Origin of the sequence: Acinetobacter sp. YH12070, assembly GCF_013419625.1 — a bacterium.
GTDB lineage: Bacteria > Pseudomonadota > Gammaproteobacteria > Pseudomonadales > Moraxellaceae > Acinetobacter > Acinetobacter amyesii.
Map to the genome: position 1 here is coordinate 57,672 of NZ_VOZT01000003.1, position 56,141 is coordinate 113,812.

Here is a 56,141-nt window from a genome sequence, read left to right on the forward strand (position 1 = left end):
TATTGTCTAAATCAAAAAAACGAAGATTTTTAGATATTTCTAGGGTTTTTACATCAAAATGATAAGCGATATCACAAATATAAATGAGAATGATTATTAAAATTAATTGTAATATTGTTTGTTGTTGTTACAATGTGCAACACATTATTCTAGATTTCTCCATAACTTAGCCACTTTGGGAACAACCAAATGACCAAGCATCTCCTCCGTTCAACACTTACACTTTCAGTTCTAAGCGCAATGGTAAGCCTCAGCCATGCGAATGAAGCAGCAGAAGCAGTCGATGAATCTGCAGTTAAAATGGAAACTATTGTTGTTACCGCAGCAGAACAGGTTAAACAATCATTAGGTGCCTCAAAAATTACGGCAGAAGATTTAGAAAAAATGCCTGTTGTGAATGATATTTCAGAATATGTGCGCCGTATGCCGGGTGTAAATTTGACTGGTAATAGTGCCACAGGCCAGCGAGGGAATAACCGTCAGATTGATATCCGTGGAATGGGGCCTGAAAACACGTTGATCTTAATTGATGGCAAGCCTGTAAATTCCAGAAACTCAGTACGTTATGGCTGGCGTGGTGAGCGTGATACACGTGGTGATTCGAACTGGGTACCTGCAGATGCTATTGAGTCGATTGAAGTGCTGCGTGGTCCAGCAGCAGCGCGTTATGGTTCAGGTGCGATGGGTGGTGCGGTCAATATTAAAACCAAGAAAGTGACCAACGAAGTGCATGGTTCTGCCGAGGTTTTTACTAATCAGCCCGAAGACGCTAAAGAGGGCGCAAGTCACCGTGAGAGCTTTAACTTAAGCGGGCCAATTCTTAAAGATGTCCTTTCATATCGTTTATACGGTAGTTATAACAAAACCGATTCAGATGCTGCGGATATTAATGCATTAATGGACAATGGCGCGCGTATGGCGGGTCGAGAAGGCGTTGAAAATAAAGATATCGCAGGGCGCTTGGCTTGGCAGTTGAACGATCAACAAGTCTTGATGTTTGACGCAAGTGTTGGTCGCCAAGGTAACCGTTTTGCAGGAGACAGTCAAAACAGTGTATTTGATCCAGCCGATCCCAACAAAGCACCAATTTTATCCGCTTTAATCGGTGAAGAAACCAATACCATTTATCGTGATAGTTTTGCATTAACTCATGAAGGTACTTGGGGTTGGGGTGACAGTAAACTCATAGCGCAATATGACAAAACCAAAAATAAGCGCTTACCTGAAGGTACAGGCGGTAGTACAGAGGGTCAGATTAATAATCTTGAAAATAAACAAACGTCACATCTAGAAACCGTTCGTCTTAATGCAGAAACCAATCTGCCGTTCCAATGGTATGTTCCACAGGTATTAACTTTAGGCGCTGAATGGGTTGAAGATGACTTTACCGATACGGTTAATACACAAGCTGGCGCAGGCGGTTTTGGTGATGTGCTGACTTCAGGTGACCGTTCACACATGGATTCACGGATTGCGTCGGCCTATATTGAAAACAATATGAATTTGGGCGAGAGCACCGATGTCGTTTTGGCACTACGCTATGATAATCATAGTAAATCGGGTGATAGCTGGAGTCCAAGTCTCAATATTACGCAAAAGCTTGGCGACTATTGGACATTAAAAGGTGGTGTGGCTAAGGCGTATAAAGCACCTAATATGTACCAAAATGCGGAAGGTTATCTGTTAAGCACTCGCGGTAATGGCTGTCCGATTGGGCTGAGCCAATGTCTATTACAAGGTAATGGCGATCTCAAACCTGAAACTTCAGTGAATAAAGAATTAGGTGTACAGTTTGAAAAAGACATCGTGAATGCAAGCTTTGCATGGTTTCGTAATGATTATAAAAATAAGATCGTTGCTGGGGATACACGTCTAGAAGAACTGGAAGTAAATGAAACAACATATAATGTACTGCGTTGGATGAATACGCCAGAAGCCTTGGTGGAAGGTGTTGAAGGAAGTATTTCTTTGGACTGGGGTGATATCACGTGGACCAATAACGTTACCTATATGATCAACTCTGAAGATAAACGTACTGGCAATCCACTTTCAGTGATTCCAAATTACACCATAAACTCTATTTTGAACTACAACATCACGGATCGATTAGACAGTAACTTTGTCTATACCCAATATGGTCGTCAAAAACCACGTCAATATGCAGAAACCAGTCTTGAAAGCAAAAATGGCTTGGCGATGGATAGTGTGAAAAGTTATGGCATTGCAGGCATTAACTTTGGTTATAAATTTAATGCGGCTTTAAGTGCTCGTATCGGTGTGAATAACCTATTTGATGAGAAAAAACTGCGTGATAAAACGGTCAACCAAACATATAACGAGCCGGGTCGAGCTTATTATGCAAGTTTGAAATACCAGTTCTAAGTATTTCCAAAAGAAAAGCCGCTTAACGCGGCTTTTTTTATGTTGGGATATTTAAAATTTTCAGTGCTTCACTTGAGTAGTAGAATTGTTCTAAATAGAGACGTGAACGCTCACGCAAATAACCCGACTCAATCATTTGTTGAACGATAGGATTGAGTAAGTTTTGAAGTTCATGCTGAATCAGTGCTTCATCAATATTTAAATCACGTAGCAATAAATCAAAAGGGCGTTCTGCATTGCGCACGTACCAAGCGTATACGCCATCATGCACTTGCTGTTTCATATACTCAGACTGTCGCATAAAGTCCCAAATTTCATGACCCATGGCAACTGTTTGCGGCAAGTCCTGAACTTCAACATAGTTCTTTAATACTGAAACTGGCAGCGCTTTAATTTTATGCCACAAATTGGCTTGAAAGTGGTACAGCTTATGATCATCAAAGTGCTGATTTAACACGGTTTCACTCATTTGACTGAGCTTTAAAATATTCTTTTGCAAGTATTTGCTGACAGCATTATCTAAATTGGTATCTGTGACATTTTCCAGTACCGATTTCCCCATTTTCATAAATCGTGAAACACCGGGTACCGATTTTGCAATCACTGAGTTGTCTAAATAATCTTGTATCGCATGTTGAATCAACTGACTGATCATGGCTGAAAATGCAGGATTGTTGACCATGGTATGAATTAAACGCTGACGATGTCCTTGTTTACTTGCCACATACTGCGCAATTTTATCGATGGTCAATACTGGGATGATTTCGGCAATCGTGGTGCTGTCATTTGCAGGATGAATCAGTGCAAATTTGATATGTTCAGCAATTTGCTCAATCAGAAATTGACTTGCAGGGGTATTTAAAATTTGTTTTTGCAACAAGGTATTGATTTGATCAAAACTCCAAATCTGCTGCAAAGATTGTTTACGAAACCATTGATAAAAATGGGTGAATTCAGTGGCTACGGTATCATTGTGTGAAAAGCTCTGATCTAAAAAGTTCAGTTGAGCGTCAATCAACTGCTCAATCATCGGGTTTTTCTGCATACTTTCCCTGAAGTCCCAGTGATGGGTATCTAAAAATGGCGAATGCTCAGTTTAACTGAATCAGTTTATCTACCAAAGGGTTTTTAAACTTTTGACTTTTCGCAAGAAAAGGCAAGTAATGGTCTGCAACTTGTTGTTCAGCTTCTAAGATTGGCATATGACCGACGTTATTTAAAATCACTGGGGTTTCTGCACGTTTCAGTAAAGACTTGAGTTCGCCAGCCACTTCCACATTAAAGATTTTATCTTGTTTGCCCCAAAGGATCAGGGTTGGGGCTTCCACCGTTCGTGTTAAACGAGCAAAAGTTTCAGGGGTGTAGATTCGATTGAGCGTGACGACTTGATCGATCATTTTACTGGTGAAGGGCGCACGCGCAATTAAGATATTCTCCTGCGCTTCTTTAAGCTGTGTCGGAACATTGGGCGGATTTTGCATGAGTTTATGCATGACATCATCTAAATCACCCGGTTTTGAAACGATTAAATTTTTAAGTTTATACGGGTCGCGGGTGTAACTGGTATTGGCCTGTTTATAAATGCCCGCGCTGTTGAGTAAAAATAAACTTTGGGTATCAAAAGGATATTGAGAGGCATATACCGTGGCAATGGAACCACCCAATGAGTGACCTGCAACATTCAGTTTATCTTCAATATCTATTTTAAGGACAAACTGGCGTAGTTGTTCCGTGACATTCGGCACAGAGACATCAAAATCGACAGGGACATGGGTATCGCCATTGGCCGGAAGGTCAGGGATGATCACGTGATAGTTCGGTGTTAAATAATGCGCAACACGATTCCAATTATCACGTGTGCCGCCTAAACCATGAATCAGCAAGATGGTAGGTTTAGAGCGTTGACCGCCTTCGCTATAACTCCAATTCACATTCCCGACTTGAACACTGTGTGTGACTAAACCAGCCGCTTTACGTTCTTGGCTCAAATAATTTTGCACGATAGAGGGTACGGCAAAGTTTTTGCTGATGGGAGACGGATTTGCAGCCAAAGTGTGGTTGGCAGTAAACGTCATACAGCAAATTGTTGCTAGCTTGAAAAAGCCAAAAACGCGTGAATGATGTCCTTTCATTGACGTTTACCCCAGTTAAATCGAATCGATATATTTTTTAGATCATTTATATGACTATTATCAGAATGGGCTGAAATAGCAAAAGCGTATATTTATGAAATATATTGTAAATTAAAAATGACCTTTGTCATCCATTGCTTTTTTGACGTGGTTAAACTTGCGTTTTAATAATGTGAACCATTACAGAAAAAATATTTTTTTTTGATGAATGTAGACTAGCATTTTCTATCAAGTAGCATCGTCTTATAAAAAATTCATAGCAATTGTTTTTGCAAGTGACAATCGATTCGACTGGGATTAAAATATTGCAACTTCGGATAAGGGTAATTAGAACATGCTAGCAGCAGCAGAAGCTTTAGATCGTTTAAAGAAAGGGAATCAACGTTTTGTAAACGGTGAAACGAATCACCCGAAGCTTTTGACGCATCAACAACGTGCTGAAATGGCCGAAAGCCAAGAACCTTTTGCGATTATTTTAGGGTGTTCAGACTCACGTGTTCCTGCTGAAATGGTATTTGACCAAGGCTTAGGCGATTTATTCGTGATTCGTGTTGCAGGTAATATTGTGGCACCGTCTCAAGTCGGTAGCGTGGAATTTGCAGCAGAAAGCTTTGGATGTCCTGTGGTCATTGTATTGGGTCATACACACTGTGGCGCGATTCATTCTACGATTGAAGCTTTAACTAATCCTGCGACACCACCATCAGCAAACTTGATGTCGATTGTGAACCGCGTTCGTCCATCTGTAGAAATACTCATGCAAACTGAATTGAAAGATGACCTTGAAAAACTTTCAATGCATGCAGTACGTTCAAACGTTTTTGCATCAGTGAATCAACTTCGTCATGGTTCAGCAGTCCTCGAAAACTTAATTGCGCAAGGCAAATTAAAAGTGGTGGGCGCTGAGTATTCACTCGAAACAGGTGAAGTAAGCTTCTACGATTTCTAAGCAAATTACAGTAAAGACAAGATATTAAAAAAGGCGCTCAAATGAAGCGCCTTTTTTATGAACCGATTTTCACCAACTAAATTTATAAACTTGCTTTGATCAATGGATAAGCATTGTTCAGCAAAATTGTTTGCGCTTTGGCATTCGGGTGGATCTGATCTTGTTGCATTAAGTTTTTATGTCCCGCAACCCCTTGCATAAAGAAAGGCAATAATTTGACTTTGTACTGTTGGCTCAACACTTGATAGTTATTTTCAAAAGCTTGGCTATATGCCTTGCCATAATTCGGTGGAATTTTCATTCCAAATAAAATGACTTTCGATTTGGCCTGTTGGCTTTTTTGAATCAGCTGCGCTAAATTTTTTTGAATTTGTGCAGGGGGCTGTCCGCGTAAACCATCATTACCACCTAACTCAATCACCACAAGGTCTGGACGATGAGTTTGCAACAGTTTAGGCAGTCGTGCCAAAGCACCACTGGTGGTTTCACCGCTGACACTTGCATTGACCACTTTATGTTGTTTCGGATACTGTTGGTCTAGACGTTTTTGTAATAAGTGGACCCAACCTTGCTGCACTGAAACACCATAACCTGCACTTAAGCTATCGCCCAAAATCATGATGGTTTTGGCAGAGAGCAGCATCGGGCAGAACATCAGTGCAATAGCCAGCAAGTAACTCAATAGACGATTATTTTGAATGCGATTTTGCATATAGGGAAGATATGACCCAACTCACGACAGATGTTGACATCATGCCACAGGCGATTATTTCTGCACAGCAATTGACACAAAAGATACAACTTCCACAAAAACAGTTATCGATCTTCGAACAACTCGATCTTGAAATCTTTGCAGGGGAACAAGTTGCGATTACTGGTCGTTCTGGTTCAGGTAAATCCACCTTGTTGGGTATTTTGGCGACCTTAGATCAGGCCAGTTCGGGACAATTACGGGTCTGTGGTCAAGACATTCATCTATTAAATGAAGAACAGCGTGCTCAAGTCCGTTTGGCTCATATTGGATTTGTCTTTCAGTCTTTCCAGTTGTTGCCACATTTAACGGCACTGGAAAATGTCATGCTGCCGCTACGGCTAAAAGCAAATTTTCAGGTCAAAGCCGCCGAAGAAAAAGCATTAAAACTGTTAGCAAAGGTTGGACTAGAACGCCAAGCGCATCAAGCTCCCAAAGTTTTATCCGGTGGTGAGCAGCAACGGGTTGCGATTGCTCGTGCTTTGGTGAGTGAACCCGATCTGATCTTTGCAGATGAACCTACAGGTAATTTAGACAGTGCAACGGCACAGGAAATTGAACAATTGTTATTTCAGTTAAATCGTGAAATGGGAACCACATTGGTATTGGTGACACATGATGCCGATTTGGCCCGTCAATGTCAGCGCCATTTTGAATTGGTCAATGGTCAATTGATTGAGCATCGAACAGGAGATGCTGCATGAATCTTTTGGCACTGTTTCGACCACTCTTACAGCTGAGTTTTAAAACCACGGGTGTGTATTTATTATTGATCACACTAACCTTGGCGATCAGTGCCACCACGGCTTTAAAGTTTAGTAATGTACAAATTCAAAATGCTGTAGCGCTACAAGCTGCTGAAATGTTGGCAGCAGATTTGGTGCTGACAGCCAATGAACCAATTCCACAAGAGTGGCAACAACAAGCCAAAACACAGCAATTAAAACAATCGAATGTCACGCTATTTAGCAGTATGGCACACACCGATCAGCAATTTGTCATGGTCAATGTCAAAGCCGTTGATGCTGCATTTCCATTAAGAGGTGAACTCGAAACAGAACCGAAACTAAACCGCTCCATACAAGCAGGTGAGGTTTGGTTAAGTCCGCGTGCTATGGATTTGTTGGGCGTAAAAGTGGGAGATCAGATCAATATTGCTGATGCTGCTTTTCAAGTCAGTGCCAAAATCATTCATGACACCAATCAGGAGCTCGGCTTCAGTGGTTTTTCACCGACGGTTATAATTGCGCAGTCTGAGGTGGCGAGAACCAATGCCATCCAAGTCGGGAGTCGGATTGAATATCGTCTGTTAATGGCTGGAGATGCACAAAATACCCAGCGCTTTGAAAAACTGTATAAGCAGAAATTTGGTGATCAAAGCGAAGACCTTTCCGCTAACTCAGATCATGCGCAGGTTCAGGATGCAGCTCAAAGCAGTTTAAAAATGAGAAATGCCAGTGAAGGCAATACTCGCTTAATGAAGCCAATTGCCAATCTTGAAACGTTTTTACAACTGGCGAATATTTTAACTATTCTACTTTGTGGCATCGCCATCGCATTAACCAGCCAGCGTTATGTCCAACAAAATCAGGATGCCATTGCGCTGATGCGCTGTATTGGATCGACCAAACAGCAAATATTAAGTGCTTATTTGGCTTTACTGTTGGTTGTACTCGGGCTTTCAATCCTGTTTGGAAGTGTGATTGGTCTGGGATTGGGTTATGGTTTATTGCAACTGATGCTACAGCTGATTCCAAATTTACAGTTAGAGTTTTCAGCCCTGTCTATGCTGCTTGGCCCGCTTCCCATTGCAATATTCACCAGTGCGATTGTGTTATTAGGATTTGTTCTACCAAGTCTTTGGCAATTATTAGGGACACCGCCAGCACGGGTGATACGACAACAAGAGCGTTCTGTACGTTCCATGCTTTGGATGCTTAGTTTCGGGACACTTAGTTTGGTGGTGTTTTGTGTGGTTTTAACTGAAAATTTACAACTCACCCTGTGGCTGATTTGCGCCATCATCTTCCTGTGTGTTGGCCTATATATGATGGTCTGGCTCAGTTTGAAAGCCTTGAAAAGTTGGGGGACGAAAATCTCAGCGTATATACGTACACCGTATCAAACGGCATTTCAAATTACCGCATTAGCATTGGGGCTAAGTCTGATCACGGTTTTAGCGGTATTGCGTACGGATTTGCTGGAACGTTGGCAACAACAATTGCCACAAGGGACACCTAACCAATTTGTCTATGGTTTACCGCCATTTGAGTTACAGGATTTTAATCAACAACTCAAGCTGCATGGTTGGCAAGGGACGCCGATGTACCCAAATATTCGTGGGCGTTTAGTTGCCAAAAATGATCTCCCTTTTTCGGATGCCTTAATTAAAAGCAATAATTCATTACGCCGTGAATTGAATCTCACACAGGCTGCAACTTTTCCAAAAGATAATCAAATCATCGCGGGCAATCAGCAGTTTCAACAGGTCAATGAAGTATCGGTAGAAGTGAAAACCGCACAAGAGCTCGGTATTCAAATTGGAGATCGACTGAGTTTTAGCCTTCCTGAAGGGATTTTACAAGCCAAGGTGATCAACCTTCGCAGTGTGGAGTGGGAAAGCTTTAGTCCAAACTTCTTCTTTATTTTTTCTCCCCAAACCATGGATGAAAATGCAGGCAGCTATTTGGGGAGTTTCTATGTTCCACCACAAGATAAAAATCAGTTAATTGGTCTAATTCAGCAGTTTTCGAATACCGTGTTTATTGATGTCAGTCTGATTTTGGATGAGATCAAACGCATCGTCAGCGTATTGGTTCAGATTATTACTATCTTGGCGCTATTGGTCAGTATTTCAGGCATTTTGGTCTTGATCGCATGTTTGAACTTATTTATGGATGAACGCAAAAAAGAAGTGGCATTACTGCGTTCCTTTGGCAGTTCCAAGCAAAAGCTAAAGTCGATGCTCAGTTTGGAAGTTGGTTTGATGGGGCTAATTTCAGGTGTCGTGGCATGTATTTTTGCCGAAGTAATCAGTGCGATTGTCAGTTATAAAATGGAACTGGTCATCCAACTACATGCCGAGATTTGGTTGATCCTCCCATTGGTAATGACCTTAGTCTGTACATTGATTGGACGTTATCGCTTAAGTTATCTTTGCGACATCCCACCCTTAGAAAGTTTGCGTGAACTGAATAGTTAAGGGGGGAGATGTTTAACAGCCGAGCAAGTTAAGAGTGGAGCAGGAACCCAGTGCGCAGTTCAGGTTTAGACATGATTTGATGTGTTTTCAACATATCAGTGTTGATAGCCACAGGGTTCATTCCACTGTTTAACGTGCTGCGAGAGATTGCTTCATCAGCAGGATAAAGTGTTCCCAAAGCGGTAAAATTGGTTGGATTAATTGTTGGCAATGCAGATAAAACAGGTAGCATCCGACTGCTGCGGCGATTAGACCGATCATTTGAATGATTAGGGATTGATGTAATTTTTGTCCTACATACCAAATGAAAGCCAAAGCAGCGCCCATCAACATGCCGCCAATATGCGCGGCATTGTTAATCCCACTAATCATAAAGCCCATCGCGAGGTTAATCCCCATCACCATCAATAAGGTTTTTTTATCCAGATAAAATTGCTGTTTAGGTAACATGGGGAGCAGCGAAATAATCGTCAGCGCTGCACCGAGACCCATCACTGCACCCGATGCGCCTGCACCAATACTCGGAAAAAGTTGCTGATTGGCTGCACCTTCGGCCAATAATGCATAGCTATCTTGAATGGTTAAATAACCACTCAATAAACTTCCCATCAGTCCGGCTAAAACATACAGGCCGAGGAAGTAGAAACGACCTAACATTTGCTCGGCAACACTGCCAAAAATATACAAAGCCCACATATTCAACATCAGGTGAATCAGGCCAAAATGAAAAAACATACTGCTGAATAAGCGGATGGGTTCCTCTAAAAAGGTTAAAGGTGCATAATCAGCACCCCAACGCAAAGCATCCAGTGTGTCGGGTTGGCTAACGTTCATTCCATGCAACACTTGCCAGCCAAAGAGTCCAACATTGATGGTAATTAAGAGTGCCGTGATCCACCACAGTTGGATTTGCAGCTTACGGGTTGATACAGCAGGAGGGCTGAGTTCAGACATGCTATTCTTGTACTGTGTCAAAATATTTAAAAATAAGCTTAACATGAAAAAACAGAATTTCTGGAGTAACACACTGACATGAAAGCCTTTATTGTTCGTACATTGTTAATTCTTGTCAGTTTTGTGCTTTTGGTGCAGCTTTGGATCTTTGGTAGTCTGGTTTGGTGGCGTACACATCCTGTGGAATCGACGATGATGATGCGTTTAGATTATTGGTCTGAGCCATCCAAACCGATTAAACACGAATGGCGTGATTACGACCAAATCAGTGATTATGTCAAACATGCTGTTGTTGCCGCGGAAGATGGCAAGTTTTTACAACATAAAGGTTTTGATTGGGAAGGCATGCAAAATGCTTTAGAACGCAATAAAGATAAGGGCAAAGTGGTTGCAGGTGGATCGACCATTTCTCAGCAATTGGCAAAAAACTTATTTTTATATAATAAGCGGTCATTTATTCGAAAAGGGCAGGAAGCCGTTGCAACATGGATGATGGAACGCATGTGGACGAAGCAACGCATTTTAGAGGTATATCTCAACTCGGTTGAGTTTGGGGATAACATTTACGGCGTAGAAGCTGCAACACAGCACTACTTTGGTAAAAGTTCAAGGAGTTTGAGTCGAGAGCAAGCAGCGTTTATTGCGGCTATTTTACCCAATCCAAAATATTATGATGAAAATCGACAGGATCGTAAGCTGAATTATCGAAAACGCATGATCCAAAAATATATGCGTTATAGCCATATCCCAGATTAAGAATGATCTAAACACTCGTCAAATGGCATGGCAGCGATTTGAATTACAACAAAAAGCTCATATTAATGGGCTTTTTTTATGAAATTGTCACAAATTTGAAGCATACTAAACTGAGTACAGCACACATTTTTTAATATGGGTTTGAAATGAATACCGCAGCTGAAGTCGCGCAAGTACCAACTGAATATACTTATAATGATCGTTATATCAATCGAGAGTTATCGATTCTCGACTTTCATCTGCGTGTGCTCGAACAAGCGGTTGATCCGATACACCCCTTACTTGAACGCATGAATTTCTTGCTGATCTTTTCGCGTAACTTAGATGAATTTTTTGAGATTCGTGTTGCGGGAATGATGGAACAGCTAGACTTGGGCAATGAAAGCCGTAGTCCAGATGGTTTGACACCGAAACAAGTATTAGATGAAATTTCTGCGACAGCGCATGCGGCAATTGAGCGCCAGTATCGTATTTTAAATCAAGAAATTTTACCCAAACTGCGTGAAGAAGACATTTGCTTCCTACGCCGTGGTGAATTAACCCCAGCGCAGTCGGCATGGGTAAAAAAATATTTCCAAGAACAAGTTGCTCCGGTTTTAACGCCAATTAGCTTAGATCCCGCACATCCATTCCCTCGCTTGGTCAACAAATCGTTGAACTTTATTGTGACTTTAGAAGGGAAGGATGCGTTTGGTCGTCAGATTGACTTAGCCGTTGTACCTGCACCGCGTTCGCTGCCACGTGTCGTTCGGCTTCCTGATGAATTAACCGGTGGTAAAGAGCATCATGTGATGCTATCGGCAATTATTCATGAACATGTCTCTGACTTGTTCCCCGGTATGACGGCGACGGGTTGCTACCAATTCCGCGTGACGCGTAATGCCGATTTGGCTTTGAATGAAGATGTTGAAGATTTGGCTAAAGCTCTGAAAGGTGAGTTGAATTCACGTCGTTTTGGTCGCGCCGTTCGTTTGGAAGTGACAGAAAATTGTCCGCAGCATATTTATGAATATTTGCTTGATGAGTTCGATTTAGAAGAAGAGCAACTCTATAAAGTAGATGGACCAGTTAACCTTGCACGTTTACTGTCAAACTTTAAACGTCCACATCTACGTTATGACGCGCATATTCCTGTTATACCGAAAGTACTCAAAAAATCTGAAAACATTTTTAGTGCGATGCAAAAGCAAGATATTTTGCTACACCATCCTTTTGAATCATTCGCACCTGTAATTAACCTACTGCGTGAAGCTGCACGTGATCCACAAGTTTTGGCCATTAAACAAACGCTTTATCGAAGTGGTGCAGACTCTGAAATTGTGCAAGTTTTAGCGGAAGCAGCACGTAATGGCAAAGAGGTTACCGCAGTAATTGAGCTTCGTGCACGATTTGATGAAGAATCAAATATTGCTGTAGCCAATGTATTACAAGAAGCGGGCGCAGTGGTGGTGTATGGCATCGTGGGTTATAAGACCCATGCCAAAATGATTTTGGTGGTACGCCGTGAAAATAATAAATTGGTGCGTTATGTGCATTTAGGTACGGGTAACTATCATGCGGGCAATGCGCGCATCTACACCGATTATGGCCTGTTAACCACCGATAAAGAACTCTGCGAGGATGTACATCGCATTTTCCAAGAGCTGACCGGTATGGGCAAAATGGCGAAGTTGAAAAAATTGCTGCATGCGCCATTTACCTTACATGCTCAACTGATCAATTATATTGATAATGAAATTGCTAATGCTAAAGCAGGTAAGCCTGCGCAAATCATTGTCAAGGTCAATGCATTAACTGAAGTTCAGTTGATCAATAAACTGTATGAAGCGTCACAAGCGGGTGTACAGATTGATTTAATTATTCGTTCTATTTGTTGTTTGCGTCCGGGATTACCGGGGCTGTCTGAAAATATTCGCGTACGTTCTATTGTTGGCCGTTTCTTAGAACATACCCGAGTTTATTATTTCAGTAATAATGGCGATGCACGGATTTACTGTTCAAGTGCAGACTGGATGGATCGTAATTTATTTAACCGTGTTGAAGCCTGTTTCCCAATTGAAGATCCAGCCTTGAAAAAGCGTATTTATCAATTAGGTTTAGTGAATTATCTAAAAGATAATCAGCAAGCTTGGTTGCTCCAAAGTGATGGGCGTTGGATTCGTACCCATGTCCAAGAGGGCGAGGAAGCACATAATTCACAGCATGTGCTTTTAGACGCATTTAAATAAATGTGTTGAACAAAAATAAAGGGAGCAATGCTCCCTTTATTTTTTTTAAATTTTCTAGATTGTTTTTGAATCGTTTATCTCAGCTAAATTTAGCTGTAGCTACAAATTTTTCTATAGATATTTTTGACAAAACCATCAATTTGATACGTTGAAAGTTTTAATTCATTGACCATCTGCTCTTGAGTCGCACTATGGCTGACCATATCCAAAATTTGATATTCTGCTGGATTTAGACTGAGCTGTTTCGGCGCTGCATTTTGCGGACTAAAAGTTTCACTCAATAAAAATTTAGCAAAACTAGGATGAAGGGCAGCGCCACCTCTTAAAATGGTTTTCAGCTGGTTATAAGTGTCTTCAATTGGCTGTTGATTCAACATATAGGCAGTTGCACCTAACTGAATCGCATGTAAAGTTAAATCTGCAGACTGTTCATTGACTAAAATGATGAGATTACTTGAAGGATAGATTTTCTTAATTTTATGTATGAATGAGATATCAGACTGTTGCGTGACCACTAAAAAGATTAAATTGGGCAATTGATTGAAAATTTGTTGTTCTGCATCTGCTAAATTTTCTGAAAATGTAATGAGGTCTTCAGGATAACCGAGGTCTCCTAAGATGTTAAACAGCACTGTTTTTGAAGTCATTGATTGATGATCAATGATCAAAACGGGTACTGGTAATAAAAATTCACTCATCATACATTTCGCTCATTTATTATTTTTAATCAAATTACATTTCCATAATGTGCATGGAAGTGAATTAGAAAAATATACCTAGAAGTAGTGATTTATACATCAAAGTATAATTAAGTTATTGTGATATAATATAATTTAATTAATGTATGGTTTTTTGTGTTTTTCATTATGTTGAATGCAAAGATTTATAGTTTTTTCGTTTTTATTTTTAGAATATTGATTAAATAATCATCAGATTTCGATTCGAATTGAAAATAATAAATGAAATGTGAAAGCAGTATTTTGACAACTAATAAATTGAACTGTTTCTGATGTGAGTTAATATTCACCTATTGCTTAGTTATTTTAAACATAAATATTAGTGACTATTTAAAATAATGTGATTTATTTCTCATGTATGGTTATTTTATAGCACAAAACATAATTATGAAAAAAGCCCTTTGAAAATGAATCAGACGTACTTTATCTAAAATACCTGAAACTAGTGATTTTAACGAAAGTTATATTTTACTAAGATGTATTAATCTTCTTACTTATCTGGCTAGTGTGAAGATATTATCGAGGCGATGAATTGAGATATACATCAAGTCATATATTACCTTATCAGGCTACCTATTTGGGTTAGCCTTTTCTTTTTTCTAGATACTATATTTTTATTTTCAATTTTAAATTCATCTCAATATTATTATTTCTGGATTATTAATTTCTGCAAAATAAAAAAGAGAGCACAGGGCTCTCTTTAATTTTCACACTGATTAGTTAGTGCAGATTGTTAGTGATTTTCTGCAAGATTTGAAGCAATACATCAAATTCACTTTGAAGCGGCGTACTTTTACGCGTCACCAATGCTAATGTGCGTGTAGGGCTTGCTTCAATTTCTTTCACAGCCAAATCTTCATTGGCTTTGATCATATTGGTATGAACTGCAATTTCAGGCAATAAGGTAAAGCCTAAATCTGCGGAAACCATTTCAACCAAAGTTGGCAATGAGCTTGCTTTTAAACGATGGTCGTTTTTACGTTCACCAATCGGGCAAGCACTCAAAGCATGATCACGTAAGCAATGGCCTTCTTCAAGCAACATTAAACGAGATAAATCTAGGTCGTCTAAAGATTTCGCTTGAGCTGCATTTTGGTCAGCTTTGTTGTACACCAAGAACAATTTTTCTTTGTTTACTTCTGCAACTTTCAAGCTACGTGTATCGAAAGGAAGAGCAAGTAATACGATATCTAGATTACCGTGCTCGAGTTTCTCAACAATTTTTTCACTTTGTGCTTCATGTAAATGCAATTGAATTTTTGGTAGTTGCTTATGCACTTCTTCTAATAATGGTGCAAGTAAAAATGGCGCAATAGTAGGAATGACCCCTAGATGTAAATCACCCGTTAGAGGTTCGCTCATTTCACGACTTAAACGCATTAGGTCTTGCGCATCTGCCAATAGAACTCGAGCTCTTCCGACAACTTGTTCACCAAGAGGAGTTAAACGCACGTTTTGACGGTCGCGTTCTACCAATACGCCACCTAGTAAACGCTCAAGTTCCATGATCCCGCCAGACAAAGTAGACTGGGTGACAAAAGAACGACGCGCAGCTTCAGTAAAGTGTAGCGTTTCTGACAGTGTTACTAGATATGACAGCTGTCTTAAGGATGGTAATGCAGCCATAGTGTCCTAATTTATGATTTAAAGTGATCAGCAAACAAACCGCTAAGATATGGAATAAAATGCGGTGGGATATCATGCCCCATTCCATCAATTAATTCAAATTTAGCACCTGAAATAGCCTTTGCAACGGCCTTACCATGGCTTGGCGGCAGCAAACGGTCACGAGCTCCATGAACCACAATGGTTTTATGCTGAATTTGTTTATCTAACTGCAGCAGGGAACCTGTACATAATATTGCTAAAAACTGTTGAAGTACACCCGCTGGGTAATAACTCCGCTTATAGAGTTTACGTGCAGTTTGTATCACTTCAAGCTGATTAATATAGCCTGGAGAGCCTATAATATTAAAAACTTTCAGGCTATGGTTAATAATGCCATCTTCATCGTTATATTCAGGTTTTTCAATTAGACTAAATAATTGCTTTGGAAATGGCGGTGGAAGTAAGGGTTGGATGTTACTGGTAAAAAGTAAGCTTAAGTTGTGCACTTTGTCTGGATAGCGTGCTGCCACGATTTGAGCGATCATGCCGCCCATTGAAGCGCCTAAAATATGGACTTTATCGAGTCCCATACGATCAATTAATAGTGCAACATCGTCTGCCATATCGTATAGATCATAGGGCGCACCCTGATTCTCTAGACCTAAGGCAAAACGTCCCATCAATTTAAAGGTGTTAAGACGTGGGCCTGGGTTACGAATTTTACTCGACAGACCAATATCACGATTATCAAAGCGAATAACTCGGTAACCTTGGTCTATTAGGGACTTACAAAAGAAATCGGGCCAATACAACATTTGTGCGCCGAGTCCCATAATCAATAAGATTGCAGGATCTTCAGGATGACCACCCACCTCGACATGAAGTTCAATGCCATTGCCTAACTCTACGCGAGTTTCATGCATAAAAGAGGCATAAGGTGAAATATTAAACTGAAGGGCACTATTCATTTTTATTTTCCTTTAAAAAGGACGTCTATTATTATCAGGACGTCCTTGTATTTAAACCTTAAACTGAAGCGGGAATCAAGTCCGGAACCTGCTTAGTCAAAGTTAAGCGTTGCTTCCCAGCAGTTGCACCGAGCAGTACAAATCCACGTAATACGCCATCTTGATCGATCGCACGGGCAATCATGCCATCTTCAAGCTCTTCTGTTTCCCATTGGGTTTCTACATCAATTGGCGCAGGAAGGACAGTTAAAGGTGCAGCAGGTGTTTTAACAGCTACAGGCATGGCTGGATAATGCACAGCGGTATGTTCACCATTGAGGGTTTTTGCCAAAGCACGTGCTTGTTGCATGATCGGCATGACGTATGGCAGAAGGGTACCATTAACTTCAGCACAGTCACCGACAGCATAGATATCTGCCAAGTTGGTTTCTAAGCCTTTATTGGTTAATACACCGCGGCTGGTGTGAATGCCGGCTTGTTTTGCTAAGTTAATCTCAGGTTGTAAGCCAATCGCAGACAACACAACATCTGCCACTAAGCTTTGACCATTGGCAAGGCTTACTTGATAGTCACCATTTTCAATGCGTGACACTTTTTCGACTGTTGTGCCTAAAACGAATTGAATGCCCGTTTCCTCTAAATTACTTTGGAATTTAGCGGCCACATGAGACGGCAGTAGGCGACCCAAAGGTTGCGGAGCTAAATCGACCACCGATACTTTCGCCCCAGTATTTTGGAGGTCGTTGGCAAATTCACAGCCAATCAAGCCTGCCCCTAAAATCACCACACGTTTATCTTCACGTGCTGCAAGCTGTTTACGGAAAGCTTTGTAGTGATCTAAATTGTTGACGACGTGAATGTCTTCACTGCCATCACCCGAAATAGCTAAGCGAATTGGATTTGCGCCGACTGCTAAAACGAGTTTTGAATATAGTTGTGTTTGAGTTCCATTTTGGCTTTCAATAGTAAGCTCATGTTTTGCTGCATCAATGGATTTAACCCAACTCTTATTGATGATTTGCATATTGAGTTGAGCCGACATTTTTTCGGCATCCCCTAGAGGGATTTGCTCAGGAGCTTTATTACCAACGAGCGCATTGGATAATGTCGGTTTAGCGTAGTTAATGGCATCATCCGCACAGATCATAATAAGTTCTAGTTCAGTATTTAACTTTCGAAATTCACGTGCAACGGCATATCCCGCCATACCAGAACCAATAATGACAATAGGGTGCATACTCAACTCCAAACACATTTCATATTTTTTAAAGACAAAAAAAAGACCATAACGATGATGGTCTTAGATTCTATTTATTAGATTTCAACCATTTCAAAATCTACTTTTGAGACGCCACAATCTGGGCAAGTCCAATCATCTGGGATATCTTCCCATTTAGTCCCTGCCACGATACCGTCTTGTGGCCAGCCTTCTGCTTCGTCATAAATCCATCCACAAACGATGCACTGATACTTTTTCATTCCATTCTCCAAAAACTGACACAAAATTAAGTCAGTAAATACTTCATAACTGTATAAGTTTATTCCTTAAGGTTAAATCGCCTTATACAGTAGACTCTTATGCTAAATTTTTACGCAGTTCTGACTATAAAGTAAAGTGGCTAAGAGTTTAATGAGTGAAATTAAAAGCAGAATGGCAGTGAGGGACAATAAATATCATAAAAACCCCAGATCTGGGAAAAATTGTCTGACAATATTTATGCCTATTGAAAAGTATATTTGAATTCATTTCCGTGAATTGGGTTCTAAATACCGCTTTTTATACCCTCATAGACTAAAGTCTTGCAGAAAAAATCTATAAAATCTTTTATTTTATGATTAGGAAAATATATATTTGATATTTTTTAAATAAATACAATATTAAAAATCAATAACTTATGTAAATTCACTGTATTTTAAATATGCATTTTGGAGAGTTTTTAGCTGTTCTTTTCTCTCAAATCGCGTTAAAATTCACACATTCCTTCCTTAATTTATTTTCTCCTATTATGAGTAATTCTACTGCTGCGGCATTGTGGTCTAACATTCGTACTGTCCAAGATTTTCCAAAACCAGGAATTTGTTTCTTTGACCTTACGCCGTTATTTATGAATAACATCGAATCGTTAACTGATGCCCTAATTGCAAGTATTCCAGCCGAGCAATTGGCAGAAGTAGATAGCTTCATTGCGGTTGAAGCCCGTGGTTTTGTTTTGGCAAGTTTACTTGCTCAGCGTACGGGTAAAGGTTTGGTCTTGGTGCGTAAAGCCGGCAAATTACCACCACCAGTGGTCGGTGTGGGTTACAGCCTTGAATACGGTTTAGATCGTCTTGAAATGTCAGCTGAAATCGAATCACAAAAAGTGATTATTGTGGATGATGTATTGGCGACGGGCGGTACGCTTCGTGCAGTGAAACAATTGGCTGAAAAATGTAAACACCAAGTTTTAGGCGCAAGCATTTTCTTAGATTTGCCTGACTTGCATAAAGATTTGGGTTTAAATATCTGGTCGGTTTTAGATGATAAAACACGTCCTGAAGCAGATGCTGCCTAAGCGTCAGCTTTAAAATGTAAAAAGCCTTGTCTATGACAGGGCTTTTTTATGTCTGATAAAAACGACGTTGCTACTTATGATTAATATGATTTATTTTTTTAAGTAGTTTAATTCGAGATGTTGGATTAAATCATTGATATTTTCAGGGCATTGTAGACGATGGTGTCCGCCATCCATCACTTGAACTTGCATATAATCTTCGAGTTGTTGTTCTGCTTCATACATATCCAAGATTTCATCACCACGTTCGATATAGGCAATTTGTGGAATATCGTGATCCAAATCCATTTCATTGATTGCAGGGTAGTCGTCGCGAAAGTCTGGATGCAGACTCGGGTTGGCAATTACACACGGAATGCGATGAAACAGCGACATTTTCAAAGCCCAATATGCCCCGAGACTATGACCGACGATGATATCAGGCTTAATGGTTTCAATACTCTCGTGGTAAAAGTCAGCAACAGTTTGAAAATTTAAGTTGCGATAGTCCACTTCAATGCAGAATTTTTGTTTTGCATCGATGGCATGGAATTTAGTGGATTCACGGGAAGAATCCAATCCATGTAAAAACAGAATTTTCGATAAGCAGGAAGTCATTGTTTTTCTACACACTGTTTTCAGACATTTTGGATGTGTTGAATATTTTATTTTTCAACAATTTTATGACTTCATTGTAGAGAGAATTGTCAAAAAGAGAATTTAGCTTTTGGTCTAATTTGTAGGCATTTAAAAGACTTTAGTCTTAAAGAAAATAGATTAAAAGGTTGAATTAAGTTATTAATATTTATTTTAATGTATTGATAGTTATAAGTATTTTTTAAAGCTTTTAGTTCTCATTTGATATCGTTAAAATGTAGGTTTTCGAGCTTGAGTATTTAATTTTTATCTACTGCATATTTGCAAGGTATGTTTTATGTCTACCTGAAGGTATAACGATTAAAACATCTTACTTCGATAAATTTCTACTTATTAAAAAAATGCGCGCATTGCTTACTGCTCAATTCAAAGGAAATCTGCTATGCTATGCAACTTCCGTTTTTTAACTATTTGAGACAGAGATGACGCAACATAACGCTCAATCGACTTCTGAACAAGCCATTTCCGAAAACGATTTAATTGCACAGCGTCATGCCAAGTTAGAGCACATCAAAGAGCACGCCAAGGAAACAGGTGTTAGCCCGTGGCCTAACACATTTAAGCGTGAACACTATGCACAAGACCTACAAGATCAATTCGCTGAAAAATCAAAAGAAGAAATTGAAGCAGGCGAAAAGGTTTATGTAAAAGTTGCTGGTCGTGTGATGTTGAACCGTGGTTCATTCATCGTAATCCAAGATATGACTGGTCGTATCCAGCTTTATGTACCACGTAAAGAGTTGGATGCTGATGTTCTTGCAACAATTAAAGCACTCGATTTGGGCGATATTATTGCCATTGAAGGTTATATTGGTCGTTCTGGTAAAGGTGACCTTTATGTTCATATTGAACATTTTGAGCTTTTAACCAAATCACTCCGTCCACTTCCAGACAAATTCCATGGTTTGACTGATACTGAAGTTAAATACCGTAAGCGTTATTTAGACCTCATCATGAACGAAGAAACACGTAAAACTTTTGAAATTCGTGCAAAAGTGGTGTCAGGTATTCGTTCATATTTGAGCAATGAGCGTTTCATGGAAGTTGAAACACCAATGATGCATGTGATTCCGGGTGGTGCATCTGCGCGTCCATTCGAAACTCACCACAACGCATTAGATATGCCTTTATTTTTACGTATTGCGCCTGAGCTTTATTTAAAACGTTTGGTCGTTGGTGGTTTTGAGCGCGTGTTCGAAATTAACCGTAACTTCCGTAACGAGGGTGTATCAACACGTCATAATCCAGAATTCACCATGATTGAATTCTACCAAGCATATGCAGACTACAAAGACCTGATGGCTTTGACAGAAAATATGCTTGAAAAATTGGCCATCGACATCTTAGGTTCGACTGATGTGCCTTATGGTGATGAAGTGTATAGTTTCAAAGGTCCATTCAAGAAAATTTCGATGTTTGATGCGATTCTTGAACACAACCCAACGTTCACTGCTGAAAATGTATCTGATCGTGAGTTCCTTGCAAACTTCGTTAAAAATGAACTGAAAGAGCAAGTAAAACCTGGTTTTGGTTTAGGCAAACTTCAAACCATCGTATTTGAAGAAACTGTTGAAACAGAACTTCGTCAACCGACATTCATCACAGAATACCCAGCGGAAACTTCACCATTGGCACGTCGTAATGATGAAAATCCACATATTACGGACCGTTTTGAATTCTTCATCGGTGGTCGTGAGTTGGCAAATGGTTTCTCAGAGTTAAATGATCCGATTGACCAAGCTGAACGTTTCCAAGCCCAAGTTGCTGAAAAAGATGCGGGTGACGATGAAGCAATGCATTACGATGCAGACTTTATTGAAGCATTGGAATACGGCTTACCTCCGACAGCGGGTGAGGGTATCGGTATTGACCGTTTGGTGATGTTGTTTGCGAATGCTGCAAGTATCCGTGAAGTGATCTTGTTCCCACATATGCGTCATAAAAACTAATTTAGTTTTTGAAATAAAAAACCCGCTTACTGCGGGTTTTTTATTGTTTCAATAGAGGATATTTAATTCTTCTTAGCCAATTTTCAGACAAAAAAATACGCAATGATTGGGGTGTTCATTGCGTATAACAACGAATCTGTTTTCACAGGTTCGGTAAAGGAGAAATGTTATGAATTTAGGTATTCCTAAAACATAAATAGATAATAGAGTGAACGGTCAGTCATTTCATTGGTGTTCACGTTAAGTGATGTTACCTAACGTTAAAACTAAGGAGATTTTGTGAATACCTTCACAAAAAGTGCCTATAAAAAAGCCTTTCACATTGGAAAGGCTTAATTTTATAGAATTTTTTAAATTTAGAAGTGGAAAACACCCAGTCCAGATTTAATTTCATCTAACGTTTGTTGGGTAATATCACGGCATTTATCGGTACCGGTTTTTAAAATATCCATGATGTAGTCAGGATCTTTTTGCAATTCTAAACGGCGTTCACGGATCGGGCCGATCAGCTCTTTTAGCACGCCTTCAAGACGCTTTTTCACAGTACCATCGCCTAGGCCACCACGACGATAGTGTTCTTTCAGCTCTGCAACAGCTTCTTTATCAGGATCGAATGCATCGAGGTAAGTAAATACGACGTTACCTTCCACTTGACCTGGATCTTCAATACGTAAATGATTTGGATCGGTATACATTGCATTAACAGCTTTCTTGATATCTTTATCAGTCGCGTCAAGCACAATGGTATTGCCCAAAGATTTAGACATTTTTGCTTTACCATCAAAACCTGGTAAGCGGCCTACATTAGAGAGTAAAGCTTTACATTCAGGAAGTACGTCACGACCAATTTGACGGTTTAAACGACGAACAATTTCGTTGGTTTGTTCAATCATTGGAATTTGGTCTTCGCCCACTGGAACGACAGATGCTTTAAACGCTGTAATATCGGCAGCTTGAGCTACTGGATAGCATAAGAAACCTGCAGGAATATCACGCTCAAATCCACGCATTTGAATCTCAGATTTGATGGTTGGATTACGCTCTAAGCGAGAAACCGTCACAAAGTTCAAATACAACATGGTCAATTCATTCAATGCTGGTAAGCATGATTGAACGCAAATCGTGGTTTTGGTTGGGTCAATTCCTACAGCAAGATAATCGGTTGCGACTTCAATAATATTGCGACGAACTTTTTCGAAGTTATCGGCATTATCAGTTAAGGCTTGAGCATCAGCTAAAAGGAGATGTTGATGATGCGAATCTTGTAAACCTACACGTGAACGTAAAGAACCTACAAAATGACCTAAATGTAATTGTCCAGTCGGACGGTCGCCAGTCAAAATCACTGGACGATTATCTTGAGTACTCATTATCTGTTCCAAAGTGGTAGTCAAAGCTACGGCTGATTTTCAAAGAATGTCCCCATTGTACGGCATTCTATTTTTGATTGTTACTGACACAGCACAATTGACTGAAAAATGGGTGAATATTTTGTTAATTATTAAAAAACTAAATACAATTTTAGCGTTAAATAGAATTAGAATATTAAAAAATGCCTAAAGGATAAAAATAATGGCGAGTAGCTTATTAATCTTACTTGATGATATTGCAACTGTGTTGGATGACGTTGCTGTGATGAGTAAGATGGCAGCCAAAAAAACAGCGGGTGTCCTTGGAGATGATTTAGCACTGAATGCACAACAAGTCAGTGGTGTCCGTTCCGATCGTGAACTTCCTGTCGTTTGGTCTGTCGCCAAAGGTTCTTTTGTTAATAAATTAATTTTGGTTCCGGCTGCTTTATTGATCAGTGTGGTTGCACCTTGGCTGATTACACCGCTTTTGATGATTGGTGGTTTGTTTTTGTGCTATGAGGGTGTGGAAAAAGTCCTGCATAGTTTGCATCATAAAAAAGCCAAAACAGAAGAAGTTGCTCGTGAAGAGATGACCCATATTGAAACGGATTTGGTGACTTTTGAAAAAGAAAAAGTCAAAGGTGCCATCCGGACCGATTTTATTTTATCTGCTGAAATTGTGGTGATTTCATTGGGTACGGTTGCAACTGCGGCATTTGGGACTAAGGTCATGGTGCTTTCGGTGATTGCAATTATAATGACCGTTGGTGTTTATGGTTTTGTCGCGATGATTGTCAAAATTGATGACTTAGGACTTTATCTCACGCAACAAGCATCACAATTTAAAAAGACCGTTGGACAAGGTTTGTTAGCATTTGCACCTAAGTTGATGAAGACATTAACCATTGTAGGTACGATTGCCATGTTTTTAGTGGGTGGTGGCATCATTACCCATGGTGTGCCTTTGCTACACCATTTTATAGAAGGCTCTGTAGATTATGCAGAACATATTCCTACAGTTGGCAGTATTGTGGGTGCATTAACACCGACTTTAATCAATTTAGTGACAGGTTTTATTGCAGGTTTAATCGTGCTGTGCGTCGTATCTTTAGTTCAAAAAGTATGGCCAAAGTCGCAAAAGGATTAATCTGTAAACGCACGGATATCAACTATTTTATATAAGGAAGATCACTATGCGCTGGAAAGGTCGAAGAGTTAGTTCAAACGTAGAAGACCGTCGCGGTGGTGGCGGTGCAAAAGCGGGTGGGATCAGTATTCTCGGTTTGGTTGTGGCATTTGTTGCGTGGAAGTTTTTTGGTGTAGATCCGCAGCAAGCTTATCAGGCGACCAAACAAGTGACTTCACAGGGTCAAACGGCTGAAGTCAAAGGTCTGGATAATCCAACACCTGAACAACAAGAAGCGATGGATTTTGTTGGAACGGTTTTGGCCGATACGGAAGATACATGGACTAAAGTCTTCCAAGAACAGTTAAATGCCCAGTATAAGCCGCCTAAATTGGTCATGTTTAATGGTGTGGTCAATTCAGGTTGTGGTACAGCACAAGCTGCAATGGGGCCGTTTTATTGCCCAGCAGATCAAAAGGTCTATATTGATACTGCATTCTTTAAAGATATGCGTACGCAAATGGGCATTACGGGTGAACAAAATCAAACTGAATTGAGTCGTCAAGATCAGGCGGGTGATTTTGCGCAAGCCTATGTGGTTGCCCATGAAGTTGGACATCATATCCAAACGATTTTAGGTATTTCTGAGCAAGTTCAGCAGGCGCGTGCGCAAGCGTCTAAAGCTGAAGGTAATCGTTATTCGGTCATGCAAGAACTACAAGCAGACTGCTTTGCGGGTATTTGGGCGCATCATAATCAACAGCGTACCCAATTTTTAGAGCAGGGTGATGTAGAAGAAGCGATGGACGCTGCACATAAGATTGGTGATGACTATTTACAGAAAAGTGCAACTGGGCAAGTGGTCCCAGATAGCTTCACGCACGGAACCAGTGAGCAACGTATGAAATGGTTCCAGACAGGGTTGAAATCAGGCAATATCAATAGCTGTGATACCTTTAACCAAGCCATTTAAAACAAAAAAAGGAGGATGCAAACATCCTCTTTTTTTCATTGAAAAATAGATTGAAACTTATTTATTAAGAAATGATTTAAAGTTTCGAACAATACGATAGCTGACATACAATGCGGCAAATGCGAATAAAGCCACGCCAAAAACAGTATATTTAAGGCCTGAAATATCGTTTTGATAGAACTGTTTTAATTGGGCATCGCTATAGCGTAATTGTTGTTTTTGTCCAGTGCGGCTATTGGTGAAACTCACATTTTGGATATATTGAAATTGTCCAATTTTGAGTAAATCGAGGTGTTGAATTTGTCGGGTGTGTTGCTGATTAAATTCATCGAGACAAATATCTTGTGTATAGTTTTCACAATTCAGTTTGGTAAGATAACCATTATTCGCCAGCATGATAAATATCGCACGATCGGGTGATTCATTATTGGAGACCAAAACCAATTGTTCTTTGGGCGTTGAATCGAGTGAGATGGTTTTTGCCTGACTAAAATAGTGCTTAGCACGTAAAATTTCCTGTGTCTTGCTATAGCAAGTGAGGATCAGGGCCGCAGTAATGATAAAGATCACCGCAGCAAAAAAAAGTCGAAAAACAGTTTTAATAGTCTGATGCATAGGAGAAATCATGTAGATGATGAAAATGCATAAAATCTATGCAGGTTTGCTATGTTAAATGATCTTGATAAAAGATGTGAAAAAAACTGAATTGATACACGGAATTTAGATAAAATTCGTTAGAATATTTTATTTTCAAATACTAAATAATTTAGTATTTATTTTCAAAATACCTATATCTCACTCTGTAGGCGACACAGCACCAAAATTGGGAACAAAATGGGAAATTATTTTTTTCTACAGGTTTTTACCGTTATTTTTGCACTTTCGATTGCAACCACGATTTTTAATAAACGTATCTTGGGCTTTCCACAAGCCATAGGTGTTCCCATTGTTTCTGCAATTTTTGTCTTTATTTTGCAATGGGGTGCAAGCCTGCTCAATGGCAATCAATTTGTGACGATTAATTTGCACAATATCGAAGAGGCCGTTCGCCATATCGACTTTTATGACTTTTTAATTAATGGCGTGATTTGTTTTATTTTGACCTCTTCTGCCTTGAAATTTAAAGTTTCAGATTTACGTTTGCATTGGAAACCAATCAGTATTTTGGCCAGTATAGCCTTGGTGCTTTGTGCGGTGTTCTTTGGTGTTGCTCTGTATGGTTATCAGTTCTTAATTGGTCATCATGTTGATTTATTGGTGTTGTTGTTATTAGGTGCTGCTTTAGGTGCGACCGACCCGATTGGGGTTAAAGGTGTACTAAGTTCGGTGCGTGCGCCACATCATTTGATGGTGAAATTAGAAGGCGAATCGCTCTTTAATGATGCCATGTGTATTGCCGTGTTTATGACCTTACTCAATGTCTTGCAAGGTGAACATTTTACCGTCATTGGTACGCTTGAAACGCTATTATATGAAATTGTTGTCGCAGTCATCATTGGTTGGGCATTTGGTTTAGGAATATTACGTTTACTCCGTGGTAAACATGAGATGGAATCCTTGATTTTAACCACTGCATTGTTGGCAAGTGGTTCTTATCTAGTCGCTTTATTCGCACATGCATCAGCACCAATTGCATGCGTTATTGGTGGTTTGATTGTTGGGAATAAATGGAAAGAAATCCTTCAAGATCGTGAAATTCGGGAAGTCAATCATTTCTGGCATACCGTGGAAGGGATCATCAATTCCTTCTTATTTACCCTGATCGGTCTTGAGTTATTTATCTTAGATTTAAGTATCAGTTTGATTTTAGGCGGTATGGTGGCGTTTATTATTTTGCATGCATCGCGCTTTGCAGCAAACTATTTATCCTTCGCATTTTTCCCGAGTTTCCGCAAAAAAAGCTATAACGGTAGTCTTGCGATTTTATCGTGGGGTGGGGTTCGTGGCGGTATTTCATTGGCCCTAATCCTTGCGGTTGCCAATATTCCTGAACTTAGTGAATACAGTAGTATTTTGATTGGATATACATTTATCGCAGTATTAATGTCGGGCCTCGTGTGTGGCTTAGGTTTACCTGCTGTGATGAATGCTTTTTATTACAATCCGAATGAAGAAACCAAAGGCTTCAAAGGTTGGTACCAAAGAATGTGCCATAAAATGAATAAAAAGGGCTTCCAATATATTGTGGGCGAAGATATCCATGGTAATGAAACCATTACGGTTTATAACCCTGAAGCGTTAATAGATACCAAAGCGGATGATGGTGTAGCTGCGGTACATAACCCAGAAAAAGTGCAAGAAGTTCGTCGTTTGGAGAACCCTGAAAACTTCTAAAACTGTTTTGTTTGACTTAAAAAAGGAAATGCTTGAGCATTTCCTTGTATTATTTATAGTTATGTTTCATCATGGTACATCAAAATGGGGAGAAATTATGACTGGTCATTCATTGGTGTTATTGTGACTTACATCACATAAATAAGTGTTTGTTATTACTTGCATAAAGATGGATCTAAAATCTAAATGTATTGATAAAAATATTAAAATATTCAAACAATTATGCAAAAAAATACACAAAGCATGATATAACGCACACAATTAAAAAAATTGGTTTTAATGATTTGTAATTAAAGAAATTATTAATCACCAATAACTCATTACAAAACCAAAAAAACATAAAAACGGCCCTAATGTAAATAAATGAGGTTTTACCTATGTCGTAAATTTCTGTCATTTCTAAAGAAAGTCATAAAGTTTTGTATCGAGTTGAATCCAATCAAGTTGGGCTTATCAAAAATTCTGTCATCGTACTCAAAATCCGGAAAGAGGATGTTACTTCAATTACAAAGAATGGTGCTGACGTAATAATCACCTTAAAAAAATGGGGAAGTGATTACTGTACAAAACTATTTTAGTGAGGCGACACCAGACAATAGTTTGGTATTTGAGGGTGAAGACGGTACATGGTATTGGGCAAAATTTACAACAGCCAATGGTGATATTGCGGATGTTATTCAGTATCAACTTTTAGAAGAAATTAAACTGCTGCTTTATAACGATTCATTGACGGATGTAATTTTACCCTGAATTGCGGGAGCAGATGGTGCTGGTTTATTGGGTGCAGCTATTGTTGGTGAATCTGATTATTCTGGTGGTTCTAAGGATACGACTAAACCTGACGCGTCTAAAGATGTGGTGATCACCGATGATGGTGAGCACGTCACAGGTGAAGGTGAGCCGGGTACAACGGTAGAAGTAAAAGATCAAGATGGCAAAGTCATTGGCGCAGGCACAGTGGATTTATCAGGGAATTTTGATGTTGAATTTAAAAATTAATTAACCAAGGGTGAAACCATTGAAGTCACTGTGATAGATAAAGTAGGCAATGATCAATTCAACACCAAAGCGGGCATTGATACGGTTATTTATAAAGTATTGGATCAAGCCGATGCAACGGGCGGTAATGGACATGATACTTGGAATGACTTTAATTCGTCTGTAGGCGATAAAGTGAATATCAAAGCTTTGTTACAAGGTCAAAATGTCAATCAGTCGAATATTGATCAGTTTGTTTCGGTTAAATCTGATGGCAAGGGCAACACTGTGATCAGCATTGATCGTGATGGAACAGGATCTAAATTTGGTGATAAAGTTGAATTACTCACTTTGAAAAATACCGATGTGACTTTACAAGATCTAATCGATCACAACCAATTACTGTACTAATCTGTCAAAATTAAGTATTAATCAAAGAGAACCTTCGGATTCTCTTTTTTATGCGGCTCAAAGGAGATCAGATGAAGCAGAGTGATGAGTTGGCAACGCAAATTTTGTCGGTCATTCAATTGATACCGCAGGCGAAGATTGCCACTTACGGACAAATTGCCAAATTAGCGGGTTTACCGAAACATGCACGACTGGTTGGCTATGTACTAAAGCATCTAGATACAACATCAACGATCCCATGGCATCGGGTGGTGAATGCTCAGGGAAAAATCAGCACGCAGCGTTGCAATGAAAAAGGTGAAAATATCCAGCAATTGAAATTGGCAGCTGAAAATGTCTTTGTGGTGAATGGACGCATCTCATTGAAACAATATCAATGGTTACCCTAAAAAATCCTTGCCTTAAACATAGAATTATAATTTTATAATTGATGAAGTAGTCAATAAAAAGCCCTCTAGGATCAGAAGGCTTTTTATTTCACGCTATAAATCTAATGGCTTATTTGCGTACAACCAAAACAGGAATGTCTGAAGCACCCAGTATGCTTTGAGCTACGCTGCCCAAGAAGAATTTTTTGATCCCTGTACGGCCATGTGAACCAATGATAATCAAGTCCGCATGTGTTTCTTCTGCAGCTTTAACCAGTTCTGTATGCACCACTTGACCTTCAAGTAGGCGAGTTTCAACAGTGACACCTTCAGTTGAAAATTTCGCTTTTGCTTCTTCAAGTGTATTTAAAATCGATGCACGAGCACGTTCAATTAAATCATTGGTTTGTGCTGCTGAAATATACTCTGCAGCAATATATGGATCGAGCGTCAGTACTTGAACCACAGTAATTTTACTGCCAAAAGTTTTTGCAAACTCGACAGCTTTAGCCACCGCAGCATAAGAAGTTTCTGAACCGTCCACTGGAACTAAAATATTATTTAAAGCCATCTTATTTCTCCTTATCTGATCAATTGAATTTGGATGGAAAAACCTGAAAAAAAGCGCTATTTACATTGATCATAGTTTCATCATACGCTTTTTTATTTGGGAATAAAACCAAGTAAATTCATAAGGATATTGTGAAATTCGCAATAAAAATATTGCAAAAATATGGACTTGTTTTCAACACGCTTAGCGATAGCAAAAATGCTCAATAATGTAAGCAGCTATGTCTAGATTGTAAGACAATTTGGTGCAGAAAAAATTGAGCTTTGATAATTTCATTTAACAGCGGACATGGTTTTAATCACACTGTTTCTCTTGCTCTGTCAGGGTAATATGCAACGCTTGTTGCTCAAGCAAGCTTAATTTATGCAAAGTATCTTCAGGAAAGATCTGTTTCTGTAGGCGTTGAATCTGTCGAGCTGATAAATACTGATTGGCACAATACATTGCAGCTTCATTGGCGCGAGCAACACTGACTAATTTCTCCTGATCATTGAAGTCGAGTCGAATGATTGGTTGCTGTGCTCGGCTAAGTTGAGCCATGCTGCGCTTTTGTTGCATGCTCAATAAAGGCTGTTTATTAATCCAAGTCGCCACATCACGTCGTACACCATTATAGTCAACAAAAATTGGGGAGACGATTTGGCAGCCCGTCAGTGTCATAACGGTTAGGCTAAGGGTCAGACAGATTTTTTTTATCGAATTGAATTGCATGATAAAACTCTAATTTTTAATCAAAAAATATAGTAATTAGGGCTAAAAATAGCATGATTTGCTTAAATAGTAACATCTTGAACTTTGCTTGTTTAAACTCTGAACAATTGCAAACAAAAATGCTTGACGATAATGTATGAAATCTAGATAATGCCACCACAGTTTACGGCTATGTAGCTCAGTTGGTTAGAGCACCGCACTCATAATGCGGGGGTCACAAGTTCAAGTCTCGTCATAGCCACCATTTTTATAGACCAAGCTCTCAGCTTGGTCTCTTTTTTTGTGCCTTGAAAAAGTCAAATAGATTGAAATAATTACAGCACTAATAAAATGATCTATTTACGATGTTTATGTAGAAAAAAGAGAACTCAAATCTTTAACTGCATTATTTTATGACCTGACTTTTGAAATATACTTCTCAATTATTTTTTATTTTTACTGCTGCGTATTTTGCGCCTATAAAAAAGCCCAGTTCTATAACTGGGCTTTTTTGATTTGAATCAAGTAATTAGATACCCGGTTTCCAACCATTCACGATCGGATAGCGACGTTCACGGCTAAATGCACGTGAGCTGATACGTGGGCCAATCGCGCCTTGGCGACGTTTGTATTCGTTTAGATCAACCAAACGGATGACTTTTTTCACCACTTCAGCATCAAAACCTTTGGCAATGATGTCATCTTGGCTCATGTCTTCTTCGATATAGGCATATAAGATGGCATCCAATACTTCGTATTCAGGTAGAGAGTCTTGGTCTTTCTGATCTGGACGAAGTTCCGCAGAAGGTGGGCGAGTAATCACACGTTCAGGGATCACTGGTGTTTCTGAAATGCTGTTACGGTATTTTGCTAGTTCAAATACAATCGTTTTATAGACGTCTTTAAGAACCGCAAAGCCACCGACCATGTCACCGTACAATGTACAGTAGCCAACAGATAATTCAGACTTGTTCCCTGTAGAAAGGACTAAATTGCCGAACTTATTCGATAAGGCCATTAACAATGTACCGCGAGAACGCGCTTGTAGGTTTTCTTCAGTTGCATCTGTCGGTGCATTGCCAAAGAATGGGAACAAGGTTTGCATAAAGCCATTCACAATTGGATTGATTTCGGCAATACCAAAAGTTACGCCCATATTCTTGGCTTGTTCAGCCGCATCTTCAACACTGATTTGTGCAGTATAAGTATATGGCATCATGACCGCTTGAACTTTATCTGCGCCAATCGCATCGGCAGCAATCGCTAAAGTTAATGCTGAGTCAATACCACCAGATAGACCTAAAATCACACCTGGGAAGCCTGAACGTTGTACGTAGTCACGTGTTGCGATCACAAGGCTTTGGTAGATTTCAGCCATGGTATTTAATACAGGCGTGATTGCACCTGTTTTAAAGGCTTTTTGTTCAGCATCGTATTCTGCGATATATAGATCTTCAACAAAACTCGGTGCTTGCAATGCAACTTCACCTGAATTGTTCATCACAAAGCTTGTGCCATCAAAGACAAGGTCATCTTGACCGCCCACTTGGTTACAGTAAACCAAATTGATGTTCAATTGTTTGGTCAATGCAGCCATGGTTTCAATGCGATGCTGTGGTTTACCAACTTCATAAGGTGAAGCATTTAAAACCAAAGCGGTTTCAACATTTAACTGAGCAAGCTGTTGAACAGTTGGTAATGCCCAAACATCTTCGCAAATCAACACACCAAACTTATGACCTAAATATTCAAAGACAAGGTGTTGATGACCCTCACTGAAATAACGTTTTTCATCAAAAACGCTATAGTTTGGAAGATTTTGTTTATTGTAAATCCCGAGAACTTGACCATTTTTCATGACAGCAGCAGAGTTATAGCGCTGACCATCTTCAGTTTGATTTACAAAACCAAAGACTAAAACGATGTCCTTAATGCTTGCTAATTGTTCAAAAGCTTGCTGTGTACGTTTATTTAAACTTGGACGTAATAATAAATCTTCAGCAGGATAACCAACTGTAGAAAGTTCCGGAAAAACAATAATATCTGCATTCTGTTCTTTTGCAGCATTGGCTTGTTGAAGCATTTTTGCTGCGTTTGATTCTAGATTACCAATATGCGGAGAGAACTGAGCAAGTGCAATTTTAAAACTATTCATTCCAACTAAATCCTATTCCTATAGGTGAATACACTTAACACACTGATTTGTATTATTGTGATTATTCAGCGAGTGTATTTAGATACGAAAAATACTGCCGAAAGGCGAAAACAAAACACCATCATCGTATGATAATTCACTTGTTTTGATGCAAAGCAAAAAAATAAGGTGAGCCTATTTTATCTGAATTTAAGCGAGATACTAGAGGTATTCATAGCTTTTAAAAGCCTAGCTGAGCTTATGTGCCATAAAGTAAATATTAATGCTGTTTTTTTGTACTTAAAATAGCGTCAATGGTCGAGCAATAGTGTGAAATAGAATGATCAGGCGATATTCAATTTTATCTAAAAATATTCGCTACAGAGCATGGACGCTTTATAGCTCAATTTGATGAACAAGTTCTGGATATAAAATAATATTTTTAATTCGCTTTAAATAGATGTCACGAGCAATGTCGCCTTGTTGCTCAATGTTGTAGTCAAAAAATGCTTTGTGTGGTTTGAGGGTATAGCGGTAAGGGTTATATTTTTTTAAACTGAAGAAATACGCCATCTGTAAAATAGCACCCCGACCCAAAACATTGATCTGCTGCTGGTATTGATAAACATGGGCCATCTCATGAATAAACAGGGCACGATATCCTAAAGACGCTTTGGCATAGTCCGCTTTAAACAGTAAATTTCGTGCATGAATATACCCCTGAGGCGCCATGATCACATGTGCCGATTGCCAAGGCAAAAAAGGGTGATTCATCACTTTCACTTGCTCATATTGAATCAAATCACCAAACACACTGCGACACATGGATATTTCACCTGCCGTGAGGGATCGATATTTAAAACCTTCAAGTTTTAATAGTCGAATGAGTGTGTGAAAAAAGGGCAACATGATGAAAGGTGTCTAAATCTCTAAAGGGATGTGCAGTTTAACTATAACCTGAAAAAAAGATATCGCACTGTTGCGCTGTATTTAAAAAGCGATATTTTTGCATCTGCTACAGCGAAAAATCGGTTAGGGCGTTACAATTTAGTTTTCGGTCAAACAGATAGTCAGATGCAAGCACGGATCAATACTTTAATTTCTGAAATCAGCAAAAATATGTATGAACGTGAGCAGATTATTGCTTTGAGTTTGTTGGCTGGTGTTGCGGGCATGAATACCTTTTTATATGGTTTGCCCGGTACAGCAAAAAGTTTGATTTCGCGTCGAATCGCCTCGGCTTTTGAAGTCCATGACTACTTTGAATATTTGATGAATCGTTTCAGTACGCCGGAAGAAATTTTTGGACCGGTATCAATTAAAGCCTTAAAAGAAGATCAATATATTCGTAAAACAGAACATTATTTACCACGGGCAGATTTTGCATTTTTAGATGAAATTTGGAAAGCCAGCCCTGCGATTTTAAATACTTTACTGACCTTGGTGAATGAGCGGAGTTTTAAAAATGGTGACATTGTCCAAAAAGTTCCATTGAATGTTTTGGTTAGTGCATCGAATGAAATTCCCGAACCAAATCAAGGTCTAGATGCATTGTATGATCGTTTTATTTTGCGTTTAGAAGTGCCGCCGATTGCTATTGCAGAAAACTTCCATGCACTATTACAGGCCAAACCGAGTCAAGTCAGTGTTGAAGTCGATGCAACTTTAAAAATAACAAAAGCAGAGTTACAAGATTGGCGGGAACAGATTTATCAGGTGGATTTACCCGAATCGATTTTAAATCTATTTGATCAACTTAAAACACGACTCAATCATAACTTTGAAGATCACGTGGTCTATGTCTCTGACCGTCGTTGGCAACGTGTGGCTTATTTAGTCAAAGCCTGTGCATTTTTAAATGATCGTCCATCGGTGATTTTGAGTGATCTATTGATTTTAAAACATTGCTTGTGGAATCAGCCTGAAGACATTGGTTTTGTATCGCAGCAGATAGATGAAGTATTGGCTGAAAATGGCTTAAATTACGGTTTGCAATTCGAACAGCATGTGGCAGAGAAGGATGCACTTGAACAGCGGGTGCTCAATCATTTTTATTATACCGATGATGTGTATGAGAGTTATTTAATTCATGGCATTGACTACTTGCGTGCAGTGACTAATCTAGATCGACACTATAAAGATAAAGTGTTGTATCTCGAACTGGATAAAATGGATACGAAAAAGGACTTCTTTGCCTTAGATGATACCGGTGAAGAAGTGCGTGGCATCGTATGTAATTTTAATGGTTCAAGAGTGTGTACGTTAAAAGGTGGCTATTACGGCTTAGAAGAAGTGGTGACGCCGTATATAAAACATACCAAAGGTAGTCCACGCAGCTCTCTTTCAGCACAAAGCCAATATGAGCTGTTACACGAAGTTCAACAGCTCAAAGCACAGTTTCAAACAGAATTGGAACTGTTAACGGAACGATTTAACAGTCAAAAACATCAGTTTAAATCGGTCTTTGTCACTGAACAGGATATTCAACATTTGATTCAATCTATTGAGCAGCAATTGGCACGATATCAGTTGCAGTTGCAAGATTGTGAGCGTCTGGAACAGTTATGTCGCAATTAAAACCGACAAGACACCAAACCCAATCGGCACTCGATGAATTAAGTTCGCAGTTTTATGATGAATTAAAACAATCCAGCTTAAAACATTGGTTGGATGATCATAAAGTGGCAAAAAAGCTCGATCAAAAAATTCAGGAATGGGCCTTTCAGGCAAAGTCGAGTTTAGATCAGCAGCATCCCTTTGCAGTGGTGCAGCAGCAATTGGAACATTGGCTTGCGTTAAAGCATTGGGAGCAGGGTGATTTTGTTCAATTCCACACTGAATATGCCGCCTTCATGCAAACCTTGGGGATTCCTGAATTCACTGAAATGTGGCAACAGAGCCAACAGTCGTTGCTGACTGAGCAGCAGCGTCAATTACAAATAGAGCTATTTAAAGGCAAATGGCAGCGCAAATTGACCGAAGCCATTGCACATTGGGAGTTTGAACAGCTCCGTTTACAACGAGATGCCTTTTTAGATGAAATCAAAGATTTTCTTGCGACATTGTCGAAAATGGTCAAGCACCATGACAGCGTCGGGTTTGAAACCGGGATTTTTCTAGACTATTCCAAAGGGCAATTGACTGAACACGATGTACAAAACTTTGAGCAATGGGCCAATTATCTCGAGCAAGATCGGGCGCTTAAACGTCTATGTCAAATGATCGGAAGTGCACAGCCGAATATGCCTCGTAAGCGAATTTCTGCTCAGTTAGAACAAGAGCCACAGCAGCTCATCCACACCCCAATGGCGCAAGAGGAAATTACTGGAATTAAATTAGCACAAGAGCTCAGTATGGCTTTACCTAGCGAATTGGCGCTGTTAGCAGATCCAGACTTGCAGGTTTTATTTGATTTAAAATATTTAGAATCTAACCTGATGAGTTTTAATCGAAAAGGGCAGCAACAAGGACGGGTTATCGAAGACCAACGCCATACGCAGCGTCGAGTCGGACAAAAAGGCCCGATGATTGTCTGCTTAGATACCAGTGGCTCAATGAATGGACAACCTGAACTGATTTCCAAAGCGATTTGTCTATATTTATCCATTCGAGCGCTGAAAGAAAAGCGAGCGATGTATTTGGTGAATTTCTCGACCAATTTAACCGCGCTGAATTTACAGCATAACAGCGCTTTGGATGATGTCATTCACTTTTTAGGGCAGTCATTTCATGGGGGAACAGATATTATCCCTGCGATGAATCATGCCGTGGACATGCTGAAACAACCGAATTTTGTACATGCCGATGTGGTGGTAATTTCCGACTTTATAATGGGTCAACTGACTGAAGAACTCATGCAAGAGATCACACATTTTAAGCAGCAGGGCAATGGATTCTACGCTGTGGCGATTGGTAATTTTAAACTGGATCATTTAGATGACAGTCTGTTTGATCATCAATGGGTCTATCAATCTGCGACTGGTGAAGTGCAAAAAATCCAATAATCGTCCCTCACAAAAAATACGCCATGACCTTTAATGATAAGCTTTTGAGCCATACAGCATCGATGTTTTAAAGATTGTCTGACAAAGAAAATATTTGAGCATTTTTGCAAATCGAGAGGTCGGTTTTGCTAATGGTCTAGTGATCTATCTCACTTAATTTGATCCTCAATCTATGTGTTTTTACTTCAATCGACATGAAGTCAATGAAGGGGAAACACCCAAATTGAGAGCAAAATCATGAGCGCTTTTCAACCGATAAAAAAAACTTTAGCACGCGTATTTGCAGGCCCTGTCTTTGACCCAACAAAACAGTCTGCCGTTGTTCCTATTCGTCATATGAAATTTGATTTTGAGCCAGAAAAAATTGATCCAAAATTTTATATGAATGCTGAATTGGCCAGTGCTTATTTTGCGTCATTGTCTATTTTCTTAACCCGTGGCGAAGATTTGGTGATCGATATCGCTCGTTTTCATCGGGACTTTATTCAAGATCCTGTATTAAGACAACGTGTCACGTCGTTGATTGGGCAAGAGGCCATTCATTCACGCATGCATGAAGAAATGAATGAAGCGTATCGCGCAAGAAATCTGCCTGTGCAATTTTTTAGAAAATTAGAACATTATGTCTTTGCTTATGGCATTGAGCGTATGCCGCAGCCAATGAAATTATCCTTAATGGCAGCAATTGAGCATTTCACCGCAGTACTTGCGGAATACATGATGAATCATGAGGAAATTTTCTTTAGATCAATTGATGAAAAGCAACGCGCCATTTGGATGTGGCATATGTTGGAAGAATCAGAACATAAAGACATTGCCTATGATGTTTATCAAGAATTATCAGGTAATTATGCTTTACGTATTGCCGGTTTTTTCCCTGCATTAATTACCATTTTGGGTTTGATTTCAATTGGTGCTTCGATTGTCCCTTTCTACAGAAAGCCATCGAACTTGATTAGCCTAAGTTACTGGAAGGATGTTCCGCGCAGTTTTCAACTGATTTTCGGTTTAAAAGATGGGGTCTATGGCAGTAGCCTCGGGCATATTTTTGATTATTTACGACCAAGTTTTCACCCGAATGATCATGACACTTCTGCATTTCTTGAATATTACAAAAAGCGCTTGTTGAACCCTGTTGATGGCGTGTTGACACCTTATTTTGTCAAAGAATTTACCCTAGCATTAAAACGATAAAAGGACAAAACCATGGGTCTATTTGGAAAAAAGAACAAGCCAAGTGAAAACGCCTATGCGGTCGTCACCGGTGCAGGCAGTGGTATTGGACGGAGCTTTGCTTTGGAGTTGGCTCGTCGTGGCGGAACAGTGGTCTGTGCCGATATTCATTTAGAAGCCGCGCAAGAAACGGTGGATCAAATTCAATTCATGACCTCATCCAATGCTTATGCGGTGCAGTGTGATGTAGGTAAGGCTGAAGAAGTTAAAGCACTGTCAGAGCAAGCTGAGCAGTTGATGGGACACGCTGTGACTTTAGTGATCAACAATGCAGGCGTCGGGCTGGGTGGTAAATTTGATGAACTGAGTTTAGACGACTGGCAGTGGTGTATGCATGTCAATTTGTGGGGTGTGGTGCATGGCTGCCATTATTTTGTACCTAAGCTGAAACAGAATAAGCAGGGCGGCGCGATTATTAATGTTGCTTCTGCTGCGGCATATACTGCTGCACCAGAAATGACAGCATATAACGTGACGAAGTCGAGTGTGTTGGCATTGTCTGAAACTTTATCGGCAGAGCTCAGATCGGCAAATATCCGTGTGAATGTGCTGTGCCCAACCTTGGTGCCAACCAATATTATGAAAAATGGTCGCTTACCCAATCGATATTCAGGCTTAGCCGATCAATTGCTGATGAATCATGCATTTACGACGAGTCACGATGTAGTCAATTTGACATTGAATAATTTAGATGCAGGGAAGTTGTATACCATTCCGCAACCTGATGCCAAATTATTTTGGTGGTTAAAGCGTCTATCCCCGCAAACCTATACCCGCTTATTGGGGGTGGGTTATCCCATATTTAACAACTATATTAAAAAGTCGGGAGCAAAAGCATGAACATGCCGACACAATTACATGACGAAGATGTAAAAGCATTAGATCAAGAGAAAATTCAGACTAAAAAGCCAACCGCGAATACCAACGCTCGTCGTCCTGCATCGTCTTCTGCCAAAGCAAAAAAAGCAGTACAAGACCAAGCAGAGTCAGAGCCTAGCCTAGAAAAACCAAGCGTAGAAAATCAAGTGCGTGTCTACGATACCATTGTGATTGGTGCGGGGATATCCGGTTTAGCTGCTGCTCATCAAATGAATGAACGGGGTTATACCGATTATGTAGTTTTAGAAAAAGCCAATCGCGTGGGAGGAACATGGTGCGACAACACCTATCCAGGTTGTGGATGTGATGTCCCTTCTGCTTTATATTCGTTTTCATTTGCGCCGAGTCATAAATGGAGTCATTTATTTGCCAAGCAACCTGAGATTCTGAACTATTTAGAAGATGTTGCGGAGCAGCATGCGCTGTATCGCAACATTCAGTTCAACTGTGAATTAATGGCAGCGGAATGGAATGAGCAATTAAAGCAATGGCAATTGGAGACCAGTAAAGGTAAGTATGCGGCAAGAACTGTGATTTTTTCCACTGGGCCGATTACTGAACCGCAAATTCCAAAAATTAAAGGTATTGAAAGCTTTGAAGGTGAAATGTTCCATTCTGCGCGATGGAACCATGCCTATGATTTAAAAGATAAACGTATTGCCGTGATTGGTACGGGGGCATCTGCGATTCAGTTTATTCCTCAGATTCAACCTATTGCCAAAAATGTGGTGGTGTTTCAACGGACTGCGCCATGGGTATTACCAAAAGCAGATTTACCACTGAATGACCGTGCGAAAGGCATCATTACCCGCTTTCCAACTGTACAAGAAACTTGGCGCAAAAGTGTGGCCGGTATATTAAATGGCATTAATTTAGGACTGCGTAATCCTTCACTGTTAGAGCCTGTGAATTATTTGGGTCGTCAGTTGTTGAAAACACAAATTCAAGATGCTGAATTACGTGAAAAAGTAACACCAAATTTTTCTATTGGCTGTAAGCGTCTTTTATTTGCCAATAACTATTATCCGGCTTTGCAGCAAGCAAATGTCGAACTTGTACCACATGGTTTAGTCGAAATTGATGGTAATACCGTCATTGCTGCGAATGGTGAACGTCATGAAGTCGATGTCATTATTTGGGGCACAGGTTTTGAAGTTTCTCATCCACCGATTGGGCAACGTGTAAAAAATGCCAAAGGGGAGTTGTTGTCAGAACTTTGGAAAAACAGTTCTCCTGAAGCGTTTTTGGGTACCAGTATCGCGCAAGTACCCAATGCCTTCTTGGTGCTCGGGCCAAATATTTTGGTCTATGATTCATTCATTGGGATTGCAGAAGCACAGGTTGGGTATATCGTCGATGCCTTGGTGAAAATGAAACAAGAGAAGATACAACGGCTTGAAATTAAGCCAAATGTATTGGCGTATCACAATGCAAAAGTACAGACACATTTACAGACTACAGTCTTTAATAGTGGCGGCTGTAAGAGCTATTACTTAGATGCCAATGGACGCAATTTTGCAGCTTGGCCGTGGTCACTGAAACAGTTAAAGCAGCGTCTTAAACAGGTGGACTTGACAGACTATGAGTCGGTTGCTTAGAGAAGGTTGCTTAATAAAAGTTACTTAACTTTATAAGCTAAAATAAAGCATCATCAATATTTAAACCTTTTGTTTACAGCCTAATTTCTACGTGGAATTAGGCTTTTTTATGACGATATCTGATGAAGCAGTGTGAGATTTTCTAGAAAATGGCGATTTAAAATACATTCAGCAATAAACAGTATACTTTATAACTTGTGAGGCATCGTTTTATCTAATGATTGAGTTGAAAAATCAGTCAGATGGGTCTGTTTTAAAGTGCAAAATAAATCTAGCTGCATAAAAAAAACCGCCCCAAAGGGACGGTTTTTAGATTCGCACAATTCTTTCGAATTAACGACCTTGGATATCGCGTTGAGTTTCGCCAGTGTAAAGCTGACGAGGACGACCGATTTTGTAAGGTGCGCTGTGCATTTCTAACCAGTGGCTGATCCAACCAACAGTACGTGCAAGAGCGAAGATTACAGTAAACATTTCTGTTGGGATACCAATCGCTTTAAGGATGATACCTGAGTAGAAGTCTACGTTAGGGTATAGGTTACGTTTGATGAAGTATTCGTCAGAAAGCGCAATACGTTCAAGTTCCATAGCCAAAGCAAGTTGTGGATCGTTGATACCAAGTGCAGTTAACACTTCGTCACAAGTCTCTTTCATTACTTTCGCACGTGGATCGAAGTTTTTGTAAACTCGGTGACCGAAGCCCATAAGTTTAACTTCTTTAGTTTTCACTTTTTCCATGAACGGAGCAACGTTTTCTACAGTGCCGATTTCATCAAGCATCTTAAGAACAGCTTCGTTCGCGCCGCCGTGAGCAGGTCCCCATAGAGCCGCGATACCCGCAGCGATACATGCGTATGGGTTAGCGCCAGTAGAACCAGCAAGACGTACTGTAGAAGTAGACGCGTTTTGTTCGTGGTCAGCATGAAGCGTGAAGATACGGTCCATTGCTTTAGCAAGAATAGGGTCAACTTTGTAATCACGGTCTGCAGGAGTAGCAAACATCATGTACAAGAAGTTTTCTGCGTAGCTTAAGTCGTTACGTGGGTAAACGAATGGTTGGCCTACTGTGTATTTGTAAGTCCAAGCAGCTAAAGTAGGAACTTTAGCGATTAAGCGAATAGCAGTGATTTCGCGGTGGTCAATGTTTTCAACATCGAAACCGTTGTGATAGAACGCAGAAAGCGCACCAACAACACCACACATGATCGCCATAGGGTGAGCGTCACGACGGAAACCATTGAAGAAACGGCCAACTTGATCGTGAACCATAGTGTGGTTACGAACTTTAGCATCGAATTCTTGTTTTTGTTCAGCAGTAGGAAGCTCGCCGTTCAAAAGAAGGTAGCAAGTTTCTAAGTAGTCTGCTTTAGTAGCAAGCTGGTCGATTGGGTAGCCACGGTGTAGAAGAACACCTTTACCGCCGTCAATGAAAGTGATTTTAGATTCACAAGCAGCCGTTGAGACAAAACCAGGATCAAAAGTAAAGTGACCTGCGGCCAACACATCTTTAACGTCAATTACATCTGGGCCTAGAGTGCCACTGTAAATTGGTAAGTCAATTTCTTTGCCATCAAGCTGTAAAACGGCTTTTTTGCCAGTTGCTTCAGACATTCAATAGATCTCCTGTCCTGGTGAATGTTTTATCTGACTCAGTACTAATCTTTTAATGCGAGAATCAGACAGATCAAAAATTTGCTCTAAGATTAGAGGGAACTGAAATTTTGTCAATTATACTTATGGATATAAATTGAGGATCATTCCTTGGAATGAAGCACAATTCATCCGCTTAAAAAATGAGTAAAATCACAGTGCCGACGCAGTATAATAAGTCAAATTGCAGGGGAGGTGCAGATTAAAAAAAGCCTATTGCCTTAATTGTAAGCAATTTTTAATTCTTAAAAACTCTGAAACAAATATGAATTACAAGACCGCTATTTCATTAAATTATTATAATTTTCGTAACTTACACACATCTGTGGCTCTAAATTGCTTTTTTCTTATTCATAATTAAAACGACTTAATCGTACTTAAAAAAAAGTTCGTTTGGTTAAAAAATAGTTAATTAAACGCCTTTAAAAGCTTAATAAATGATCATTTTTGTCATTGGAGAGGTAAAAAATGGCGTTTTATTAAACAGATTTGCTGTTGCTGAGATTTTTATGCACAGACTAAGTACTTCTTTCGTTTCATGATCTTTGAGTTTTATTATTTGAGAAAATGATGCACATTTATTTTTATGATTATGGCTTGGCGAATGTGTTGGAAGATTTTAAAATGTAGTGGGAAAAGAAAGATTTAGATTTGTTCATCTTTAGTCTAAAAGTTTAAATCGCCATATACACACAAAAACAATAAGTGGGATTTACATTTAACTGATTAAAACCAACAACATAGTATGATTTTCTTAGATAAATAAGGTATTTTTTTTTAGAAAAGTTATTGTTAATGATTCTTATTTAAGGATATTTTGCAAAATTCCTAATTGTCTTCGTTTGTGTTTTGAAAGTTCACGTTTTATAATTCCCTGTCGTTTATAAGATCAGACAGCTGCAGAGTTTATTATATTGTAATGTCTGACTATGCTAGCTTTCCTACGAATTAATTCCAACAAACTCCGGATGGAGTTTTTACTTACAGGATGCCCGCTGTGAAAAGCAACAGACCTGTCAATTTGTCCATGGGTCAAGTTTTAGACGTAAACTTAAAATCCCCTGTGGCTATTGCATCAATTTTACACCGTCTATCAGGTGTTATCGTATTTTTACTCGTACCGGTCCTTCTTTGGATTTTAGACAAATCTTTATCTTCACCTGAAGGTTTTGCGCAAGTTCAAGCTGTGTTTGATAGCTTTATTGTGCGTTTTGTCGTATGGGTATTTGTAGCCGGCTTAATTTATCACCTTATTGGTGGTATCAAGCATCTATTTGCAGATCTTGGCGTTGCTGAAGAACTTCAAAGTGGTCGTATCGCAGCTACTATTTCATTGATCTTGTCTGCAATCGGTATTGTTGCAGCATTTGTATGGATTGTTCTCTAATGAAAAGTGCTACAGGTTTAACAGGATCAGGTTCACGCGATTGGTTTATCCAACGTGTAAGTGCCGTTGTATTGGCTGTTTATACTATTGTTGTGCTGGGCTGGATCCTTTGCAATAGCGGATTCACTTTTGAGCAATGGTATGGCTTTATGATGACAACACCAATGAAGATTTTATCTTTATTGTCTGTCTTATCTCTTGTTGCGCATGCTTGGATTGGTATGTGGCAAGTATTCACTGACTATGTGACTACTCGTCAAATGGGTCCTTCAGCAAACGGTCTGCGTTTAGTGCTGACTTCTGCAGTGATTGTTGCAGTATTTGCATACGCGATCTGGGCGATCCAGATTTTTTGGGCAAATTGATAGGAAAATATCATGGGCGCTATAACCCCTAAAGAAGATTACACAAATATTCCACACCTAACTTTCGATGCAGTCATCGTTGGTGGTGGTGGTTCAGGTATGCGTGCTTCTTACCAACTTGCTCAAGCTGGTTTGAAAGTTGCTGTACTGACTAAAGTATTCCCAACTCGTTCGCACACTGTTGCAGCGCAGGGTGGTATTGGTGCATCTCTTGGTAACATGCAAGAAGATAACTGGCACTACCACTTCTACGACACAGTTAAAGGTTCTGACTGGTTAGGTGACCAAGACGCAATTGAGTTCATGACTCGTGAAGCGCCTCAAGTTGTATATGAACTTGAACACTTAGGCATGCCATTTGACCGTAACGCTGACGGTACAATTTACCAACGTCCGTTTGGTGGTCATGCTGCGAACTATGGTGAAAAGCCAGTTCCACGTGCATGTGCTGCTGCCGACCGTACAGGTCACGCACTTCTTCACACGCTTTATCAAAGCAACGTGAAAATGGGTACTCAATTCTTCGTAGAATGGATCGCACTTGATTTGATCCGTAACGAAGCAGGCGATGTACTTGGTGTGACAGCAATTGACCAAGAAACGGGTAAAATTGCAGTATTCCAAGGTAAAGCTACATTGTTTGCTACTGGTGGTGCTGGTCGAGTTTACCGTGCATCTACTAACGCTTATATCAACACTGGTGACGGTCTTGGTATGGCAGCTCGTGCAGGTATTCCATTACAAGATATGGAATTCTGGCAATTCCACCCAACAGGTGTTGCGGGCGCAGGCGTATTGTTGACAGAAGGTTGTCGTGGTGAAGGTGCGATCCTTCGTAACGATGCTGGTGAGCCGTTCATGGAACGTTATGCTCCGACACTTAAAGACTTGGCACCTCGTGACTTCGTATCACGCTCTATGGACCAAGAAATTAAAGAAGGTCGTGGCTGTGGTCCTAAGAAAGACTACATCTTGCTTGATATGACGCATCTTGGTGCTGAAACAATCATGAAACGTCTTCCATCTGTATTCGAGATTGGTAAGAAATTCGCGAACGTTGACATCACTAAAGAGCCAATTCCTGTAGTACCTACAATCCATTACCAAATGGGTGGTATTCCTACAAACATTCATGGTCAAGTGGTTGTTCCTGTTTCTCGTGAAACTGAAGCTTTGGTTGCGAACTACAACAAAGAAACTGATGTGTACTCACACAACGCGGGCGACCGTGATTTCACTAAACCAGTGAAAGGTTTTTATGCAATCGGTGAATGTTCATGTGTATCTGTACATGGTGCAAACCGTCTAGGTACAAACTCATTGCTTGACTTGGTTGTATTTGGTAAAGCTGCTGGTGAACATATTGTTGACTACGTAACTAAACACCATGGTGATGAATACGCTCCATTACCTACAACTGTTCTTGAAAACACTTTGAATCGTGTTCGTCATCTTGATGAATCTACTTCTGGTGAAAATGCTCAAGAAGTTGCTGATGCAATCCGTGACATCGTTCAAGACCATGCTGGTGTATTCCGTACATCTGCACTTCTTGAAGAAGGCGTGAAACAGATTCTTGCGATCGAACCACGTGTACGCAACATTCACTTGAAAGACAAATCTAAAGTATTTAACACAGCACGTGTTGAAGCTCTAGAAGTTGAAAACTTGTATGAAGTTGCAAAAGCGACACTGATTTCTGCGGCTGCACGTAAAGAATGTCGTGGTGCGCATACAGTGGTAGATTTTGAATTACCACCTGATCATGCTGACTACCCATACGGTCGTCGTGATGATGAGTGGATGAAACACACTTTATGGTTCTCTGTAGATAACCGTCTTGAGTACAAACCAGTACGTTACAAGCCTTTATCTGTAGATGCTATTCCGCCTAAACCACGTACATTCTAATTGGGAGAAGTAAGATGAGTAGAGGTACTCGTACATTTAATATCTACCGCTACGATCCTGATAAGGATGCAGCTCCGTACATGCAAACTTTTAAACTAGAGTTGACTGATAAGCATCGTATGTTGCTTGATGCACTTCTAGCATTAAAAGTTCAAGACGAATCATTAACATTCCGTCGTTCATGTCGTGAAGGTATTTGTGGTTCTGATGGTGTAAACATTAATGGTAAAAATGGTTTGGCGTGTCTTTGGAACCTAAACGACTTACCAGAAGTGATCACAATTCGTCCACTTCCAGGTCTTCCAGTAATTAAAGATTTGGTTGTAGATATGAATCAGTTCTACGATCAGTACAATAAAATCCATCCGTTCCTAATCAACAATCAGCCTGCGCCTCCTAAAGAGCGTTTGCAGTCTCCTGAAGAGCGTGAACATTTAGATGGTTTGTACGAATGTATTCTTTGTGCATGTTGTTCAACTTCATGCCCATCATTCTGGTGGAACCCAGACAAGTTCTTGGGTCCATCAGCATTGTTGAACGCATATCGCTTCATCATTGACTCTCGTGATACAGCAACTCAAGAGCGTTTGGCTCGTCTTGACGACCCATTCTCATTGTTCCGTTGTAAAGGTATCATGAACTGTGTATCTGTATGTCCTAAGGGTCTTAACCCAACTAAAGCAATCGGTCACATCCGTAATATGCTTTTAGATCTAGGTTAATAGATTTAGCAGTAAAAAGAAGCGCACCATTGGGTGCGCTTTTTTTTGTCATATATAAAAGTGATGATAGTGAAAGTTATTCACTGTCATTGCAGAGTGCTATAAATGGATTTCATAGAAACGTAGTGAATTAAAAGTATAAAGTGATAGATAAATGGTTATTTATTGATGAAACGCTCGTTCAAGTCTGTCAAAAGGATTAGAAGATGTTATTATGTAACGTAGTAAAAAGAGAGAGGATAGGAATGTCAGCTCTCTTTTGTTTTTGTATATGAGATGAGGTAAAAATCGAACGTAGACTTTTGTCTTAATTGAAAGATCATTTTATATGTAGCACCATATCATAGATGAAAATACAAACAGTGTATTTCGCTAATTTATGAGAGGTATGTGTCAAAAAAATCAATTGAAAATGCTCGAACGTGTTAGCATTTAAAGCATCACTATATGTGAAAAATGACTTTGAATTGGGTACATTTTTTCTACAATTTAAGCGCTGTAGACGGTATATAAATGTTAATAAAGTCGCTTTAGAAAAGATAATGGTGCAAATTTTATTTTTTCTAAGACGATTTGCAAAAATTGCCCGATTTATGTCGGGTATTTCTCAATGAGTAATGATGCCGCTGAGGGCGTTATTGTTCATTAATCACATTGGGTAATCCTAATGTAGTGATAACGCCTCAAGGCTTAAGCCTAATGGGGACTAATGTCATATTACCAATTTGACATTACTAATCATGGGTTCGCTTAAAAAGCATCCTGAAATGTTTTGCAATAGGAAATGGGTCCACAAATGCAAGAAGTTGCTGACGCACTGCGTCTTGACACTGAACTTAGCGCTGACAGTGCAGCGTATATTGAAGAACTTTATGAGCAGTATCTAACGGCTCCAGACTCAGTAGAGGCTGATTGGCGTGAATACTTCGATAAATTCCCGAAAGGTGATCAACCACACAGCAATGTACGTGAGCAATTCCTATTATTAGGCCGTAATTCAAGCCGTGTTCAGCCTGTAGTGCAAAGTGCAGTAAGTTCTGAGCATGAACGCCGTCAAATCGGTGTATTACAGTTGATCGCTGCATACCGTAACCGTGGTCATCAAAACGCAAAATTAGATCCACTTGGTCTTGCAAAACGTGAAATCGTGCCTGATCTAGATCTTGCTGCGCACGGTCTAACGCAGTCTGACTTAGACACTGTATTTAATACAGGTAACCTTGCAATCGGTAAATCTGAAGCAACACTTGGTGAAATGGTTCAAGCAATGGAAGCAACTTATACTGCTTCGATTGGTGTTGAATACATGCACATTGTTGATACAAAAGAAAAACGTTGGATTCAACAACGCCTTGAAGGTACTCGTGGTCAATTTGGCTACACTGCAGACCAGAAAAAACATATCCTTGAACGTCTAACTGCAGCTGAAGGCCTAGAAAAATACCTTGGTAACAAATTCGTTGGTGCGAAACGTTTCGGTGTTGAAGGTGGTGAATCTTTCATTCCTATGGTGAATGAACTTATTCAACGTGCGGGTTCGGTAGGTTGTAAAGAAGTGGTTATCGGTATGCCTCACCGTGGCCGTTTAAACCTTCTTGTAAACATCATGGGTAAAAACCCAGCTGATCTATTTGGTGAGTTCGAAGGCAAATCTCTGCATAAAAAAGGCTCTGGTGACGTTAAATACCACCAAGGTTTCTCTTCAAACGTCATGACTCCGGGTGGCGAAGTTCACTTGGCATTAGCGTTTAACCCATCACACTTAGAAATCGTTGGACCTGTAGTAGAAGGTTCTGTACGCGCACGTCAAGTACGTCGTAAAGATATCGGTGGTGATGATGTATTACCAATCATCGTTCACGGTGATGCTGCATTTGCAGGTCAAGGTGTAAACCAAGAAACCTTCCAAATGTCACAAACTCGCGGTTATACCGTGGGTGGTACAGTTCATATCGTCGTGAACAACCAAGTTGGTTTCACAACGTCTGACCCACGTGATGCGCGTTCTACAGAATACTGTACTGACATCGCGAAAATGATCCAAGCACCGATCTTCCATGTGAACGGTGATGATCCTGAATCTGTATTATTTGTTTCTCAATTGGCACACGATTTCCGTCATACATTCCGTAAAGACGTTGTAATCGATATGTTCTGCTACCGTCGTCGTGGTCATAACGAAGCCGACGAGCCAGCTGCAACTCAGCCAATGATGTATCAAATCATCAATAAAAAAGCGACTACACGTACGCTTTATGCTGACAAGCTTGTACAAGAAGGTGTTCTTGATCGTGCTTCTGCTGATGCAATGGTTGAACAGTATCGTTCTGACCTTGAAGCAGGTAAACACGTTGCAAATGCGTTGGTACTTGAGCCAAATACAAAAATGTTTGTGGACTGGAAACCTTACCTAGGCCACGAATACACAGACAAATGGGATACCACTTTCCCAATCGAACGTCTAAAAGAGCTTGGTGCGAAAATGCGCGAGCTTCCAGAAGGCTTCGTGATGCAACGTCAGGTTGCTAAAGTGATTGATGACCGTCTGAAAATGCAGACTGGTGAAATGCCATTGAACTGGGGTGCTGCTGAAACATTAGCTTACGCGTCTCTTCTAGATGAAGGTTTCCTTGTTCGTTTAACAGGTGAAGACGTTGGTCGTGGTACATTCTCACACCGTCATGCAAAACTTCATAACCAAGTAGATGGTTCAACTTACATTCCATTATGTAACTTGAAAGAAAACCAACCACGTACAGCTATCTATGACTCATTATTGTCAGAAATGGCGGTTCTTGCATTCGAATACGGTTATGCAACGACTCTTCCGAAGAGCCTTGTCATTTGGGAAGCGCAATTTGGTGACTTCGCAAACTGTGCACAGGTTGTAATCGATCAGTTCATCGCGTCTGGCGAAACTAAGTGGGAACGTGTATGCGGTCTGACTATGCTTCTTCCACATGGCTTTGAAGGTCAAGGTCCTGAGCATTCATCAGCTCGTTTAGAGCGTTTCTTACAGCTATGTGCTGAAGAAAACATGCAAGTGATCACACCGACTACACCAGCGCAGATTTACCATGCGATGCGTCGTCAAGCACTTCGTCCAATCCGTAAACCAATGATCGTGACTTCACCGAAGTCTCTTCTTCGTCACAAACTTGCAACTTCTACATTAGAAGAACTTGCAAATGGTTCATTCCAAACTGTGATCGACGAAATCGACAACATCAACAAGTCAGACGTAACTCGTCTAGTGCTTTGTGGTGGTAAGGTTTACTACGACTTACTTGAAAAACGTCGTGAAAAAGAATTGAACAACACAGCAATCGTTCGTATTGAACAATTGTATCCGTACCCAGAAGCACGTCTTGCTGAAGTTCTTGCACAATATCCAAATGTTAAAGAATTGGTTTGGGCTCAAGAAGAACCGAAGAACCAAGGTGCATGGTTATTCATCGCTCCGCGTCTGTATGACGACGTGATGAAAGCGGGCAAACAAGTTCGTATTAGTTATGCAGGTCGTGAAGCTTCTGCTGCACCGGCTTGTGGTTCACCATATTTGCACGCAAAACAACAAGCTCAGCTCGTAAATGATGCTTTAGCTATCGTAGCTGAATAACAGGAGATTCTTAATAATGGCAACCGAAATTAAAGCACCGGTATTCCCAGAGTCAGTTGCTGACGGTACAGTTGCAACTTGGCACAAACAACCAGGTGAAGCAGTATCACGTGACGAAGTGATTTGTGATATTGAAACAGATAAAGTTGTTTTAGAAGTTGTAGCTCCTGCTGACGGTACGATTTCTGCAATTGTTAAAAACGAAGGCGATACAGTTTTATCGAACGAAGTGATCGCGACTTTTGAAGAAGGTGCTGCTTCTGGCGCTGCTCAAACTCAAGCTGTTCAATCAGAAGAGAAAGTAGAACAAGCTGCTGCGCAAACTCAAGCGGGTGCTGCTCCTGTTGTTGAACGTGCTCAACCTGTTGCTGATCAAGCTCCTGCAGTGCGTAAAGCATTGACTGAGTCTGGTATTGCTGCTGCTGACGTTGCTGGCACTGGCCGTGGCGGTCGCATCACTAAAGAAGATGTTGCTAACCACCAAGCTAAACCAGCTGCTCCTGCTGCTGCGCCATTAAGCGTTGCTGTTGGTGAACGTATCGAAAAACGTGTTCCTATGACTCGTCTTCGTAAGCGTGTTGCTGAACGTCTACTTGCTGCAACTCAAGAAACAGCAATGTTGACTACGTTCAACGAAGTAAACATGAAACCAATCATGGAAATGCGTGCGCAATACAAAGATGCTTTTGAAAAGCGTCATGGTGCACGTCTTGGCTTCATGTCATTCTTCGTTAAAGCGGCAACTGAAGCACTTAAACGCTACCCAGCTGTAAACGCTTCGATTGATGGCAATGACATCGTTTACCACGGTTTCTACGACATCGGTGTTGCTGTATCAAGTGACCGTGGTCTAGTGGTTCCAGTTCTTCGTGATACTGACCGCATGAACTATGCTGAAGTTGAAAACGGTATCCGTGCTTACGCTGGTAAAGCGCGTGATGGTAAATTGGGTATCGAAGATATGACTGGCGGTACATTCACTATTACTAATGGTGGTACTTTCGGTTCATTGCTTTCTACACCGATCTTAAATACGCCACAAACAGCGATTTTGGGTATGCATAAAATCCAAGAACGTCCTATGGCTGTAAATGGTCAAGTCGAAATCTTGCCAATGATGTACTTAGCGCTTTCTTATGACCACCGTCTAATCGATGGTAAAGAAGCAGTAGGCTTCCTTGTAACAATCAAAGAGTTGTTAGAAGAACCAGCTAAGCTAATCCTTGATCTTTAATACTTCAGAATAATGCAATGGGCTTAGAGCGATCCTCTAAGCCCATTTTTGGAGATACACATGTCTCAATTTGATTTAGTTGTTATTGGTGGCGGTCCTGGTGGTTATGAGGCTGCTATCCGCGCTGCTCAATTAGGCTTTAAAGTAGCTTGTATTGAAAAACGTATTCATAAAGGTAAACCATCTTTAGGTGGTACTTGCTTAAACGTGGGTTGTATCCCATCTAAAGCATTACTTGATTCATCGCACCGTTATGAAGATACCGTTCATCACTTAGATGACCACGGTATTACAACAGGTGAAGTGAAATTTGATCTTGCAAAATTACTTGATCGTAAAGACAAAATTGTTAACCAATTGACGATGGGTATCGATGGCCTACTTAAAGGCAATGGTATCGAATGGTTAAAAGGTACAGGTAAATTACTTGCAGGTAAGAAAGTTGAGTTTGTATCTCACGAAGGTGAAACTCAAATTTTAGAACCTAAATATGTAATCCTTGCATCGGGTTCTGTGCCAGTCAATATTCCAGTTGCTCCTGTAGACCAAGACATTATTGTTGACTCTACTGGTGCGCTTGAGTTCCCAGAAGTGCCTAAACGTCTTGGCGTAATCGGCGCGGGTGTCATTGGTCTTGAACTTGGTTCAGTATGGCGTCGTCTTGGTTCTGAAGTTGTTGTATTTGAAGCAATGGATGCATTCTTGCCAATGGCTGATAAAGCTTTGGCAAAAGACTACCAAAAAGTATTGACTAAACAAGGCCTTGATATCCGTGTTGGCGCTAAAGTTGCTGGTACAGAAGTGAATGGCCGTGAAGTTACGGTTAAGTACACGCAAGGTGGCGAAGACAAAACTCAAACTTTCGATAAGTTGATCGTTTGTGTTGGCCGTAAAGCATATGCAGAAGGTTTATTGGCTGAAGATTCAGGCATTAAACTTACTGAACGCGGTCTAGTTGAAGTAAACGATTGGTGTGCAACTTCGGTTGAAGGCGTATACGCAATTGGTGACTTGGTACGTGGTCCAATGCTTGCACATAAAGCAATGGAAGAAGGCGTAATGGCTGTTGAACGTATGCACGGTCACGCAGCTCAAGTGAACTACGACACAATCATCTCTGTCATCTACACACACCCAGAAGCGGCGTGGGTTGGTTTAACAGAAGAGCAAGCGAAAGAAAAAGGCCATGAAGTGAAGACTGGTCAATTTGGCTTTGCTGCGAATGGTCGTGCAATGGCTGCTGGTGAAAACGCAGGCTTTGTTAAGTTTGTTGCTGATGCGAAGACAGATCGTCTACTCGGTATGCACGTGATTGGACCTGCAGCGTCTGACATCGTACACCAAGGTATGATCGCACTTGAGTTTGTATCAAGTGTTGAAGACCTACAGTTAATGACTTTCGGTCACCCGACATTCTCCGAAGTCGTTCACGAAGCTGCACTTGCAGTCGATGGACGTGCAATTCACGCGATTCAGCGTAAACGTAAATAAGATGTAAAAAGAGCGGCTTAGGCCGCTCTTTTTTGTTTCAGATGGTTGTTTTAATTTGAATAATCATCTAAAAATAAAGATAAGAAATATTTTAAGATTTAAAAAGGTTAAAGCTGCTTTGACGGATGTCTGGGCTTTAATGGGTCATAACAAAGCGAAAAAACAGTAAAAGGTTGTTCAATGAATCTACACGAATATCAAGCTAAAGCGTTATTAAAAAAATATGGTATGCCAGTCCAAGAAGGCGTATTTGTAACAACCGCAGAAGAAGCAGTCAAAGCTTTTGAGCAATTGGGTGGTAAGTTTGCAGTTTTAAAAGCCCAAGTCCATGCAGGTGGTCGTGGTAAAGCGGGCGGCGTTAAAGTCGTAAAATCTGCACAAGAAGCCACTGATTATGTGAACCAAATGGTCGGCTCACGCTTAGTCACTTATCAAACAGATGCATTAGGTCAACCCGTCAGCGGTATTTTGGTATCTGAAGATGTTTATCCAGTAGAGCGTGAATTGTACCTAGGTGCTGTAGTTGACCGTTCTAGCCGTCGTGTGACCTTTATGGCATCGACTGAAGGCGGTGTTGAAATTGAGAAAGTTGCAGAAGAAACGCCTGAAAAAATTATTAAAGTTGAAGTAGATCCTCTAGTGGGATTGTTACCATTCCAAGCGCGTGAAGTGGCATTTGCTTTAAACCTAAAAGATGGTCAAGTGAATCAATTTGTCAAAATCATGTCTGCTGCGTATCAAGCATTCATTGAAAATGACTTTGCCTTATTTGAAATTAACCCGTTATCCGTACGTGAAAATGGCGAGATTTTATGTGTGGATGCAAAAATTGGTATCGACTCGAATGCCTTGTATCGTTTACCAGAAATCGCAGCACTACGCGATAAAACGCAAGAAAATGAGCGTGAGCTGAAAGCATCAGAATTTGATTTGAACTATGTTGCCTTAGAAGGCAATATTGGTTGTATGGTCAATGGTGCTGGCCTAGCGATGGCAACCATGGACATCATTAAACTCTATGGTGGTCAACCTGCAAACTTCCTAGATGTAGGCGGTGGCGCGACCAAAGAACGCGTAATTGAAGCCTTTAAAATCATTTTGGCAGATAGCTCTGTACAAGGGGTTTTAATCAACATTTTTGGCGGGATTGTACGGTGTGACATGATTGCTGAAGCAATTATTGCAGCGGTTCAAGAAGTAAATGTGACTGTACCTGTGGTTGTCCGTTTAGAAGGGAACAATGCAGAGTTGGGCGCAAAATTACTTGATGAATCAGGTTTGAAATTGATTTCTGCAAATGGCTTGGCTGATGCTGCAGAAAAAATTGTTGCTGCGGTAAAAGGCTAAGGGAGTAGAGATCATGAGCGTATTAGTTAATAAAGACACCAAAGTATTGGTACAAGGTTTTACCGGTAAAAACGGCACATTCCATTCTGAACAGTCAATTGCTTACGGCACAAAAGTGGTCGGTGGGGTGACTCCGGGCAAAGGCGGCACACAACATTTGAATCTACCCGTATTCAATACCATGAAAGAAGCTGTACGTGAAACGGGTGCAACGGCAACCTCGATTTATGTACCGGCACCATTTGTCCTAGATTCAATTATTGAATCGATTGATTCAGGTGTTGAGCTGATCGTTGTGATTACGGAAGGTGTGCCGACACTCGATATGCTAAAAGCTAAACGTTACCTAGAAACCTATGGTAATAATGCACGTCTAATTGGTCCGAACTGTCCAGGGATTATTACTCCGGGTGAATGTAAGATCGGTATTATGCCGGGGCATATTCATCAGCCGGGTAAAATCGGCATTATCTCGCGATCAGGGACTCTGACCTATGAAGCTGTAGCGCAAACCACGAAGCTGGGTCTAGGTCAGTCGACGTGTATCGGTATTGGGGGAGATCCAATTCCGGGCATGAACCAAATTGATTGCTTAAAGCTGTTCCAAGACGACCCGCAAACTGAAGCGATCATCATGATTGGTGAGATTGGTGGTACAGCAGAAGAAGAAGCGGCTGAATATATCCAGTCGAATGTAACTAAGCCTGTTGTCGGTTATATCGCGGGTGTGACTGCACCAAAAGGTAAACGTATGGGACATGCAGGCGCGATCATTTCGGGCGGTAAAGGTACAGCAGAAGAGAAATTTGCTGCTTTTGAAAAAGCCGGAATGGCCTATACCCGTAGTCCTGCTGAATTAGGTTCGACCATGTACGAAGTGCTGAAAGGCAAAGGTTTGGTTTAATCGCCATACTTAAACATCAAAAGAGAATCTTCGGATTCTCTTTTTTTTTTTACGCAAAAAAAGCGTATTTCAGCCGCTATGCAAAAGCCATAAGGGCATGGCTATGTGTTCTGCTTTGGGGTGCAGTGACGCTGCATAAACGGATGGAATATTGGTTGTTCAATAACTATGAAATGTAAAGAACACATAATAATCCGAATATGTGATGATTGCGGGGATGGTCATAGGTTTATGATTTTTAAAAATAATTTCGTATAGCGTGCAGTATATTGATTTTAGGGAAAATAACTAATTTAATTGAGATTTTTAATGGATCTTTATCATCAAAGAGCTTTTTTACTTGGATGAAGCCTAATATTTTCAATAGAAATTATTTTATTTGTAATTTTCTCAAGCCTTATACAAAGGATGGTAGATCAGGAATATGAGAAGGGGGAGCTTTAAAATTGGTGAAATTTGCTATCTCAGTGATGAAATTTTTTTAAGAAAATCTACATGAGCATATACATCTATAGTCAGCTATTATTTTTTAGTTGATGGTTTGAAGTGCAAAAACCTTGTTAGGCCCTATTTTCAATTTAATAAGCAATTTCCAAGTTTTATAAAAACAATAGATAGAACAAAATGTTATCGAGCTGAATATATAGAAGTAAATATCTTATTCTGTAAGATGAGAAGGATATATCAATTAATTGATTTTAAATATTTTGTTTCATAATTTTATGCTGTTTGCTCTATAGCTTCTAAATGAGTATTTTTATGAAATACGCCATTTGTTCATTGATTTAACATCAGGCTGTGATGCGAAATATAAATGTCAGAAACCATTAAAAGCGCTCTGATAAGACAGAAAATGTTGTTCATTTCTTTGGGAGATTGTATGCCCATAAGTACAAGTATCTAAGCCATAAAAAAAGCAGTGCGGACACCACTGCTGTCCCACAATTTTTCACAAGAGGAAGCTCATTTGAGCTTCCTCTTGTTTTATGGGTATTTTATCGGGTGAAAATAAAGCTTTTAAAGTTCTTCTTTCAAACAAATTCACTTGAATTATTC

At 40.1% G+C, this 56,141-nt stretch carries 47 protein-coding genes and 1 tRNA gene; 31 read left to right on the plus strand and 17 right to left on the minus strand.

Annotation, left to right across the window (positions count from 1 at the left end):
• Nucleotides 1–189 precede the first annotated feature (189 nt).
• On the plus strand, nt 190–2,382 hold the full coding sequence (locus FTU17_RS01700) for a TonB-dependent siderophore receptor (RefSeq protein ID WP_180134570.1): 2,193 nt from the start codon (nt 190–192) through the stop codon (nt 2,380–2,382).
• A 37-nt stretch (nt 2,383–2,419) separates the two neighbouring features.
• Here FTU17_RS01700 and FTU17_RS01705 read toward each other — a convergent pair whose 3' ends face one another.
• Nucleotides 2,420–3,427, minus strand: a complete 1,008-nt coding sequence (locus FTU17_RS01705) for a hypothetical protein (RefSeq protein ID WP_180134571.1) — start codon at nt 3,425–3,427, stop codon at nt 2,420–2,422.
• Between the two features lie 46 nt (nt 3,428–3,473).
• Nucleotides 3,474–4,514, minus strand: a complete 1,041-nt coding sequence (locus tag FTU17_RS01710) for an alpha/beta fold hydrolase (RefSeq protein ID WP_373683680.1) — start codon at nt 4,512–4,514, stop codon at nt 3,474–3,476.
• A 334-nt stretch (nt 4,515–4,848) separates the two neighbouring features.
• Between FTU17_RS01710 and FTU17_RS01715 the strand changes: the two genes are divergently transcribed.
• A complete protein-coding gene (locus FTU17_RS01715; RefSeq protein ID WP_078189941.1) occupies nt 4,849–5,463 on the plus strand; it encodes a carbonic anhydrase in 615 nt (204 codons plus the stop codon).
• An 82-nt stretch (nt 5,464–5,545) separates the two neighbouring features.
• Here FTU17_RS01715 and FTU17_RS01720 read toward each other — a convergent pair whose 3' ends face one another.
• On the minus strand, nt 5,546–6,175 hold the full coding sequence (locus FTU17_RS01720) for an arylesterase (protein WP_078193022.1): 630 nt from the start codon (nt 6,173–6,175) through the stop codon (nt 5,546–5,548).
• Between the two features lie 11 nt (nt 6,176–6,186).
• Between FTU17_RS01720 and FTU17_RS01725 the strand changes: the two genes are divergently transcribed.
• Entirely contained in the window at nt 6,187–6,918 is a 732-nt protein-coding gene (locus FTU17_RS01725) for an ABC transporter ATP-binding protein (RefSeq protein ID WP_180005271.1), read from the plus strand.
• Nucleotides 6,915–9,416 carry an ABC transporter permease gene (locus FTU17_RS01730; RefSeq protein WP_180134572.1) on the plus strand — a complete coding sequence of 834 codons (2,502 nt, stop codon included), beginning with the start codon at nt 6,915–6,917 and terminating at the stop codon, nt 9,414–9,416. Before FTU17_RS01725 ends, FTU17_RS01730 begins: the two co-directional genes overlap by 4 nt.
• Before the next feature lie 129 nt (nt 9,417–9,545).
• Here the strand turns inward: FTU17_RS01730 and FTU17_RS01735 are convergent, their stop codons facing one another.
• Nucleotides 9,546–10,370 carry a rhomboid family intramembrane serine protease gene (locus FTU17_RS01735; protein ID WP_180133807.1) on the minus strand — a complete coding sequence of 275 codons (825 nt, stop codon included), beginning with the start codon at nt 10,368–10,370 and terminating at the stop codon, nt 9,546–9,548.
• A gap of 78 nt (nt 10,371–10,448) precedes the next feature.
• On the opposite strand from FTU17_RS01735, the gene mtgA reads away from it, so the two are divergent.
• Nucleotides 10,449–11,126 (plus strand): monofunctional biosynthetic peptidoglycan transglycosylase, encoded by a 678-nt coding sequence (mtgA, locus tag FTU17_RS01740; RefSeq protein WP_180134573.1) that lies wholly within the window; start codon nt 10,449–10,451, stop codon nt 11,124–11,126.
• A 146-nt stretch (nt 11,127–11,272) separates the two neighbouring features.
• Nucleotides 11,273–13,354, plus strand: coding sequence for a polyphosphate kinase 1 (gene ppk1, locus FTU17_RS01745; RefSeq protein ID WP_078189935.1), 2,082 nt, complete (start codon nt 11,273–11,275; stop codon nt 13,352–13,354).
• 89 nt (nt 13,355–13,443) lie between these two features.
• Here ppk1 and FTU17_RS01750 read toward each other — a convergent pair whose 3' ends face one another.
• The 5 genes from FTU17_RS01750 to rubA form a co-directional block, all read right to left on the minus strand.
• Complete coding sequence (locus tag FTU17_RS01750; protein ID WP_180051315.1) at nt 13,444–14,055, minus strand: response regulator transcription factor; 612 nt, start codon at nt 14,053–14,055, stop codon at nt 13,444–13,446.
• Between the two features lie 756 nt (nt 14,056–14,811).
• Entirely contained in the window at nt 14,812–15,717 is a 906-nt protein-coding gene (oxyR, locus tag FTU17_RS01755) for a LysR family transcriptional regulator OxyR (RefSeq protein WP_180007453.1), read from the minus strand.
• Nucleotides 15,718–15,728: 11 nt separating this feature from the next.
• Nucleotides 15,729–16,667: an alpha/beta fold hydrolase gene (locus FTU17_RS01760; RefSeq protein WP_218945492.1), complete on the minus strand. Its 939-nt coding sequence runs from the start codon at nt 16,665–16,667 to the stop codon at nt 15,729–15,731.
• Between the two features lie 58 nt (nt 16,668–16,725).
• Nucleotides 16,726–17,904, minus strand: a complete 1,179-nt coding sequence (locus FTU17_RS01765; protein WP_180105908.1) for an NAD(P)/FAD-dependent oxidoreductase — start codon at nt 17,902–17,904, stop codon at nt 16,726–16,728.
• Between the two features lie 77 nt (nt 17,905–17,981).
• Complete coding sequence (gene rubA / locus FTU17_RS01770; protein WP_005179369.1) at nt 17,982–18,146, minus strand: rubredoxin RubA; 165 nt, start codon at nt 18,144–18,146, stop codon at nt 17,982–17,984.
• Between the two features lie 527 nt (nt 18,147–18,673).
• Between rubA and FTU17_RS01775 the strand changes: the two genes are divergently transcribed.
• Nucleotides 18,674–19,219, plus strand: a complete 546-nt coding sequence (locus FTU17_RS01775; RefSeq protein WP_078189930.1) for an adenine phosphoribosyltransferase — start codon at nt 18,674–18,676, stop codon at nt 19,217–19,219.
• Between the two features lie 90 nt (nt 19,220–19,309).
• On the opposite strand, the gene FTU17_RS01780 is transcribed toward FTU17_RS01775, so the two are convergent.
• On the minus strand, nt 19,310–19,816 hold the full coding sequence (locus FTU17_RS01780) for a YqiA/YcfP family alpha/beta fold hydrolase (protein WP_078189929.1): 507 nt from the start codon (nt 19,814–19,816) through the stop codon (nt 19,310–19,312).
• A gap of 461 nt (nt 19,817–20,277) precedes the next feature.
• On the opposite strand from FTU17_RS01780, the gene lysS reads away from it, so the two are divergent.
• On the plus strand, nt 20,278–21,804 hold the full coding sequence (gene lysS / locus FTU17_RS01785) for a lysine--tRNA ligase (RefSeq protein ID WP_078193012.1): 1,527 nt from the start codon (nt 20,278–20,280) through the stop codon (nt 21,802–21,804).
• Between the two features lie 356 nt (nt 21,805–22,160).
• Here lysS and trpS read toward each other — a convergent pair whose 3' ends face one another.
• Entirely contained in the window at nt 22,161–23,174 is a 1,014-nt protein-coding gene (gene trpS / locus FTU17_RS01790) for a tryptophan--tRNA ligase (RefSeq protein ID WP_168379231.1), read from the minus strand.
• A gap of 202 nt (nt 23,175–23,376) precedes the next feature.
• Between trpS and FTU17_RS01795 the strand changes: the two genes are divergently transcribed.
• Nucleotides 23,377–24,303 carry a DUF808 domain-containing protein gene (locus FTU17_RS01795; protein WP_180007458.1) on the plus strand — a complete coding sequence of 309 codons (927 nt, stop codon included), beginning with the start codon at nt 23,377–23,379 and terminating at the stop codon, nt 24,301–24,303.
• Nucleotides 24,304–24,349: 46 nt separating this feature from the next.
• Entirely contained in the window at nt 24,350–25,255 is a 906-nt protein-coding gene (locus tag FTU17_RS01800; protein WP_180024102.1) for a neutral zinc metallopeptidase, read from the plus strand.
• A gap of 57 nt (nt 25,256–25,312) precedes the next feature.
• Here the strand turns inward: FTU17_RS01800 and FTU17_RS01805 are convergent, their stop codons facing one another.
• The gene (locus FTU17_RS01805; RefSeq protein ID WP_180134574.1) at nt 25,313–25,870 is read right to left on the minus strand and encodes a hypothetical protein; all 558 of its coding nucleotides are present in this window, start codon (nt 25,868–25,870) and stop codon (nt 25,313–25,315) included.
• 219 nt (nt 25,871–26,089) lie between these two features.
• Between FTU17_RS01805 and FTU17_RS01810 the strand changes: the two genes are divergently transcribed.
• The 6 genes from FTU17_RS01810 (at nt 26,090) to FTU17_RS01835 (ending at nt 29,367) form a co-directional block, all read left to right on the plus strand.
• On the plus strand, nt 26,090–27,589 hold the full coding sequence (locus tag FTU17_RS01810; protein WP_078189922.1) for a sodium:proton antiporter: 1,500 nt from the start codon (nt 26,090–26,092) through the stop codon (nt 27,587–27,589).
• A gap of 395 nt (nt 27,590–27,984) precedes the next feature.
• Nucleotides 27,985–28,167 carry a BapA prefix-like domain-containing protein gene (locus tag FTU17_RS17715; RefSeq protein WP_373684046.1) on the plus strand — a complete coding sequence of 61 codons (183 nt, stop codon included), beginning with the start codon at nt 27,985–27,987 and terminating at the stop codon, nt 28,165–28,167.
• Nucleotides 28,142–28,339, plus strand: a complete 198-nt coding sequence (locus FTU17_RS01820; RefSeq protein WP_180035355.1) for a hypothetical protein — start codon at nt 28,142–28,144, stop codon at nt 28,337–28,339. Before FTU17_RS17715 ends, FTU17_RS01820 begins: the two co-directional genes overlap by 26 nt.
• Before the next feature lie 27 nt (nt 28,340–28,366).
• Nucleotides 28,367–28,588, plus strand: a complete 222-nt coding sequence (locus tag FTU17_RS01825; RefSeq protein WP_078193005.1) for an Ig-like domain-containing protein — start codon at nt 28,367–28,369, stop codon at nt 28,586–28,588.
• A gap of 30 nt (nt 28,589–28,618) precedes the next feature.
• Nucleotides 28,619–28,978 carry a type I secretion C-terminal target domain-containing protein gene (locus tag FTU17_RS01830; protein WP_257250053.1) on the plus strand — a complete coding sequence of 120 codons (360 nt, stop codon included), beginning with the start codon at nt 28,619–28,621 and terminating at the stop codon, nt 28,976–28,978.
• 71 nt (nt 28,979–29,049) lie between these two features.
• Complete coding sequence (locus FTU17_RS01835; RefSeq protein WP_180011029.1) at nt 29,050–29,367, plus strand: MGMT family protein; 318 nt, start codon at nt 29,050–29,052, stop codon at nt 29,365–29,367.
• Between the two features lie 109 nt (nt 29,368–29,476).
• Here FTU17_RS01835 and FTU17_RS01840 read toward each other — a convergent pair whose 3' ends face one another.
• Nucleotides 29,477–29,917, minus strand: a complete 441-nt coding sequence (locus FTU17_RS01840; RefSeq protein ID WP_180041863.1) for a universal stress protein — start codon at nt 29,915–29,917, stop codon at nt 29,477–29,479.
• Nucleotides 29,918–30,211: 294 nt separating this feature from the next.
• Entirely contained in the window at nt 30,212–30,628 is a 417-nt protein-coding gene (locus FTU17_RS01845; RefSeq protein ID WP_218954629.1) for a hypothetical protein, read from the minus strand.
• A gap of 167 nt (nt 30,629–30,795) precedes the next feature.
• Between FTU17_RS01845 and FTU17_RS01850 the strand changes: the two genes are divergently transcribed.
• A tRNA-Met gene (locus tag FTU17_RS01850) sits at nt 30,796–30,872 on the plus strand.
• 264 nt (nt 30,873–31,136) lie between these two features.
• On the opposite strand, the gene FTU17_RS01855 is transcribed toward FTU17_RS01850, so the two are convergent.
• Both FTU17_RS01855 and FTU17_RS01860 read right to left on the minus strand, forming a co-directional pair.
• Complete coding sequence (locus FTU17_RS01855) at nt 31,137–32,762, minus strand: NAD+ synthase (RefSeq protein WP_180055816.1); 1,626 nt, start codon at nt 32,760–32,762, stop codon at nt 31,137–31,139.
• Between the two features lie 375 nt (nt 32,763–33,137).
• Complete coding sequence (locus FTU17_RS01860; protein WP_180134576.1) at nt 33,138–33,650, minus strand: hypothetical protein; 513 nt, start codon at nt 33,648–33,650, stop codon at nt 33,138–33,140.
• A gap of 30 nt (nt 33,651–33,680) precedes the next feature.
• Between FTU17_RS01860 and FTU17_RS01865 the strand changes: the two genes are divergently transcribed.
• The 5 genes from FTU17_RS01865 to FTU17_RS01885 all read left to right on the plus strand — a co-directional run bounded on the left by FTU17_RS01865 (nt 33,681) and on the right by FTU17_RS01885 (nt 40,455).
• Nucleotides 33,681–35,318 (plus strand): AAA family ATPase, encoded by a 1,638-nt coding sequence (locus FTU17_RS01865; protein ID WP_373684042.1) that lies wholly within the window; start codon nt 33,681–33,683, stop codon nt 35,316–35,318.
• A complete protein-coding gene (locus FTU17_RS01870) occupies nt 35,306–36,745 on the plus strand; it encodes a VWA domain-containing protein (protein WP_180134577.1) in 1,440 nt (479 codons plus the stop codon). Before FTU17_RS01865 ends, FTU17_RS01870 begins: the two co-directional genes overlap by 13 nt.
• Before the next feature lie 237 nt (nt 36,746–36,982).
• Nucleotides 36,983–37,939, plus strand: a complete 957-nt coding sequence (locus tag FTU17_RS01875; protein WP_180134578.1) for a metal-dependent hydrolase — start codon at nt 36,983–36,985, stop codon at nt 37,937–37,939.
• Nucleotides 37,940–37,951: 12 nt separating this feature from the next.
• Nucleotides 37,952–38,818 carry an SDR family NAD(P)-dependent oxidoreductase gene (locus FTU17_RS01880; protein ID WP_180134579.1) on the plus strand — a complete coding sequence of 289 codons (867 nt, stop codon included), beginning with the start codon at nt 37,952–37,954 and terminating at the stop codon, nt 38,816–38,818.
• The gene (locus tag FTU17_RS01885) at nt 38,815–40,455 is read left to right on the plus strand and encodes a flavin-containing monooxygenase (RefSeq protein WP_373684043.1); all 1,641 of its coding nucleotides are present in this window, start codon (nt 38,815–38,817) and stop codon (nt 40,453–40,455) included. The genes FTU17_RS01880 and FTU17_RS01885 overlap by 4 nt, the downstream gene beginning before the upstream one ends.
• A 333-nt stretch (nt 40,456–40,788) precedes the next feature.
• On the opposite strand, the gene gltA is transcribed toward FTU17_RS01885, so the two are convergent.
• Complete coding sequence (gltA, locus tag FTU17_RS01890) at nt 40,789–42,066, minus strand: citrate synthase (protein WP_078189909.1); 1,278 nt, start codon at nt 42,064–42,066, stop codon at nt 40,789–40,791.
• Between the two features lie 1,027 nt (nt 42,067–43,093).
• On the opposite strand from gltA, the gene sdhC reads away from it, so the two are divergent.
• The 9 genes from sdhC (at nt 43,094) to sucD (ending at nt 55,085) form a co-directional block, all read left to right on the plus strand.
• A complete protein-coding gene (gene sdhC / locus FTU17_RS01895) occupies nt 43,094–43,492 on the plus strand; it encodes a succinate dehydrogenase, cytochrome b556 subunit (RefSeq protein WP_078192993.1) in 399 nt (132 codons plus the stop codon).
• A complete protein-coding gene (gene sdhD, locus FTU17_RS01900) occupies nt 43,492–43,857 on the plus strand; it encodes a succinate dehydrogenase, hydrophobic membrane anchor protein (protein ID WP_078189907.1) in 366 nt (121 codons plus the stop codon). The genes sdhC and sdhD overlap by 1 nt, the downstream gene beginning before the upstream one ends.
• A gap of 12 nt (nt 43,858–43,869) precedes the next feature.
• Nucleotides 43,870–45,768, plus strand: coding sequence for a succinate dehydrogenase flavoprotein subunit (gene sdhA, locus FTU17_RS01905; protein ID WP_180003914.1), 1,899 nt, complete (start codon nt 43,870–43,872; stop codon nt 45,766–45,768).
• Between the two features lie 14 nt (nt 45,769–45,782).
• Complete coding sequence (locus FTU17_RS01910; protein ID WP_078189905.1) at nt 45,783–46,490, plus strand: succinate dehydrogenase iron-sulfur subunit; 708 nt, start codon at nt 45,783–45,785, stop codon at nt 46,488–46,490.
• A gap of 796 nt (nt 46,491–47,286) precedes the next feature.
• Nucleotides 47,287–50,109, plus strand: coding sequence for a 2-oxoglutarate dehydrogenase E1 component (locus tag FTU17_RS01915; protein ID WP_111884450.1), 2,823 nt, complete (start codon nt 47,287–47,289; stop codon nt 50,107–50,109).
• Between the two features lie 16 nt (nt 50,110–50,125).
• Entirely contained in the window at nt 50,126–51,343 is a 1,218-nt protein-coding gene (gene odhB / locus FTU17_RS01920) for a 2-oxoglutarate dehydrogenase complex dihydrolipoyllysine-residue succinyltransferase (RefSeq protein ID WP_078192990.1), read from the plus strand.
• A gap of 60 nt (nt 51,344–51,403) precedes the next feature.
• Entirely contained in the window at nt 51,404–52,834 is a 1,431-nt protein-coding gene (gene lpdA / locus FTU17_RS01925; protein ID WP_180113894.1) for a dihydrolipoyl dehydrogenase, read from the plus strand.
• Between the two features lie 180 nt (nt 52,835–53,014).
• The gene (gene sucC, locus FTU17_RS01930) at nt 53,015–54,181 is read left to right on the plus strand and encodes an ADP-forming succinate--CoA ligase subunit beta (protein ID WP_078192988.1); all 1,167 of its coding nucleotides are present in this window, start codon (nt 53,015–53,017) and stop codon (nt 54,179–54,181) included.
• Nucleotides 54,182–54,194: 13 nt separating this feature from the next.
• Nucleotides 54,195–55,085 carry a succinate--CoA ligase subunit alpha gene (gene sucD, locus FTU17_RS01935; protein WP_168379215.1) on the plus strand — a complete coding sequence of 297 codons (891 nt, stop codon included), beginning with the start codon at nt 54,195–54,197 and terminating at the stop codon, nt 55,083–55,085.
• Nucleotides 55,086–56,141: the final 1,056 nt, after the last annotated feature.

Bases quoted from the DNA above. Each gene is read 5' to 3' on its own strand.
- FTU17_RS01870 (WP_180134577.1), top strand. From the start codon at position 35,306: ATGTCGCAATTAAAACCGACAAGACACCAAACCCAATCGGCACTCGAT.
- FTU17_RS01725 (WP_180005271.1), top strand. From the start codon at position 6,187: ATGACCCAACTCACGACAGATGTTGACATCATGCCACAGGCGATTATT.
- FTU17_RS01810 (WP_078189922.1), top strand. From the start codon at position 26,090: ATGGGAAATTATTTTTTTCTACAGGTTTTTACCGTTATTTTTGCACTT.
- FTU17_RS01780 (WP_078189929.1), bottom strand. From the start codon at position 19,816: ATGACTTCCTGCTTATCGAAAATTCTGTTTTTACATGGATTGGATTCT.
- sucC (WP_078192988.1), top strand. From the start codon at position 53,015: ATGAATCTACACGAATATCAAGCTAAAGCGTTATTAAAAAAATATGGT.
- FTU17_RS01800 (WP_180024102.1), top strand. From the start codon at position 24,350: ATGCGCTGGAAAGGTCGAAGAGTTAGTTCAAACGTAGAAGACCGTCGC.
- sdhC (WP_078192993.1), top strand. From the start codon at position 43,094: ATGCCCGCTGTGAAAAGCAACAGACCTGTCAATTTGTCCATGGGTCAA.
- FTU17_RS01715 (WP_078189941.1), top strand. From the start codon at position 4,849: ATGCTAGCAGCAGCAGAAGCTTTAGATCGTTTAAAGAAAGGGAATCAA.
- FTU17_RS01700 (WP_180134570.1), top strand. From the start codon at position 190: ATGACCAAGCATCTCCTCCGTTCAACACTTACACTTTCAGTTCTAAGC.
- FTU17_RS01795 (WP_180007458.1), top strand. From the start codon at position 23,377: ATGGCGAGTAGCTTATTAATCTTACTTGATGATATTGCAACTGTGTTG.
- FTU17_RS01910 (WP_078189905.1), top strand. From the start codon at position 45,783: ATGAGTAGAGGTACTCGTACATTTAATATCTACCGCTACGATCCTGAT.
- FTU17_RS01775 (WP_078189930.1), top strand. From the start codon at position 18,674: ATGAGTAATTCTACTGCTGCGGCATTGTGGTCTAACATTCGTACTGTC.
- trpS (WP_168379231.1), bottom strand. From the start codon at position 23,174: ATGAGTACTCAAGATAATCGTCCAGTGATTTTGACTGGCGACCGTCCG.
- FTU17_RS01875 (WP_180134578.1), top strand. From the start codon at position 36,983: ATGAGCGCTTTTCAACCGATAAAAAAAACTTTAGCACGCGTATTTGCA.
- FTU17_RS01855 (WP_180055816.1), bottom strand. From the start codon at position 32,762: ATGAATAGTTTTAAAATTGCACTTGCTCAGTTCTCTCCGCATATTGGT.
- gltA (WP_078189909.1), bottom strand. From the start codon at position 42,066: ATGTCTGAAGCAACTGGCAAAAAAGCCGTTTTACAGCTTGATGGCAAA.
- FTU17_RS01840 (WP_180041863.1), bottom strand. From the start codon at position 29,917: ATGGCTTTAAATAATATTTTAGTTCCAGTGGACGGTTCAGAAACTTCT.
- mtgA (WP_180134573.1), top strand. From the start codon at position 10,449: ATGAAAGCCTTTATTGTTCGTACATTGTTAATTCTTGTCAGTTTTGTG.
- FTU17_RS01730 (WP_180134572.1), top strand. From the start codon at position 6,915: ATGAATCTTTTGGCACTGTTTCGACCACTCTTACAGCTGAGTTTTAAA.
- FTU17_RS01880 (WP_180134579.1), top strand. From the start codon at position 37,952: ATGGGTCTATTTGGAAAAAAGAACAAGCCAAGTGAAAACGCCTATGCG.
- rubA (WP_005179369.1), bottom strand. From the start codon at position 18,146: ATGAAAAAGTATCAGTGCATCGTTTGTGGATGGATTTATGACGAAGCA.
- lysS (WP_078193012.1), top strand. From the start codon at position 20,278: ATGACGCAACATAACGCTCAATCGACTTCTGAACAAGCCATTTCCGAA.
- ppk1 (WP_078189935.1), top strand. From the start codon at position 11,273: ATGAATACCGCAGCTGAAGTCGCGCAAGTACCAACTGAATATACTTAT.
- odhB (WP_078192990.1), top strand. From the start codon at position 50,126: ATGGCAACCGAAATTAAAGCACCGGTATTCCCAGAGTCAGTTGCTGAC.
- FTU17_RS01750 (WP_180051315.1), bottom strand. From the start codon at position 14,055: ATGATGAGTGAATTTTTATTACCAGTACCCGTTTTGATCATTGATCAT.
- lpdA (WP_180113894.1), top strand. From the start codon at position 51,404: ATGTCTCAATTTGATTTAGTTGTTATTGGTGGCGGTCCTGGTGGTTAT.
- sdhA (WP_180003914.1), top strand. From the start codon at position 43,870: ATGGGCGCTATAACCCCTAAAGAAGATTACACAAATATTCCACACCTA.
- oxyR (WP_180007453.1), bottom strand. From the start codon at position 15,717: ATGGCTGCATTACCATCCTTAAGACAGCTGTCATATCTAGTAACACTG.
- FTU17_RS01710 (WP_373683680.1), bottom strand. From the start codon at position 4,514: ATGAAAGGACATCATTCACGCGTTTTTGGCTTTTTCAAGCTAGCAACA.
- FTU17_RS01885 (WP_373684043.1), top strand. From the start codon at position 38,815: ATGAACATGCCGACACAATTACATGACGAAGATGTAAAAGCATTAGAT.
- FTU17_RS01835 (WP_180011029.1), top strand. From the start codon at position 29,050: ATGAAGCAGAGTGATGAGTTGGCAACGCAAATTTTGTCGGTCATTCAA.
- FTU17_RS01860 (WP_180134576.1), bottom strand. From the start codon at position 33,650: ATGTTGCCCTTTTTTCACACACTCATTCGACTATTAAAACTTGAAGGT.
- FTU17_RS01915 (WP_111884450.1), top strand. From the start codon at position 47,287: ATGCAAGAAGTTGCTGACGCACTGCGTCTTGACACTGAACTTAGCGCT.
- FTU17_RS01805 (WP_180134574.1), bottom strand. From the start codon at position 25,870: ATGCATCAGACTATTAAAACTGTTTTTCGACTTTTTTTTGCTGCGGTG.
- FTU17_RS01760 (WP_218945492.1), bottom strand. From the start codon at position 16,667: ATGAATAGTGCCCTTCAGTTTAATATTTCACCTTATGCCTCTTTTATG.
- FTU17_RS01720 (WP_078193022.1), bottom strand. From the start codon at position 6,175: ATGCAAAATCGCATTCAAAATAATCGTCTATTGAGTTACTTGCTGGCT.
- FTU17_RS01735 (WP_180133807.1), bottom strand. From the start codon at position 10,370: ATGTCTGAACTCAGCCCTCCTGCTGTATCAACCCGTAAGCTGCAAATC.
- FTU17_RS01705 (WP_180134571.1), bottom strand. From the start codon at position 3,427: ATGCAGAAAAACCCGATGATTGAGCAGTTGATTGACGCTCAACTGAAC.
- FTU17_RS01765 (WP_180105908.1), bottom strand. From the start codon at position 17,904: ATGCACCCTATTGTCATTATTGGTTCTGGTATGGCGGGATATGCCGTT.
- sucD (WP_168379215.1), top strand. From the start codon at position 54,195: ATGAGCGTATTAGTTAATAAAGACACCAAAGTATTGGTACAAGGTTTT.
- FTU17_RS01845 (WP_218954629.1), bottom strand. From the start codon at position 30,628: ATGCAATTCAATTCGATAAAAAAAATCTGTCTGACCCTTAGCCTAACC.
- sdhD (WP_078189907.1), top strand. From the start codon at position 43,492: ATGAAAAGTGCTACAGGTTTAACAGGATCAGGTTCACGCGATTGGTTT.